Source organism: Companilactobacillus farciminis KCTC 3681 = DSM 20184 (assembly GCF_002706745.1).
Lineage (GTDB): Bacteria > Bacillota > Bacilli > Lactobacillales > Lactobacillaceae > Companilactobacillus > Companilactobacillus farciminis.
This window is the reverse complement of the sequence record NZ_CP017702.1, coordinates 2,421,088-2,478,758: the sequence shown is the minus strand read 5'-3', so window position 1 is coordinate 2,478,758 and position 57,671 is coordinate 2,421,088. Positions and strand designations below refer to the sequence as shown.

Sequence of the window (57,671 nt, the reverse complement as noted above, 5' to 3'; positions counted from 1 at the left end):
TCTTCTCATCGACATTCCCATTGTTCTTTGTGATTCACTCACTAGGATATGGTGTCGGTGAAATCGTGAATGATAAGTTGGTGGTGGCAGAGGTGTTGACTACTTTGATCTGTACGATTGGCGTTATTTTAACGGTGCCGATTACTTCTTATTTAGTTTATCGAGGATCGAAAAAAGTTACCGCTAACTAAAATTCTGTAACCGTTGTCAATTTTTAAATTTGCTCTTAGAATGAAGTTAATGTTCTAAGAGGGGGAATTCGAAAATGGCAAAAAGTGATTGGTGGAAGAAATCAGTCGTTTATCAAGTTTATCCAAGAAGTTATCAAGATAGTAATAATGATGGTATTGGTGATTTACCAGGTTTGACTAGTCGTTTAGCTTATATCAAGGATTTAGGCGCTGATGTTATTTGGCTGAACCCAATTTATAAGTCACCTGATAAAGATAATGGTTATGATATTAGCGATTATCGCAGTATTCAACCAGAATATGGAACGATGGATGATTTTGACCAGATGCTTCAAAGAGCACACAGCCTAGGTTTAAAAATCATGATGGATCTAGTCGTAAATCATACTTCTGATCAAAATAAATGGTTCCAAGAGAGCAAAAAATCAAAAGATAATCCATATCGTGACTACTATGTATGGCGTGATCCAGTAGATGGTCATGAACCTAATAATTGGGGTTCTTATTTCAATGGTTCAACTTGGAAATTCGATGAAACGACTGGGCAGTATTACTTACACCTATTCGCTGAAGGACAACCAGATTTGAATTGGGAAAATCCTAAAGTTCGTGATGAAGTTTGGAGTATTATGCGCTTTTGGCTTGATAAAGGCGTCGATGGTTTTAGAATGGACGTTATCAATTTAATTTCCAAACCACAAGGACTACCTGATGGTCAAAAAGCTCCCGATGAAAAATACGCTGATGTTGGTAAAGTAGTTGCCGATGGACCACGTTTGAATGAATTCTTGCAAGAAATGAATCAAAAGGTTTTATCAAAATATGACGTTATGACGGTTGGTGAAATGCCTGATTCAACGCCTGAAGATGCTATTAAATACACCGGCTTAGATTCACATGAATTGAATATGGTCTTTCAATTTGACCACGTAACTTTGTCAGGAAATCCGGATAAACGTTTAGGCAAATGGTATGACAAGCCAATTAAATTAGTTGAGTTGAAGAAGTCATTGAGTACTTGGGAAAATGAACTCGATGGCAAAGGCTGGAATAGTTTGTATTGGAACAATCATGATCAACCAAGAGCGGTTTCTAGATTTGGAAATGATGATCCTAAGTACCGTGATAAAGCTGCCAAAATGTTGGGAACTACTTTGCACATGATGCAAGGAACTCCTTACGTTTATGAAGGTGAAGAATTAGGCATGACCAATGTTCATTATTCGAAACTTTCACAGTTTGAAGATTTGGAATCTTTGAATGCTTATCATGAATTCGTAGACGATGAGAAGATTGTTGATAAAGATTCAATGTTGAAATATTTGTCCTATAAATCCAGAGATAACGCTAGAACACCAATGCAATGGGATAAAACTAAAAATGCTGGCTTTACTAGTGGGAAACCTTGGTTTGAGTTGAATCCTAATTACCAAGCAATCAACGCTAGAGACCAAATTGAAGATAGTAATTCAGTCTTTAGTTACTATAAAAAGTTGATTGAGTTACGTCACAAGAGCGATTTGATTGTTTATGGTGATTACGAGTTGTTGGACCCAGAAGATGAGGAAGTATTTGCTTATAAACGTCGCTATAACGGTGAGACTTTGTTAGTTATCAGCAACTTCACGGCTAAAGAACTTACGCGAGACTACGGTCAAAAGGATGGTCAGTTGTTGATCGGCAATTACGATGATGATAAGAATATGAACTTGAGACCTTATGAATCGAAAGTATATTTATTTAGATAAAACTTTCTATAAACACGTTAACGAGTTACCAGTGACTTTTGGTAGCTTGTTTTTTTAGTTGTTAAAAAATAAATATTTTGATTGAATGATTACAAAGAGTACGATTTATATTTGATGTGAGTTATAATGATTCTAATGCAAGTAAATATTTGTTATAACAAATGTTAGAGACAACATCGGAGGCAGATAAATGAAAGAGACGCCCAAATATGTGATTGTGGCGAATCGTTTAAGACAACAAATACTGGAAAAAGAATACAAAATAAATGAGCAATTACCGCAAGAAACTGCAATTGCTAAAACTTTGAATGTTAGTCGAATTACGGTTAGAAAAGCACTAGATATATTAGTTAATGAAGGTTTAATCTATAGAATTCAAGGATCAGGTACCTTTGTAAAAGATAACCATCCTGGAGAAAGAAACGAAGTAAGACGTTCGGTAGAAATTTTTGATTTTAATAAGTATCAAGTAAGGCTGATAAATTTTGGCGTTAGTAAGCCCAGTCCAGTGGTAATGAATCAAATGAATATTAATCAATTTGATTTAACCTATGAAGTAGAACGTTTGATTATGGATGGAGATAGAATAATTGCTCTGCAGAATATTTTTATGCCAGTCAAGATTATTCAAGGTATGCAAATGAACTCTTTAATGGGATCAATTTATGATTTTATTGAAAAAGATTTGGGTTTCACAATTGATAGCGCAATTAGAACGATTTCTTCGGAAATATCTAATGAGGAAACTTCTGGATTGTTGGATTTACCAAAACCAGAGCCATTATTAACAGTTGAACAACGTTCATTTTTAGATAATGGTCAAATTTTTGAGTATGCGTATACTTATATTCGGTCGTCACAGTTTTCAATACACGAAGCAATTTGATATTAAAAAAGATGAGAAGCACAAATTCATTTATAGATGGATTTGTGTTTTTTTGTCTTTGATGTCAATATAGGACAACTTATAAACGTTGTTAGAGTAGCTATACGTCAGATATATGCTCAATTAGAGATAATTTGTTATAACAATTGTCACATTAGTATTGACTTCAAATGTATATGCATTTATACTGAAAGCGTTAACAAACGAAGGGGGTTTCATCATGAAACAATTAAAGATCGCTATTTTCTGTAGTGGAGGTTTTTCCACAAGTTTGATTGGTTCAAAAATGCAAAAAGTTTATGACGCTGAAGGTAAGGACGTTAAGGTTGATGCTTATGATTTCGGTATGGTAGATGAAGTTGGGGACGATGTTGATGTCATTTTACTTGCCCCACAAATTGCCTGGGCTTTTGACCAAACTGTTGAAGGACATCCTAATACCAAAGTTATTCAGTTGACGATGCAAGAATTTGGAAGCATGGACGGCGAAGTTCTTGTAAACGCATTGAAAGAGAAGGGAATAGATTAAGATGGGAAAGAGTAGTGGAATGCAAAAATTCCAAGCTAATTTTACTAGAATTGCTGGTAAAATCGCTGCGAACAAATTACTTTTAACATTACGTGATTCCTTTATCATTGTTGCCGCAACATCAATGATTGCTGGTTTCGCGATTATGATTCAAAATGTTTTTGTTGATCCTACCAATGGTTTGATTTTTGGTAAACAAGGTCTTGGACTTGGCCGATTGATTGCTGGATCTTGGGCTGCTTGGAGTACAACCGGATTATTTAAAGGATTGACTACCGTTGGTAATTTAATCGGACTTGTTTCAAATGGTTCATTGAATACCTTCGCGGTATTATTAGTAGTTATTTTTTCACATACATTTTCACGCAAATATTTCCCAAAGAGTAAGGAACATATGACTTCAGTTCTATATGCTCTAGGTGCATTTTTCATTTGTATGCCATGGAAATTTCAATATACACCAGACGGTGCTAAGAAACCTATTGATGTTTTAAATTACATTGATACAACATTTTTCGGTACTAAAGGTGTCTTCGCAGCTTTACTAATTAGTGGTTTTGCTGTTTGGATTTACAATAAGATTCTTGAAAAGAACATTACCATTAAAATGCCAGATTCAGTTCCACCTGCAGTTGCACGTAGTTTTGAATCATTGATTCCTGGTGTTGTTACAATGGGTGTTTTCATTATCTTAACTGGTTTAAGTACTACATTTACTGGCGAGACAATGCCCGAATTGCTATTAACAGCGTTACAAAAACCAGCTCTTGCTATTTCTGGTACAGGTTTGTTTGCTTTCGTATCACAAACAACATGGAGTTTGCTTCAATGGTTTGGTATTCACCCAACATCAATTTGGGGACCAATCTTTGGTTTAACATGGAACATTAACGATACACAAAATATGCTAGGTCAAGCCCAACACATTTATTCAACATTATTCATGAACTTTTCAACAGTTGCCGCTGGTTCATGTTCTGTATCACCTGTTCTAGCTTTGATCCTATTTTCAAAGAGAGCAGCTGCTAAGAAAGTTTCTAAGATTTCCTTGATGCCAGCTATCTTCAACATTTCAGAGCCAGTAACTTTCGGTTTACCTATTATCTTGAATCCTTTGTATTTCATTCCTTGGTTAGTTGCTCAACCATTAGCATTTTACATTGGATTATTCTTTACGAAGGTCGGATTCATAGGACCTATTGTTAATAACGTTCCTTGGACAGTGCCAGCATTACTATCTGGACTTCTTTATACGGGTTCAATCAAGGGATTAATTGTCCAAGCAGTTATCGTTGTAGTAACAACAGCAATCTATTACCCATTCGTTAAGATGGATAACAAGTTGAATCCTGATATTGCTAAAGAAGCTGCCATGGATCAAGCTCATAAAGAATCAGAAAAAGAATTAAAGACTAGTCAAGCATAAGAGGTGTGAGATTTGGATGAAAAACAATTACAACGTGCAATGAATTTAATTTCTATTGCCGGAACAGCTAAATCAATGTGTATCAATGCAATGAACCAAGCAAAAAAAGGTGATGTTGCTAGTGCACGAGAAACATTGAAAGAAGCTAAGAAAACTCTTCATGAGGCCCACAATGTTCAAACTAAATGGATGACCGATGAAATGAATGGTGAAAAAGTTGAAAAATCAATTATGCTGATTCACTCACAGGACCATTTTATTTCAGCCGATATCATGATGACAGTTGCAGAAAAAGTAATTAATCTTCATGATGAAGTTTTGCAATTAAAAAAGGAACAGGTAAATGAGTAGTTTACGATTAGACGGAATCTATACTGATAAAATGGTTATTCCGGCCAATAAAAACTTTCATATTAGTGGGCATGCTATACCAAAATCTGAAGTATGCGTGGAAGTTTTGAATCATGTCTATCGAACAGTTGCTGATGATATGGGTACTTGGAAAGTAAGAATTGTTTTAGAAGATAAAATAACTTGTGATATAAAAATCACGAATTTGGCTGAAACAATTACTCTTCATGATGTAAAAAGTGGAAAAGTTATTTTATTGACTGGACAATCGAATATTGAATTTAAATTTAGGGATGATTCAGAATATCAATCTCAAATTGATGACTTAAATTTGAATAACACTTATTTTTATAACGTTCCGCAAGTTGAATACCAAAGTGACGAACTAACACTTCCTAAAGATTTGAAGACCTCGACATGGCAAATCGCTAATAAAGAAACTTTGTGGGAAATGTCTGACATAGGTTATTGGATAGCAAAAAAAATGCATGAATTAAATCCTAAGGAAACTATTGGTATTATTGATTGCTATAAAGGTGGAACGTCGATTTCTTCCTGGGTTCCCGAGTCAGTTTTGACAAGTAGTCAAGAATTGATTAATCGTTTTATTAAACCATTTGAGAAAGCAACTACTAATAAAACGCAAGAAGATTATGATCAAGAATTTGCTGAATACAATGCTCTAGTTGAAAAACATAATGTTGATTTAGCCAAATTTCAAAAAGAAAATCCTGATGTTTCTTTAAGTGATGCTAAAGATAAAGTAGGACATACTCCTTGGCCACCACCAATGACGCCAACATCATACTTACGTCCAAGTGGATTATTCCATACGATGATTGAACAAGTGAAAAATTATTCCTTTAATAAAGTTGTTTGGTATCAGGGTGAGAATGATGCTGATAATCCTGAAGTTTATGGAATTATGTTGCGCGGTTTGATACTAAGTTGGCGTGAACTATTTCAAGATTTTTCAATACCATTTCTAGTTGTTCAATTGCCTGGATATTTTGATGAACCCGAAAATGCTTGGCCAAAAATCCGTCAACATCAATTAGAAGCGTCACAAAGAATCAATGATGTGCATTTAGTTTCAATTGCTGATACAGGTGAAAAACACAATATTCATCCGACACATAAACGAATTGCAGGCACACGGATTGGTGAAATTCTTTCTGATCAAAGTTATAGCTCTACTCCAATCGTTTATCGTCAACAAATTTTGAATGACAAGTTGGTTTTATCTGTTTCATCAGTTAGTACGTTAGTTCAAAAAGATGACGCATATTTTCTAGTAAAGCAAAATAACCAATGGAAAAAACGTGAAATTAGGACAGTTGGTAAGGTAATAGTGCTTGATGATTGTCACGGCATTGAAAAAATTCGTTATGCTTATGACAATTATCCAACTTGTACATTGTTCAATGAATTGGGTGCACCAGTGGCACCGTTTGAAATGGAGATTGAGAAAAATGAGTAATTTGGGTTTAATCGATATCGGTGGTACATCTATAAAACTAGCTGTTATGCAGGATCAAAAATTGAAGAAATTACCTTCAATTCCAACTCCCAAAACCTTAGAAGAATTTTATTCTGAATTATCTAAAAGCGTTGCCTTCATGAAGTCAGAATATCAGATTCACGGTGTGGGAATTAGTTCCCCAGGAGCTGTTAATAAGAAAACTGGTGTAGTAGAAGGAGCTTCAGCCATTCCTTATATTCATAATTTTGAGATCCAGCAAGCCTTGTCTGATAAATTTGGATTGCCAGTTAGTATGGAAAATGATGCTAATTGTGCTGCGTTGGCAGAATTAAATTCTGGTGCGGGTAAAGATGTTTCTAGTCTGTTATTTTTAATTATCGGTACTGGAGTCGGTGGATCAATTATTATCAATCATCAAATTTGGCATGGGGCACATTTATTTGGTGGAGAATTTGGATTCACATTAGTTGATGATAAAAGTACGCTTAGCAATTTAGCCACTTCAGTTGGCGTAGCTAAAAGATATAATGAAAATTCTCAGCCAAAGACCAATTATTCTGGCAAAGAAGTCTTTGATTTAGCAGATAAAGGTGATGCTCAAGCTCAAAAAGAAGTTCAAACAATGTATTATTCACTTGCTAAAGGAATTTATAATTTGCAGTATAGTTTCGATCCTGAACTTATCGTTTTAGGTGGTGCCGTTTCCAATAATCCACACCTGATTCCAGAAGTTAATAAAGAAATTGAAAAGATTCGAAAAGTCGTTAAAATTGCTTCCATCAAACCTAAATTGGTTCCTTGTCAATATACTGATGAAGCCAATTTACGTGGAGCATACGTCGATTTTTATCAAACTTATCCAGAGGAGAAATAAGAATGTTAACATTTCCAAAAGATTTTGCCTGGGGCGCTGCTACATCAGGACCGCAATCAGAAGGAAATTTCCATAAGCCAAATCAAAACGTTTTTGATTACTGGTTTGAGAAAAGTCCTGACGATTTCTATGATGGAGTTGGCCCAGATACGGCATCTAACTTTTATAATGATTACAAAAAAGATATACCATTGATGGCAAAAGCTGGAATCAAAGCATTGAGAACTTCAATCCAGTGGAGCCGTTTGATTAAAAATCTTGATACGGGAGAAGTAGATGAAGCTGGAGTTCAATTTTATAATAATGTGATTGATTGTTTGATTGAAAATGGCATTGAACCTTACATCAATCTATTCCACTTTGATTTGCCAGTTAAGCTATATCAAGAATACGGCGGCTGGGAATCAAAACATGTGACAGATCTATTTGCTGCATATGCTGAAAAGTGTTTTGAATTATTTGGTGATAGAGTTAAAAACTGGTTTACTTTTAATGAGCCAAAAGTCATTTTAGATGGTGAATACTTATATCAATTTCATTATCCGTTGCTAGTAGATGGTCCTGCTGCAGTGCAAGTTGCTTATAATCTAAACTTAGCTTCGGCTAAAGCAATTGAGAAGTTTAAGATTTGGAAAGAAAATAATAATTCTGATGCTCAAATTGGTACTATTTTGAATTTGACACCAGCTTATCCAGCAACGAATGATCCCGAAGATGTTAAGGCAGCACATTTTGCTACTATGTGGGATGATAATATGTTTTTGGACCCCGCGGTTTTAGGACATTTTCCAGATGAATTGGTCAAAATTTTAGATGATGCCGGTGTGCTTTGGGAAAGTACGCCAGAAGAATTGAAATTAATTGAAGATAATACAGTTGATGTTTTAGGCGTTAACTTCTATCATCCAGAGCGTGTCCAAAGACCAAGTGTTTCACCAAAGAGCTTGCAAGATTGGATGCCAGATATTTATTTCGATAACTATGAGATGCCTGGTCGTGTTATGAACGTTGATAAAGGTTGGGAAATTTATCCAGAAACCTTGTATGATATTTCCATTAATCTACGTGATAATTACGGCAACATTCCCTGGTTTGTTTCAGAAAATGGTATGGGTGTCTCTAGAGAAGAGCGCTTCATAGAAGATGGTGTTGTTCAAGATGATTATCGAATCAAATTTATTCAAGATCATTTAGTACAACTTCATAAAGGAATTGAAGCTGGTTCTAATTGTCATGGATACTTCATTTGGACAGCAATTGATTGTTGGTCATGGAAAAATGCTTATCGCAATCGATACGGATTGATTCGTGATGATATTCATACGCAAACTAAGACTTTGAAAAAATCTGGTCATTGGTATGCTGAATTGAGTAATAATAATGGCTTTGAAGTCTAAAAAAAGAAGCTGCAGTTTTGATATTTAAGTTCTTTCTTAAGTTAAGCTGTAGGGCAATAAAAAGTTTGAGTTGAATCCATTAAGAGTTACCAGAAATGCTAAGGAATTCTTTTTGAATGAATTGACTACTCTACTTCGATCATATAAAATTCGGTTTTGTTAGTTTAAGCTTTTTGTTATTCTCTTTGACAAAGTCAGAACTAATATTTAGAGATGTCGCACAGAGTTCACTAGTGTGACATCTTTTTTTACGCCATCACAAAGTTCGGATATAAATGTATTTTCATGTTTTTTTAAATAAATTCATTGTTCCTTGTGATTCACTCACTAGGATATGGTGTTGGTGAAATCGTGAATGATAAGCTAGTAGTGGCAGAGGTGTTGACTACTTTAATCTGTACAATTGGCGTTATTTTAACGGTACCGATTACTTCTTATTTAGTTTATCGAGGATCGAAAAAAGTCATATAATTAAATCTATAAATCACGAATAATAAACCAATTTCAGATACTACGAGGGTATTTTGAAATTGGTTTATTTATTGTCTATGAAATAAATTTCAAAAAATGAAAAAAATTCAAAATAATGAAATGCTTCCCTGAATATCCAAATTGTATTGCACCGATTCGGAAACGATGCCATAATGCAGTTGTCAATTGATGAAAGCGCTTTTAATTGGTTTGTCATTTATATAAATATTTGGAGGGTATCTCATGGTTAACGCAAAAGATGATAGAAAATTTTCCGTTTTGATTGCTGGTGGTGGTAGTACATATACACCTGGTATTGTTTTGACATTATTAAATGGTTTAGACAAATTTCCACTCAGAAAATTAAAGTTTTATGACAATGATGGTGAGAGACAAAAGAAAATTGCTGATGCAACAGCTATTTTAATTAAAGAAAGAGCTCCAGAAATTGAATTTGAAGCAACAACAGATCCTAAGGAAGCATTTACTGATGTTGACTTCGTAATGGCACAAATTCGTGTTGGTAAATATGCAATGCGTAGTCTAGATGAAAAGATTCCATTGAAGCATGGTGTAGTTGGACAAGAAACAACTGGACCCGGTGGTATCGCATATGGACTTCGTTCAATCCCTGGTGTTATTGAATTAGTAGATTACATGGAAAAGTATTCACCAAATGCTTGGATGTTGAACTATTCAAACCCAGCTGCAATTGTTGCTGAAGCTACACATCGTTTGAGACCAAATTCAAAGATTATCAATATTTGTGATATGCCTATTGATATCATGGACAGAATGGCAGCCATTGTAGGATTGAAAGATCGTAACGATTTGGTATTTAGATATTATGGACTTAACCACTTCGGTTGGTGGACAGAAATTACAGATAAACAAGGTAATGACTTGATGCCACAATTGAAAGAATATGTTTCAAAGAACGGCTACTGGGTCGGCGGCGACTACGATAAAGGTACCGAAGCTAGTTGGGAAAGTACATTTAAGAAGGCAGCGGATGTTTATAAGCTAGATCCAACAACATTGCCTAATACATACTTGAAGTATTACATGTATCCATCATGGGTTGTAAAGCACTCAGATCCTAACTACACAAGAACTGATGAAGTTGAAGCACATCGTCAAAAATTAGTATTCGGTGAATGCAAGCGTATCGTTGATAACGGAACTGCTAAAGATACTGATTTCAAGCCTGATGAACACTCAACATATATTGTTGATTTGTGTACAGCTATTGCTTATAACACTCATCAAAGAATGTTGGCAATTATTCCTAATGAAGGAGCAATTTCAAATATTGATCCAACAGCTACAGTTGAAGTTCCTTGCCTATTTGGTTCAAATGGACCTGAACGTCTATCAATGGGCAAAGCTGCTACATATCAAAAAGGTATGATTACAGAACAAAATAGTGTTGAAAAACTTGCAGTTGATGCTTGGGTAGAACATTCATATACAAAATTATGGCAAGCATTTAGTCTATGCAAGATCGTACCAGATGCAGGTATCGCAAAAGATATTCTAGATGAAATGATTGTTGCAAATAAGGACTTCTGGCCAGAACTTAAATAATACATTTGAGCATGGTTAACTATTTGAAAGGCTATTCAATATCAAAAAAGAATATGCCTTTCTTTTTTTAAACAAATAAAGAAATGAGATGAATTATTATGATGCAGAAATTGCAAAAATTCGGTGCTGCAATGTTTGTCCCTGTTTTGCTCTTCTCATTTGCAGGTTTGGTTGTAGCCTTTGGTTCTTTATTCACAAATGCAGAAATTTTTCATAATTTAGCCCAACCCAATACCACTTGGTACGGTATTTGGTACACGATTCAAGAAGGTGGTTGGACAATCTTTAGACAAGTTCCACTACTATTCGTTGTAGGTTTGCCTATTGGATTGGCAAAGAAATCTCAAGGACGTGCTGCCCTTGAATCGTTAGTTACATATTTGACGTTTAATTACTTTATTGGCGGTATGTTAAGCCAATGGGGACCATTCTTTGGTGTTAGGAATTATGCTAAGCCTATTCTTGCTAATTCCACAAATGGTGGTTTAACAGAAATTGCTGGTATCAAAACATTGGATACTAGTATTGTCGGTGCTTTAGTTGTTGCTGGTATCGTCGTATGGCTACACAATAAGTATTTCGATAAAAAATTACCTGATTGGTTAGGTACTTTCCAAGGATCTGCATATGTTGTTATTTTAGGTTTTGCTAGTATGTTTGTTCTAGCTTTTGTAACTTGTTTAGTATGGCCAAAAATTCAATTAGGTATTTCTGGATTACAAGGGTTCATGAAAAACTCTGGCGTTATAGGTGTTTGGATATATTGTTTCTTACAACGTGTTCTTATTCCTACTGGTTTGCATCACTTTATTTACATTCCGTTCCAATATGGTCCAGCCGCTGTTGCTGGTGGTTTGCAACCATACTGGTTGAAACATCTAGCAGATTTTGCTGGAAGCACACAAGCTTTGAAGACTTTAGCTCCATCAATGGGATTTGAATTGTTTGGTAATGAAAAGGTCTTTGGTATTCCTGCTATTTGTTATGCTTTCTACGTTACTGCTAAGAAGAGTCGTAAGAAACAAACAGCTGCTCTATTGATTCCAGCCGGATTAACATCTATCGCAGCTGGTATTACAGAGCCAGTTGAATTTACATTCTTGTTTGCTGCTCCAGTATTATGGTTTGTACACTCATTCCTAGCAGCTACAATGGATGCTACAATGTACGCCTTTGGTATTGTTGGTCAATTTGATGGTGGATTAATTCAATTCGCAAGTATGAACTGGATTCCACTATGGGCAAATCATTGGCATACATGGATTACTCAAATTGTAATTGGACTTATTTTTGCACTAATTTACTTTGTAGTATTTAAAGTTCTTATCGAAAAATTTGATTTTGCTACACCTGGACGTGAAGCTGAAGGTGAAGATACAAAATTAATTAATAAGAAAGAATACAAATCTAAGAAGGCAAATGGATCAAAATCATCTAATCCTTATATTGAACGTGCTCAAGCATATCTAGAAGGTTTGGGTGGTTCAGGAAATGTTGATGAAATGACAAGTTGTGCCACTAGATTACGTGTCACAGTTAAAGATCCCGAAAAAGTTGAAGCAGATGGTTTCTTTAAGGCTAATAAAGCTGTTGGTGTTGTAAGACATGGTAAAGCCATTCAAGTTATTGTAGGTTTGGACGTTGCTCAAGTACTTGAAAATATGCAAGATTTATCATCAGGTCCTGTAAATGATCGTGCAACGAAAGCGGTTGAACTAACACCAATCCAACAAAATGCTTTATTGCTTTTAGATTCATTGGGAACAGTTGAAAATGTTGAAAACATCGAAACTAATGATGGAAAGATTGTTGTTACTGTTGTCGATCCAACAGAGGTCGATTCTAAAGATGTATTTAGTGATTTAGGATTAGATGTTAATGATGTAAGTGTAGAAAATAAAAAAGCTACTATCGATATGAAGAATCATGAACTTTATGCTCATACGATGTCATCAATGCTTTAATACTTAAAAAAACTTAAAAACACTTATAAATTTTGAATGTTATGAAAAAAGCCTTCATAATTGAGTATGTAACAAAATTACATAATTAAAGGAGAGGGATACTTTGAAATTAGATTCATATATTTATAAGCACTTTGATGATTTAAATCAAAATGACAAGCTAGTTATTAGCTTCATATTAAATAATAGCAAAGACGTTATTAATATGAACATAAACGAAGTTGCTCAGAAATGCTTGGTTTCTCCATCTGCAGTTTTTAGATTGACTAGGAAAATAGGCCTCTCAGGGTTTAATCAACTAAAATTTATTTTGGCTGAGGATCAGGATTTTGTTCAGACTAAAGCAACAACAGATTTTGTTGGAGATACAAAAAATGCGATGGAATATACGATTCATCAATTTGAAACAACTCAAATGAGTGGATTGTATGAAAAAATTGATAGAGCACCTAGTATTTATGTTTATTCAACAGGCTGGGTTCAAGAAATAATTGCTAATCAACTTCAAAGAAATTTCTTTTTAGTAGGTAAAAATATTTATGCGTTACCTTCAGCAGGCAGTGAATTAGATAAAGTTTCTCATCGTGTTAAAAATGGAGATCTTTTGATAATTGTTTCATATAGCGGTGAAGATAAAGAGCTCATAAAAACGGTAAAAGGAATATCTTTAAGAGGTATATCCACAATTGCCTTTACACCCTTCAATCAAAATAAATTAGCTGCCGCGTGTGAATATAGCTTGAATTACAATACAATTAGTTTTCCAATGCCTGATAGAGAAGGCGATGAAGTTTTCTTCACAGGTGTCTATGTTTTAAATGATTTACTAGTGATGGGATACTCAAATTACGTTATAAATAAATAGGAGGAAGAACAATGATGGCTAGAACTGGCAATAAGATAATGGATAAAATAACTGGTTTTTTGAGATATGATTTGAAAAAATCATTGAATATGTATATAGCCGTTTTGATGGTTGTTCCAGTTATCTTCTTTATATACATGTTATTTGCTTTAAACCTTGCACAAATGAACTTAAGAGGATTTTTTGATAAAAGTCCAATAACTGCTGTGATGTTCATTGTTTGTTTGGTAGATCTAGTCGTTGCTTATATTCTATTTTTTGAAAAGGAAAGATTATTAAATAATCGTATTAATGTGATTTGGGTGTTTACAGCGTTAACAATTGCTCAGTTGGCAGTTGGTAATCTAGTATCTCTAGTTTTAGGGATAATTGTTCTATATCTTTCAAAAGATATAAAATCCGATAATAATAAATTGCATAAGAATTTTATATATTTATTGTTAGGATGTGTACCATTGTATAGTGTTAGTGCATTGATCTTAATAAATATTGGAATTCATTAGAAAGATAGGATGGTGAAAGAAATGTTCGGATTTGGTAAAAAAAAGGAAAAAGTCGTTTCAGTAGCTGATGGAGAATTGATACCAATTACTAAAGTAAACGATGATGTTTTTTCTGAAAAAATGATGGGTGATGGATTTGCTGTCATACCTGCAGATAATAAAGTTTATTCACCAGTGAGTGGGACTGTTTCTACTGTCTTCCCAACGGGTCATGCAATTGGCATTACTACAGATAAAGGTTTAGAAGTTTTGGTACACATGGGATTGGATACTGTAGAATTAAATGGTGAACCTTTTGTTGGAAAAGTAAAACAAGGTCAGAAGATTGACAAAGGTGATCTTTTATCCTTTATGGATATTGATTCTGTGAAGGACTCTGGAAGGGATAGTGTGATTGTCATTGTTTATACGAATATGGATGTGACACGTGAAGTTCCAGAGATAAGTGATCAATCGACTACGCATGGTGATGAAGTTGGAGAAATTCATTATAATTAATAAAAAAACGGTATCATTAATTTGTTAGTATAAAATGACTGCACTGTTTTAACCATAATTGAAAGGAGTTCTCAAAATGGCAAAAAGTGATTGGTGGAAGAAATCAGTAGTTTATCAAGTTTATCCAAGAAGTTATCAAGACAGCAATGGTGATGGGATCGGTGATTTACCAGGATTAACAAGTCGTCTATCTTATATAAAAGATTTAGGGGCAGATGTTATTTGGTTGAATCCAATCTATAAATCACCCGATAAAGATAATGGATACGATATAAGCGATTATCGGAGTATACAACCGGAATATGGAACTATGGATGATTTTGACGAGATGCTGAATAGAGCACATGTTCTAGGTTTGAAAATAATGATGGATTTAGTTGTCAATCATACATCTGATCAAAATAAATGGTTCCAGGAAAGTAAAAAATCAAAAGATAATCCTTATAGAGACTATTATGTATGGCGAGATCCAGTGAACGGACATGCACCTAATAATTGGGGCTCATATTTTAATGGACCAGCTTGGAAATTTGATGAAACTACTGGACAGTATTACCTACATCTTTTTGCAGATGGTCAACCTGACCTAAATTGGGAGAATCCTAAAGTACGTGATGAAGTTTGGGATGTTATGCGTTTTTGGTTAGATAAAGGTGTCGATGGATTTAGAATGGATGTTATCAATCTTATTTCTAAACCTGCTGGATTACCAGATGGACCTAGAGAACCTGATGAGCGTTATGCCAATGTCGCTAAAGTAGTAGCTGATGGTCCAAGATTAAATGAATTCTTAAAAGAAATGAATGAAAAGGTACTGTCAAAATATGATGTAATGACTGTTGGTGAAATGCCCGGATCAACACCTGAAGATGCAATAAAATATACAGGACTCGATTCTAATGAATTAAATATGGTTTTCCAATTTGATCATGTCGATTTGTCGTCCAATCCTGATGAACGTCTAACAAAGTGGAATGATGAGCCAGTAAAATTGGTTGAATTGAAAAAATCATTAAGCAAATGGGAAACTGCTTTAGATGGTAAAGGTTGGAATAGTCTTTATTGGAACAATCACGACCAGCCTAGAACTGTTTCTAGATTTGCAACAGATGATCCTAAATATCGTGTACGAGCTGCTAAGATGTTGGGAACAACGTTGCATATGATGCAGGGGACACCATATGTCTATGAAGGTGAAGAAATCGGAATGACTAACGTTCACTACAAAGAACTTTCACAATATGAGGACGTCGAGTCATTGAATGCTTATAAAGAATTTGTTGAGGATGAAAAAATTGTCGACAAAGATACCATGCTTAAGTATATGTCTAAAATGTCGCGGGATAATGCTAGAACTCCTATGCAATGGGATGAAAGTAAGAACGCTGGATTTACAAGTGGCAAACCTTGGTTTGAGCTAAATCCTAATTATGACAAGATTAATGCTAGAGATAGTTTAGAAGATGAAGATTCAATCTTTTATTATTATAAGAAATTGATTGAATTGCGTCATAGTAGTGACTTAATTGTTTATGGTAATTATGAGCTCCTTGATTCTGATGATAATGAGGTGTTTGCATATAAACGTCATTATAATGGTGAAACATTGTTAGTTATAAGTAATTTCACTAGTGAAGATTTGTCACGGGATTATGGTCAAAATGATGGTGAGTTGTTAATTAGTAATTATAAAGATGACAAAGATACTGAATTGAGAGCTTATGAAAGTAAAGTTTACTTGTTTAAGTAATGTTGTCGACGAAAAGATCATGCCATGATACTGGTATGGTCTTTTTGTTTAATCATAAAGTAAAGGGTGATTCATTATGCGTGCATTATATGATTCTAAATCCAGAACTATGTTCGACCATGGAATACGTTATTTGTTTACTGATGAAGCTAAGTATCGTTCATGGATTTATGTTGAAAAGACGTTATCAGAGGCACAAGCTGAAGTTGGTTTTATTCCGAAAAAAGCAGCTGAAGAAATTAATCAAAAAGCAAAATATGAAAATTTGAATTTTAAAGAGATGGAACGAATATATGATCGTGTAGGACATGGCTTTGTTCCATTTGCTAAAGTACTATCTAAAGAGTGTGGAGCTTCAGGAAAATATATTCACTATGGTGTGACGACTCAAAATATTCAGCAAACTAGTGAGTTATTAATTTTAAAAGAAGTTAACAAACGATTTATGATAATAATATCTGAAATATTGAATAATTTATCTAAATTAGCATTGAATAATCAAGATACAGTTATGGCAGGTAGAACACACGGGAGACATGCGATACCTATTACGTATGGTTTTAAAGTTGCTGGATGGATTCAAAATTTTTTGACTGATGTAGAAAGAATCGAGGAACTAGAACCTCGAGTTTTTCAATCTATGATGGGTGGTGCGATAGGTGCGTACAACTCGATGGGGGAATATGGACCCAAAGTAAATGAATTAGTAGCTCAAAAGCTAAACATGAAGCCTATGATGATACCGATGAGAAATATGTCTTCAAATAAAATTGAGTATATGAATGCACTTTGTTTATTGGCAACATCATGCGATCGCATTGCGCAGGAGGTTTATGCTACATCTATTGAAGAATTTGGTGAGGTTTCAGAACCTTACTTTAAAGGAACAATTGGAAGTAGTACGATGCCACAAAAAATTAACCCTAAATTATCTAAAGGAATTATTGCTAATTCTCAAAAACTCTATTCCGTACCAACCTCAGGGTACTTTTCATCGACGAGACCCTTTGAAGCAGATAGTTCTTCAAATATGCTTTTTGATGGATTGCTTGAAGAATCAGCAGAACTTATTACTGAAATCTTGTTAAGAACTGAAGAGTTAACAAGAGGATTACATGTACATAAGGATAAAATGAAGGAAAATGCCAATATAAATAAAGGTATAGATAATAGTGAGTATGTAATGATGAAAGTTGCCCAAAATATAGGTAAAGACGAAGCTCATTCATTGATTTATAAGTTAGCAATGGAAGCTGAGCAAAACGATGATGGTTATGAAAAAATCCTTCTATCAAATAAATATCTTAATAGTAATTTTACTGATGATGAATTGGAAAAAATGCTGCGACCTGAAAAATATATAGGATTATCTAAAGAATTTGCAGTTGAATTTTCAGAAAGGGCTAAGAAATGTGCTAGTCAATTAAGCGTAGAATATAATAATAGATTAGATTTTTAAGAATTAGAATGTTTAGTTAAAACAAATGCTCTATCCTTATATTAAAAAATATATAGGATAGAGCATTATTTTTTTACAAAATGAATTTATTTATTATTTCTGCTAAAGCATCATGATTATTGTCAGCTGTGGTAATGTATTTAGCAGTTTTTTTAACAGAATCAATACCATTTGCAACACTTATAGGAAGACCTGCAACGTCTAGCATTGATTGATCATTGCTATTATCACCCACAGCGATAATTTCATTAGGATGTATGCCGAGTGTCTCTGCAAGTTCTAACGTTGCACTTCCTTTATCTATTTTGGCGGGATTAAATTCAACATATCTTCCAGAAGAAAAAGATATTGATAGATTAGATGATCCCACTTTTTTCTCTACCATTTTTTTCATATTTTGTCTTTCTTCAACCGTTGGAAGAGCCATAATGACTTTCATAATATTCATGTCTCTGAATTGATTGAAGTCATCATTCTTTAATTCTGAAAAAATAACTCCGCGACTTTTCTGATAGGCTATATCTTCTGGTACTGGGTTATAAATATATAACTTATTTTGGGTGTTTATATGGATCGATGCATTTTGATTATTTTTACCAATTTCAAAAACTTCCTTAGCAGTATTGAATGGCATTGCGTTGACGGTTATTGGTCGATTATTTTTATTTTCTAAAATTAACCCTCCATTATAAGATATTGAATATTGATTAGGTTTATCACGCAGATTCATCTTTTCCAAATCCTTTTGGAATGATGAATAGCCTCTACCAGAATTAACTACGAAATAAATACCTGCATTAGTAGCTGCTTGAATAGCTTCGGCATTTTTTGAAGATAAAGAACCATCATCCTTCATTAAGGTTTCATCAAGATCACAAACAATCAGTTTATACATAATTCATCCTCCCTGTAAACGTTTTTATATTCAATTAAAGTTTACAGCTTTGAATTTGAGAAGTAAGTAAATTTTGGTTTCATAAGTAGGACCAAGGTTTCATTCTACAATTATTCATGTAAGCGGTGTCAAATATTTGATATAGTTTATTTATAAATAAAAGGAGGATTTCTTTATGAAAAAGGGGATGCAACAATTTTCCAGATCGGCTATAATTCCCATTAAATTTATGGCTGTAATGGGACTTTTCTTAGCTTTCGCAGTAATAATGCAATTAGAATTTATGCCTGGCTTTATTCAAAGTACAGGTAGCATGATTAAATCAATGATGGATGCAATGATGAATAATTTATCGATTATTTTCTGTGTTGCTATTGCATCATCAATGGCTAAGAAAAATAAATTAGAGGCTGGTGTTTTAGCTGTAATTGCCTTTCTCATGTTCTTGGCCGCAAATAATGCTTGGTTATCTTCACAGCACATGCTTGCCAAAGAAGGTGCCGTTGGATTATATGGTACTGGTCAAAATATGGTTTTAGGTTTTCAAGTAGTTGATATGAATGTTTTTCTCGGTATGATTTTAGGTATTTTAACGGCATATATACATAATAAATTCGGCAATAAAAAATTTATTGATATTTTAAGTATTTACGGTGGACCTAGATTAGCTTTTATTATTATGATTCCTGTTACATTAGCACTGGCAATTAGTTTGTGTTACGTATGGCCCGTTATTAACAAAGGAATTAATAGTACCTCTAGTTTTATTTTAGGAGCAGGTGCTATCGGCGTGTTCTTATATGGGTTCGGTAACAGATTCTTAATTCCAACAGGGTTGCACCATTTGCTATGGATGCCATTCTGTTTCACGGCAATTGGTGGAACGGCAACAATTGGTGGAAAAGTTTATACAGGAGCAGTTAATATCTTTTATGCTGAAATGGCAAATATTGGAAGCATTACTTCCTTAGATCCTTCCATTCGTTTCGCATTCTTTGGCTTTTCAAAAGTATTTGCTTCAATTCCTATTGCATTAGCAATTATTCATATGGCAAATAAAAATAGGCAAGAAGAAATTAAAGGAATGGTTTTACCGGGAGCATTTGTTGGTACAGTAGCCGGTATTACAGAACCTCTTGATTTTTCTTACTTATTTGCTGCACCGCAACTCTGGTTTGTGCATAGTCTTTTAGCAGGGCTATCAGAAGCGCTATTATGGCAATTTGGAATCAGAACTTTTGTAAAGGATGGAGTTATTGATACGGCGGTTTCAAATGCAGTATTTAGCCCATCGCTTACAAAGATACATTGGTTTATTATTTTTGGTTTAGTTATGTCAGCGGTTTGGTACTTCTCATTTGTATTCTTAATTAAGAAATTAGATTTAAAAACTCCAGGTCGTGAAGAAGTTCCGGAAATGGCAGGGGTTAATTCTAGTGTGACTGAAGACTCTCCAGTAAGTTCGTCAGAACCAACTGTCGCATTAGCAAATGATGGTTCAAGATTTGATACCTTGGTAGAAGGTCTTGGAGGTAGAAGTAATATTGAAACATTAAATAATTGTTTTACTAGGTTAAGAATTGATGTTTTAGATCCTGAAAAAATTGATAAAGATAAGATTAAAACATTTCCAGGACAAAAGGGACTAATAATAGATAAGAATAATATTCAAATAGTTATGGGGATGGGTGTTCAATCTATACGTGAAGATATGGCAGAAGAATTAGGGATGGAATAAGGTTTCAAACAATGGAACCTCCGTTTCATCAATCTGAAAACGTATTGTAAGCGGTTAATTTATACAGTATTCTAATAATCAAATAAAAAAGAAAATAAGGTGACTTAAATGTTAGAAAAGAAATCAGTTGTTATTGCAGGTGGCGGAAGTACTTATACTGCGGGAATCGTAATGATGCTAATTAATAATCAAGATAAATTTCCACTTAAATCATTAAAGTTTTATGATAATGATTTTGAAAGACAAAAAGTGGTTGCAGATGCTTGTGAGATTATAATTAAGGAACGAGCTCCTGAAATTGAATTTGTAGCTACAACAGATCCAGCAATTGCATTTTCAGACGTAGACTTCGTTATGGCACATATTCGTCAAGGCGGATTAAAAATGCGTGAAATGGATGAAAAGATTCCAATGAAATATGACGTAGTGGGACAAGAAACTTGTGGACCTGGTGGAATTGCTTACGGTATGAGATCAATCACTGGAGTTATCGAATTGATTGATTATATGGAAGAGTATTCGCCAAATGCATGGATGTTAAATTACTCTAATCCGGCATCTATCGTAGCAGAAGCAACTAGAGTTTTAAGACCGAATGCTAAGATTATTAATATTTGTGATATGCCAGTTGCTATCAAACAAGGAATGGCTGATATTGTTGGATTAAAGAGTGGAAATGATATTGTTGATCGCTACTATGGATTAAACCATTATGGTTGGTGGACAGAAGTTCTGGATAAAGATGGTAATGATTTAATGCCACAATTGAAAGAACATGTTAAAAAATTCGGATATGGACCAGATACTTCGAAGGATGATAATGATAATCCGTTATTGATGGAACAAAGTTGGGTAGATACTTTTGCAAAAGTAAAAGATATTTATGCTGTTGATCCTGATACATTGCCAAATACATATTTGAAATATTATTTGTATCCAGATTATGTTGTAAAACATACTGATCCTACGCATACAAGAGCCAATGAAGTAATGGAAAATAGAGAAAAAAACGTGTTCTCAGAATGTAGAAATATTACTAAAAAAGGAACTGCTCAAGACACGACATTAGAAGCGGGTGAACACGCTGAGTTTATTGTTCAATTGGCAGGTGCATTAGCTTATAATACACATGAAAGAATGTTGTTAATAGTTGAGAATAATGGTGCTATTGCAAACGTTGATGATGACGCAATGGTTGAGGTTCCATGTATTGTAAGTAAACGAGGTTATGAACCATTAGCCATGGGTAAGATTCCAACTTTCCAAAAGGGAATGATCGAACAACAAGTATCAGTAGAAAAATTAGTTGTTCAAGCTTATATCGAAAAATCATATCAAAAATTATGGAAAGCATTGACTTTATCTGCTACTGTACCTAGTGCTGAAGTTGCTAAATTAGTTCTTGATGATTTGCAAGAAGCTAATAAAGATTATTGGCCAGAATTAAGTTAAAATTATACTAACAATATAGTATAAGGGGCTTAATTTGTATGAAACTTGAAGAAATTATTGATAAGCATTATAACGAATTTAGTGTTACTGAAAAAGGCATGTGTCAATATATTTTGAAGAATCATAATAAAATTACTTCAATGGGAATATTAGATTTTGCAAGAGAAAGTTTGGCTTCAAAATCTTCCGTGATTCGTTTTTGTCAGAAAATTGGATTTACCGGTTATACGGAAATGAAAAATTTTATTAAATGGGATGATGGGAGTTCTAAAAGAATAGATAATTATAGCTTTTTTGATCAAGTAAAGTCTGATACAGAGATGTTATTGAGTTCTTTAGATTATAATAAATGGATTCCAATATATGAATCGATTTATAATTCAAAACGAGTTTATATGATAGCCACAGGAGTTACTCAACAAAATCAGGCCCTGGAACTTCAAAGGTTGTTAATGCTGAGTGGGAAAGATTCAGGCTTGTTACCGGGTAATAAAGAATCATCTGAATTCCAAAGAATGACAGAAAGCTTAGATAGTAATGATTTTCTAATCATTCTTTCTCTGTCGGGTGAAAATAAAAGTCTCGAAGATGTAATAAGAGAGATAGAGAAAAGAGAAAGCAAATTGTTGTCGATAACTAATTATCATAGTAATTGGTTGTCTCAAAATTGTGATTTTAATCTTTACTCACGAAGTTCAAGAAGTCCAGACACAGAGGATTGGTGGTTGAAAACTACTTCAACGTTCTTCGTATTAATTGAAGCGTTTGTTTTTGGATATAATGATTATTTAAAAACAAAAAAATAAAATGATTGATGATAATGGAAAAGTATCCATTTCATCAATCATTTTTTATACTTAAAATTTTCGTCCAGCAATTTCAGCTTCATCAAAGGCATCATCAAGAATTTCAATGGTGTTCATTGGGTCAACATCCATACCTTCAGCGAAAATACTGGAATAGTCGTCAACACCAATGACATGCAACATCATCTTGAGATACTCGTCGGCTAAATCTTTAATTTGGGGATCGTCAGTTGGAGCGTTCTTGTGATATCTGTTACCACTAGCTTGCAAGTGAATTGCTTTTTTGCCATGTAGTTTGTTCAGTGATCCGTGCAAAGTATCGTGAGAAGCCATAATCATATCGATGTAACTTTTCATTTCGGCAGGGATGAAGAGATTGTACATTGGATTGACGAAGACGTATTTATCGGCTTGATTGAACTCGTCAATCCACATCTGACGAGCATCGTTGAAACGTTTTTCGTCGACATTCAAGTCGCATTTAGCTAATTTCTTGTTATAAATTGAAACAGCAAATTTGTTTAGTGGATAAGGCATGTATTCAGAAACATTGTGAACTACGACTTCATCGTTAGGATTGGCTTTTTGGTAGGCATTAATAAAATGTTTGTATAATTCGTGTGTTGAAGATCCCTTTTCAGTCAAAGGATGAGCATATATTACGAGTACTTTTGGCATAGAAAGTTCCTCTTTTTTTAATAATTTACCTACATTATAAACCTTAAAAAGACCGTTATTTCATAAATTAGAAATGAAATAACGGTTATTTTATTAGAACAAATTTTTAGATTTTATGGTAAGTCGTTGCCGGCAGCGAAGTAAACGTCATACCACTCTTGTTTAGTAAGATCGACGTCGCCACCTTTGGCACTATCAGCGATGTGTTCGGGATTCATAGTACCGATGATAACTTGAATGTCAGCAGGGTGTCTGAGAATCCAAGCTGCAGCGATAGCATTTTTACTTACACCATATTTGTCAGCCAATTCTTGGAGAACTTTGTTGAGTTCTGGGAACTTATCGTTGTTGATGAAAGTACCAGCAAACATGCCGTATTGGAATGGTGACCAAGCTTGAATTGTAACGCCCATACGTCTAGAGAATTCAAGGATACCACCATCGTGGTTGATCGAGCGAGTATCAGTCATGTTAGTGTGCATACCAAAGTCGATCATGCCGGTGTGCATAATGCTGAATTGAAGTTGGTTGATCATTAAACGTTGGTCAACCGCTTCTTGAACAAGTAAATATTGTTGAGGATTGAAGTTAGAAACACCGAAGTGACGAACTTTACCGGATTTTTGCAATTCATCGAATGCTTCAGCGACTTCTTCAGGTTCCATCAATGGATCTGGACGGTGCAAGAGGAATGAATCAAGATAATCGACACCTAAACGTTCTAGTGAGCCATCGACAGCATCAATCAGGTGTTGTTTTGTGAAATCATATCTCTTGCCAGAAATAATGCCACCTTTTGATTGAATGTATAGTTGATCACGACTTACGCCACTTTGCTTGAGTGCTTGGCCAAAGATTTTTTCGGAATCTCCACCACCATAAATGTCAGCTGAGTCGATAAAATTAATACCACTATCATAAGCCGTATCGATAGCTTTAGCAGCTTGATCTACGGTTAAACTGTTCATGCGCATGATACCAAGTGCAATAGCTGAAGCTTGCCAGTTACTTTCACCAATATAACGTTGTTTCATTTATTTTTGCCTCCAATATTTCAATATCATCTTAATTATTGAGGGTTTGGTGGGGGATGTCAATTGGTTTGTTTACGGTTACATTCTGTATAGACATTAATTACACATATTATTACAAAAATCATTTTTTGATTTAAAAAATGAGCAAAAAATATATCATTATCCTCAATTTGTCAAAAACTCATATATAAATATTCAAAATTTAGCTATAAAAGAGTATACATTTCAATAAGTTATAGATACTATAAATAATTCATATTGTTAATGAAATCGTTTACAAAATACAATAGATTGTGAAATGTGATGTAACTCACATACACTTAGGAGGTTGTACTAATGGAAGAATATAAGATTATCTATGAGGGTGAATTAAAAGTAGGTATGACTGGAGTGATGACCAAGCAAGTTACTGAGGATGACGTTGATACTTTTGCTAGGGTAACTGGCGATTATAATCCGATGCATGTCGATGAAGAATTTGCTGAAAAAACACAGTTCCATAAACGTATAGCTCATGGAATGCTATCGGCAGGTTTGATTTCTGCCTGTATTGGTAACAAGATGCCTGGACCTGGAGCAATCTACTTAAATCAAACTCTTAGATTTAATAAACCAGTATATTTTGGGGATGTACTAGTTGCAACAGTCAAAGTAGAAAGAATCGATCAAAAGGCACATTTTCAAATTGCAACATTATCCACTATAGTAACTAATCAAAATGGGGATGTTGTTACTGAGGGTGAAGCACAAATAATGCCAGCAAAACATTAAAAAATCTATAAAAAAAGGTGATGAGAAATTAAATTCTCATCACCTTTTACTATATGGTATGGAGGAGTGAATCTATTTGTTTGTGAAGTTGGCGTGACGTTTCTCTAGGAATGCTGTCATACCTTCAGTTTGATCTTCTGTAGCAAATGTTTGTGACCACATTTGTGTTTCGAAGTCGATAGCTGTATCCAATGGTAGATCAGCTGCACGGTCGATTACATATTTAGCCATGCCGACACCAATTAGACCATTCTTCATGATTGTCTTAGCAATTTCTGTTGCTTTGTTGATTAATTCTTCTGGTTCAGCAACTTCTTCAGCGATACCTACACGATATGCTTCTTTAGCATCGATCATTGTACCAGTAGCAATCATTTCTTTAGCTTTGCCACGACCAACTAAACGTGTTAGACGTTGTGTGCCACCAAATCCAGGAATAATACCTAAAGTAACTTCTGGTTGACCAAATTTAGCTTTGCTTGAGATAACACGAATATCACATGATGAAGCTAATTCAAGTCCACCACCTAGACAATATCCATTAACAGCAGCAATTGTAAATTGTTTTAGATCTTCAATCTTACCAAATGAATTGTGAGCTAGTTTTGAAAGTTCAGAGGCTTCAATAGGATTCATATCTCTCATTTGAGAAATATCAGCGCCAGCAACGAATGCCTTTTCGCCAGAACCTGTAATAATCAAAACTTTAACTGCATCTTCATTATTCTTAACAACATCAAGTGCTTCACCAATTTCAGTCAATGTATCTGAATTCAATGCATTCAATGATTTTGGACGATTAATAGTTAATGTTGCAATACCGTCTTCAGCTTCTAGTAATACGTTCTTAAAATCTTTCATACCTGTTAATTCTGTCATGTTAGTAACATCCCTTCAAAAGTAAGTTACCAGCAAGTACTTTCAAAACTCATAGTAAAGTTATTTTTTTAAAATGCAAATTTATCTGAAAAATAGCGACGGCTGAATTGCCGAAAATATAGCATTCTGAAATTTGTCAAAAAAAAAAATCCGATTAAAATTTGTGAAAAATAGACTTTGTTGGTTTGTGAAAACGCTATCATGTGGGTGATTCATCAAGCATATAACATATAGTTATTGATACTATGAATAAATATCAATATTTACGGCGCACAAATTCTCCGTTATAGTTCAAATTGCTAAGTTGAATAAGTGATAAATAGTTAAAGTATTGATCTAAGTTTTGACTTAGTAAAAAAGATGGGGGTGTTTTAAAATGAGTGGAACTTGGGATGCTCGTTTTGCAGCTGAATTTTTTGGTACTTTGATTTTGGTATTATTCGGAAATGGGGCTGTTGCTAATTCTTTTCTAAAGGATACTACTGGTAATGGTGAAAATGGTCAGGCCAATGGTGGTTGGATATTTATTGCCGTGGGTTATGGCTTGGGTGTTATGATTCCAGCAATGATGTTTGGATCAATATCTGGTAATCACCTGAATCCTGCTATTACAGTTGCACAAGCAGCTGCAGGAATTTTTCCATGGGCTAAAGTAGCTCCTTACATTATTTTCCAATTTTTAGGTGCGATGGTAGGGCAATTGTTGGTACTAGTAATTTATTGGCCATATTATAAACGCACTAAAGATGAAGGAGCCATATTTGCTACCTTCTCGACTGGCGATACTGCTGGCAGTGCAATGAATGGATTCTGGACTGAAGCAATTGGTACTGCGATTTTGACTTTTGCAGCTATGGGATTGTATCGAGGAATGTTCTTCAAGCAAAGTATTGATATTGCCAATATTGGGGTTGGTCTTGTTATCACTACTTTGGTAATGTCTGTTGGTGGTCCTACTGGTCCGGCATTAAATCCGGCTCGTGATTTGGGACCAAGAATTGTGCACGCATTTATGCCAGTGCCAAACAAAGGATCTTCTAATTGGGACTATAGTTGGGTTCCTGTTGTTGCACCTATTGCTGGTGCGGTTGTAGGTATCTTTATCTATAAAGGATTCTTTGGACTATAAGGTTAAAAATAAGCCTGACTAAGGCTTATTTTTTTACCTTAAAATAGTTGAAATCATAATTTAATGTATAAATTAACTAAAAAACAGCAAAATAATGACATATTCAATATTTTGCTGTTTATTTTTGTAAGCGATTGCTGGATGCGCTGGTATGACTGAATTATAACTATCTGTTATATATGAAATAAACAAGGAATATTGGTCTAAATTTATGGAAAGGCTTACATTAGCAATTGAAGATAGTTATGGATGTCACAATGTGATTTAGCTATCGAGGTTTTCAATGATAATGAGAGGAATCTTTTTACATTATCAAAAAACATTTGAAAAACTTAAAACGCCAGTAAGTACTTTCACTCAAATGTTAAAAGATAATAATTGACTCCATTCATTAAATCAATTCGTGCAAAGGTGGAGTTGGAGATGTCAGACACAGATACACTGGTAAAAATTACTGAAAAGCTCAAAGGAAACGTAGCTCGTTCTGTTAATCCGGAGGGATGTCGTCAAGAGATTCTTAATCAAATAGCTTATGTTCAAGGTAAAGGTCACTATGAGGGTGCAAAAAAGGCCTTGATCATTGGGGGATCATCCAGTTATGGCCTTGCTAGTCGAATTACAACTGCTTTTGGTCAAGGGGCTGACACAATTGGGGTTTCATTCGAAAGACCACCACGTGATGAAAAGATGTTAGGAACCGCTGGTTGGTACAACAATATTTATTTCCGTCAAGAAGCTGAAAAGGCTGGTTTGATTGGAAAGAACTTTATTGGTGACGCCTTTTCACAAGACATGAAGGATCAAGTCATCCAATATATTAAAGACAGTTTTGGAGGAAAAATTGATCTTTTAGTATATTCGGTTGCTGCGCCTAAACGTACCAATCCAGATAATCCAGATGAAACATGGCGTTCATCAATAGGAACAGTTGGTAAGACCGTAACTGGGGAAAATATTAACTTGGAAGAGAATAAGTTATTTGAACAAACTGTTGAACCGGCTACTGAAGAGGAAATTGAAGCCACAAAGCACGTCATGGGTGGTGAAGATTGGGAAATTTGGATCAATGAATTGAAACAAGCTGGTGTTCTAGCAGATGGATTCAAGACAATCCTTTATTCATATATTGGTCCTAAGAGTACTTATGATTTTTATCACGAGGGAACATTGGGTGCTGCTAAAGATGCTGCTGAAGAATCCTCACACAAAATTCAAGAAAAAATTAATGATATAGATGGCGAAGCTCTCATTTCTGTATCTCGTGCTGTTACTACCAAAGCTTCCGTTGTTATTCCTATTTTCCCTATGTATTGTATTGCACTTTATAAGATTGAAGAAGAAACAGGAACACACGAGACTCCTATTATGCACAAGGATCGTCTATTCCGTGACATGGTTTATGGAAACCGTCGTGAGGTGGACGACAGAGGACGTTTACGTCCAGATGCTTGGGAACAACGTTCAGATATTCAAGAAAAAGTTTCTGAATTGATGACAAAAATTACACCTGAAAACTTTAACAGCGATTTGACAGGGTATGCTGAATTTAGAAGAGAATTCATGCAACTCAATGGATTTGAAGTTCCTGGTGCTGATATTGATACTGTAGATTTGGACGAATTGATGAAATTGAAACCATAATAATATTTCGAATGACATCTTACCTATAACTTTCAGGGCAGTAGGTAGTTGTGATCGATGAGTTAAAAAAGGATGGGGTGTTTTTTAATGACTGTACAATTTATTAACAGTGAAAAGGCTGCTGAGCTAATTCCTGATAATGCAACTATTGCTTTGGAAGGATTTTTGGGTTCAGATGTTGCTGAAGAGATCCTAGAGAATATTCGTAAAAGATTTGATACGGAAGGTCATCCAAAAGATCTAGAAGTATGGCATGCTTCTGGTATTGGTGATGGTAAAGATAAAGGTACTAATAACTTTGCTGCCAAAGGATTGTTAAGAAGATTAGTTGGTGGACACTGGGCTTTAGCTCCACAACTAGAACCTTTAGTTGCTGAAAACGATTTTGAAGCTTATAACTTCCCACAAGGTGTTATGTCACAAATATTCCGTGATTCTGCCGCACATAAGCCAATTCAAATTAGTCGAGTTGGACTTGGTACATTCGTCGATCCAGATTTTGAAGGTGGAAAACTAAATGAAGCCGCCAAAAAGGACGATTTAGTTTCTAAAATGAAGATTCATGGTGAAGATTACTTAGCATATGAAGTACCAAAGCCAAACGTTGCTATTTTACGTGGTACTTATGCTGATGAAGATGGTAATATCACGTTTGATGATGAACCATTAACTTTGGAATCAACATCTATCGCTATGGCTGCTCACAATAATGGGGGAAAAGTCTTTGTTCAAGTTAAGAGAGTTTTGAAGAAAGGATCAATGAAGCCTAAGGATATTAGAATTCCTGGACTATTAGTTGATTACGTTGTTGAAACTTCAAATATTGAAATGACAAAGCAAAGTACAGATACACAATTTAATCCTGATTATGTAAATCAAGCTGTTATTAAAGAAGCTGGTGCTATCAATGTACCTTTGGATGCTAAGAAGGTTATTGCTAGACGTGCTGCTATGTATAAGAATGACAATGATAATATTGTTAACTATGGTATTGGTAAATATCCAGAAACTGTTTCTTTGATTTTGAAAGAAGAAGGAGCAGCAGAAAACATTACTACAACCGTTGAACCCGGAACATTTGGTGGTGTTCCTATGGGTGGTGGTGACTTTGGTTGTGCCATTTCTCCAGAGTCAACAATTGACCAACCATATATGTTCGATTTCTATGATGGTGGTGGTATTGATATTACATTCTTAGGTTTAGCTGAATTGGATAAACTTGGAAATATCAATGTTTCTAAATTTGGTCCTAAGATTGCTGGTACTGGTGGTTTTGTTAATATTACTCAAAATACACCAACCGTTGTATTTACTGGTACATTCACTGCTGGTGGACTTAGAGAAGAAGTCAAAGATGGTGAGTTACACATTCTTAAAGAAGGTAAAGTTAATAAACTAGTTAACAACGTTGAACAAATAACGTTCTCAGGTCCTGTTTCATATGAAAATAAGCAAAATATTTACTATATTACAGAACGTGCTGTCTTTAAATTAGTTGATGGTGGAATTGAATTGATTGAAATCGCACCAGGAATTGATTTGCAAAAAGATGTTCTGGATCATATGGACTTCAAACCACAAATTAGTGATGATCTACGTTACATGGACTCACGTATTTTTGAGGAACCATTAATGGGTAATGTTGAAAATCACCCAGGTGAAAAAGTAGCATTACACGCATAAAATTAGGCTGAAAATTTAGAGCAAAAACGATCAAAAAAATTTATACCTAATAAAAAAATGTCTAATTCACTTATGTGATTTAGACATTTTTTATTATCGTTGATGCTTTTCATGTTCTTTTTTGAAATAATTTACGAACCAATCTTGGGTGTATTTAACAACTGTATCTTGATAGATATCTTTCAAGCTACATATACTGATGCCCCAAGGAAATTTAGGACTGAAGTCACGATGTTCAATTTTGGTTCCAGAATAATTTTCACCTATCGGTGCAGCGATAATACCGACGGCATCATCCATTTCTTGACAAATGTTGAGAATAAGATCCCAAGAGGCTGTTTTGAAGAAGTAGTTTGGATGTAAGTCTTTTCGGGCAAATTTTTGATTTGTCTGATATGTGACCATGAAGCTGTCGTCTAAAGTAACGATTTTTTCTTTGGCTACTTCTTCAAATGGGATAGGACCGTCAAAGTTATTGAAACGATGGTTCTTATTAAACCAAACAGCCACAGAATCGTCATAAATCATTTTTTCTTGAATTGAAGGGTAGGTTGCAGGAGATACTAAGACTGCTAGATCAATTTCTTGTAATAAGAGTTTTTTCTGCAGTTCATAAGCTCCCTTTTCGACAATTTGTAAATCTATTTCGGGATTCTCTTGAATAAATTTAGGAATAGAATGATTGAATACTGTTGAAATAATAACTGGAGCAATACCGACTCTTACGGTACCTCTCTTTAGATCAGACTTTTCATGAAGACTTTTAATCAAATCATCGTAATCTTTACTAATTGTTCGACCATGCTTAATTAAATCTTCACCAGTTGGTGTCAATCCAGTGATTCTACCTTTTCCACGGGTAAAAATTTGGATTTGCTCCACATTTTCCAGTTCACCGATTAATTTACTAAGTGCTGGTTGTGACACATTTAATACTCTCGCACTTTTGGTTAGATTAAAGTCGTTATCAACGATTGTAATAAGATATTGGATTTGATGAATGTCCATTTTGTTTCCCCCTTAGGCAAAATTAAATTTGTCAATGTATTCGTTTTCAATTATAACAACAAAAAATATCTCATAACTAAAAATTATGAGAATAGTTTCATTTAATTTGAGAAAATCATGAAATAACAATCTAAAAGAAAGTATGAGGATAATACTGTGGAATTCATAACAAGCGATGGTGTACGACTTGAATACGATGATGTTGGGCAAGGTGAGCCGATTCTAATAATGACCGGATATGCTGGTTATAAAGAAATTTGGCGTTCTCAGGTAGAACTTTTGAGTCAACATTATCGAGTAATAAATCTAGATAGAAGAAATCATGGTAGATCGGAGACAACCACAAAAGGTCTGAGAATGAGCCGACAGGGTAAGGATATTGCTGAGCTTTTGGAATATTTAAAAATTGAAAGAATTAATGTGATGGGTAATTCCATGGGAGCTGCAGCAATATGGGCTTACTGTTCTTTATATGGTGATTCTAAGATCAATAAGATTATCAGTGTAGATCAGTCACCCAAAATGATATCGGATGAAACATGGCCTTATGGATTATTGGATTTAAATTGGAATAATTTTCCTGAGGAAGCTGAGCAGATGTATCACGTTCACACTACCTTTAGAAATATAGATGACGCAACATATAAGCTAGTTAAATCTGTCCAAGACGGTAAAAAGTTTGATTATGCTTTGAACAAACTACTTCTATTTGATCATGCTTTTCAAGATTGGCGGGATGTAATTAGTCAATTAAATGTTCCAGTATTGTTTATGTCAGGAAAAGAGAGTCCATTTTGGTCACCTGATCATGCCACTGCCTCAGCAAAATTGTGTAAGAAAGGTAAGGCAGTCATCGTACCAGACTCTGGGCACATAATTATGTCTGAGCAACAGGAATTATTCAATAATATTATGATGGATTTTCTTAAAGACTGATTCATGAAAATAGTTCAAAATAAAAAAACTATCTATATTTAAGTATACAAATTTTCCGTTCATTTTTGAGGTTCAATATTTAGACTAATATATAGTAGAAAAATATTAACAAAGACTAAAAAGTATAAAGGGATTATGTGATGATCACCAAGTATTGATGAATTACCAATATAGGTTCAATAACTACTTGTTATTGCTTATAAATCAATAAAACGTAATAAAATTAGTAGTATGTGATATTTGGTGGATAAAACTCTTATATAGATAGATTTAACAAAAAAATCATTTACTCTTTATCATAGAATATATGAATTTATGTTATATGTACGAAAAACGCTTATATATCAAGCTAAAGGCTGGTATAGAGCAAAATATATTCATAATTGGATTAGTAAACGCTTACAAAAAATAAAAAGAGAAATGCCATAATACCGGCGTTTTGATTATTTGTAATAATTAGTAAAAATGTGAATGCAATTTGCAATTAAAACGATCGATTGTATTATAAATTGTAGGAGCGCTCGAGAGATAGAGAAATGTTTTTCAAAAGGAAACGATTACAAAAATATAATAATTGTAAATCGTAATCAATTTTCAATATTTAGCCTAGGTAAATGAAAATTGATTTCTACCTTATGAATTTCATTTATGGATTTGGTTATCAATTAATTAACTATTGGAGGATATAGAAATGAATAAAGTATGTGAATTATTAGGAATTAAGTACCCAGTTGTTCAAGGAGCTATGCAAGAAGTTGCTACAGCCGAATTAGCAGCCGCTGTATCTAATGGTGGGGGCCTTGGTATTATCGCTGCTGGTGGTAAAACTGCAGATCAAGTTAGAGCAGAAATTCAAAAAGCTAAGAAATTAACTAATAACACATTCGCCGTTAACTTGATGTTGATGGATCCTAATACACCAGAAGTTGTTAAAGTCGTTATCGATGAAGGCGTTAAGGTAGTCACAACTGGTGCTGGTACACCAAAGCCATACATGAAAGATTTGAAGGCTGCTGGCATTAAGGTATGTCCTGTTATTCCTAACGTTAAAATCGCTAAGAAGATGGAAGAAATGGGTGCTGATGCTGTTATCGCCGAAGGTATGGAAGGTGGAGGTCACATTGGTGTGTTAACTTCACAAACTCTATGGCCACAAATTGCTGATGCAGTATCAATTCCACTTATCGCTGCTGGTGGTATTGGTGACGGACGTGGTGTTGTAAATGCCTTCGTCGCTGGTGCTCAAGGTGTTCAATGTGGAACAATCTTCTCAATCTCTAAGGAAAGTCCTGTTGGAGACAACTGGAGACAATTAGTTATTGATGCTACTGATACTTCAACAGTTGTTGCCGGTGCAACAATCAAAGATGCTTCACGTATTATCAAGAACAACATTGCTAATAAATTAACAGAACTTGAATTAGATCAAGTATCACGTGATGAATTTAATTCAGTTATGAACGAAGGTTTGAGAAACGCTGTTCAAAAAGATGATGTTACAGACGGATTGGTATTCAGTGGACAAGTTTCAGGTTTGATTAAAGAATCATTGCCAGCTGGAGAAATCGTTAAGAAATTAATGGATGAAGCACAAGACGTTCTTAACAAGAAAATTGAATTAGTTTAATAAAAACTAGATTTAGATTTATGTTAGGAGTTAATAAAAATTAACTTAGTATTTGTTGTTAGAGATAGCAGCAATTGTGGGACTACTAAGATAGTCACACCTCTTTCATAAATCCATATATGGAGAGGTTAAAATGACAGAAAAAAAATATATATTATCTATCGACGAAGGTACAACAAGTACAAGGGCAGTAATTTTTGACCATGAGGGAAACAAGGTTATTGATTCACAAAAGGAATTTACTCAATATTTTCCTGAACCGGGTTGGGTAGAACATGATGCCAATGAGATTTGGAACTGTGTACTATCAACTATCGCTGATGCATTTATTGAATCTGGTATTAAACCAAGTCAAATAAGTGGTATCGGTATTACTAATCAACGTGAAACAACAATAATTTGGGATAAGAATACAGGATTACCAATTTACAACGCTGTTGTATGGCAATCACGTCAAAGTTCTAATATTGCTAATCAGTTGATTGAAAAAGGATATAAAGATCAAATTCATGAAAAAACAGGTCTTATCATTGATGCTTACTTCTCAGCAACTAAGATTCGTTGGATCTTGGATAAAGTTCCTGGAGCACAGGAAAAAGCTGAAAAAGGTGATTTGTTATTTGGAACAATCGATACATGGTTGGTCTGGAAACTTACAGGTGGTAAACAACACGTAACAGACTATTCAAATGCTAGTCGTACAATGTTGTTCAATATCCATGATCTTGACTGGGATGATGACATTTTAAAGATGTTGAATATTCCTAAGAAGATGCTTCCTGAAGTTAAGTCTAATTCTGAAGTATATGGACATACAGCAAATTATCACTTCTATGGTAGTGAAGTTCCAATTTCTGGTATGGCTGGTGACCAACAAGCATCATTATTTGGTCAATTAGCATTTGAACCAGGAATGGTTAAGAACACATACGGTACAGGGGCATTCGTTGTTATGAACACCGGTGATACTCCAAAATTATCAGCTAACAATTTGTTGACAACAATTGGCTATTGTATCGATGGAAAAATGCACTACGCACTAGAAGGAAGTATTTATGTAGCCGGATCAGCTATTCAATGGTTGCGTGACGGAATGAGATTGTTCGAACATGCTTCCGAATCACAAGCAGCAGCTGAAAAATCAAATAACGAAAATGAAGTTTATGTGGTTCCTGCCTTTACAGGTTTAGGTGCACCATATTGGGACTCAGATGTAAGAGGTTCTGTATTTGGATTGACACGTGGTACAACTCGTGAAGACTTCATCAAAGCAACACTTCAATCATTGGCATATCAAAGTCGTGATGTTATTGACACAATGAAATTAGATTCTGGTATCGATATTGCTAAGTTGAAGGTTGACGGTGGTGCAGCTAATAACGATTACTTAATGCAATTCCAAGCAGACATTCTTAATACTGAAATTGATCGTTCAGCCAACCTTGAAACAACGGCTCTTGGTGCAGCATTCTTAGCTGGATTAAGTGTTGGATATTGGAAGAGCGTGGATGATCTTAAGAGTATTCATGCAACAGGTAAGATCTTTAAGCCACAAATGGGTGCAGATGATAGAGAGCATTTGTATACAGGTTGGCAAAGTGCTATTAAATCAGCACAAAGTTTTAAAAATTAAAATGCATTACGAATAATCAAATAATCAAATTGATTATCGATTGCGTAGTAACGAGGGACGAACTATGACATTTTCAATTAAAAGTAGAGCAGAAGATTTAAAAAAATTAAAAACTAGAAGACTTGATTTACTAATCATTGGTGGTGGTATTACCGGAGCAGGTGTTGCTCTACAAGCTAGTGCTGCTGGTATGAGAACAGCTTTGATTGATATGCAAGACTTTGGAGCTGGTACTTCATCAAGATCAACGCGACTAGTTCATGGTGGTATTAGATACCTTAAGAATTTTGATGTTGAGGTTGTTTCTGATACGGTCCAAGAACGTGCAGTTATTCAACACGTTGCACCACACGTAACTAGACCAGATCCAATGTTGCTACCAATTTATGACGAACCAGGTACTACATTCTCAATGTTTTCTGTAAAAGTTGCCATGGATCTTTACGACCATTTGGCAGGTATTAACGAATCAGAACATCTTAAAAAGTATGCCAACTATACTTTGAATAAAGATGAAGTATTGAAGTTAGAACCACAACTAAATGCAGAAAATCTTGCTGGTGGTGGAATCTACCTAGATTACTTAAACAACGATTCACGTTTAGTTATTGAAAACATCAAGAAAGCTCATGACTTGGGTGGATTAATGCTCAGCCGTGTGAAAGCGGTTAAAGTTATCCATAATCAATTTGGTAACGCTTGTGGTGTAACGGTTAAGGATATGATTAGTGGAGAAGAATTTGATGTCAAAGCTAAGATTGTTCTTAATGCTTCAGGTCCATGGTCAGACTTTGTTAAAGACCTTGATGACAAACATGATAAGAGTAAGACACAAATGCGTCCTACAAAAGGTGTTCACTTGGTTGTAGACCAATCAAGATTGAATGTTCCAAAGCCAACATACTTCGGTTCAGGTACTAATGATGGTCGTATGATCTTTACAATTCCAAGAGACGGAAAGACCTACTTTGGTACTACTGATACAGACTTTAAGGGTGATTTAACTCATCCTAAGGTTGAACAAGGCGATGTAAACTACTTATTGAATATTATTAATAAGAAATATCCAGAAGCTCACATTACTCTTGATGATATCGAATCAAGTTGGGCTGGTGTACGACCACTTGTTGCTGAAGAACCTGCTCCAGCTGCTGAAAAAGAAGAAGAAAAACCAGATGCAGTTTCTGGTGCTAGTGACTCGGGTAGTCATAAATTAACAGCATCACAAGTTTCAAGAGGAAGCTCTTTGAAACAAGCTGATGACGGATTGATCACATTAGCTGGTGGTAAGTTAACTGACTATCGTAAGATGGCAGACGGTGCTATGAAGATGATTATTGAAATCATGAATACACAATATGCTCGTGATTACAAACCAGTTGATTCAGCTAATATCAAGGTTTCTGGTGGTGACTTTGACTCAGATCACGCTGAAGAAGCACTTGAAAACTATGCTAAAGAAGCTGTAGATGCAGGATTAGACCCAGTGGGAGCAGAAAAGCTGGCTAACTTATTCGGTTCCAATACAGAAGAAATCATTGCAAATGCTAAGAATACAAAAGCTATTCCAGGATTGAGTTTGGCAGAAACATTGAGTTTACGCTATTCAATGGAAAATGAAATGACTCTAACTCCAGAAGATTACTTATTCCGTCGTACAAACAACTTGTTGTTCAACCACGATGAAATTAGAAATATTAAGACTGGCGTTATCAATGAAATGGCTAAGTATTACAACTGGACTGATGATCAAATTAAAGATTATACAGAAAAGACAGATGCTATGATCGATGAAGCTGAATTGGACGACTTGAAAGATGCAGCTGCAGTAAAAGCATAATAGATTGTTTTAAAATAAGAAATTCTTATTGCTAGGAGACTCATCATGTCAAATTATACAAAGACCTATCATGCATTAGGTACAGAGATAAATTTAACGGTTTTTCAAGAAGGGCAAGTACCAGCTCTTGATAAAGCTTATGAATTGATTCAATATTGTGAAGATGTTTTAACTGTTAATCGAACTGAATCGGAAATTATGTCTATAAATCATGCCGCTGGTAGCCATGCAGTGTCAGTTTCGGAAATAAGTTACGATTTAGTGAAAGAAGCAGTTGAAGTGAGTCAAGAAAATCATGGCTTTAACGCAGCTATTGGGCCTTTAGTAAAATTGTGGCATATTGGTTTTTCAGACGCTGAGGTTCCTAGTGATCATGAAATTTCTCATACTCTCAGATTAACTAATCCAAGAAGAATAATGCTGAACGATAAAGAGAAATCAGTTTTTCTTTTGGATGAAGGCATGGAGCTAGATTTAGGTGGCATAGCCAAAGGATATATTGCTGATGCAATTAAGCGGCTCTGGGCCGGTGAAGGTGTTAATCAAGGAATTATAGATTTAGGTGGTAATGTCTTATTAGTAGGAGAAAGTCTTCATAGTAGTGGTCTCTGGAAAGTTGGGGTTCAGTCACCATTCGATTTTCGAAGCGATTATTTAGGGATGTTGAAAATACATAGTAATTCAATCGTTACTTCTGGAATTTATGAAAGATTCTTAAATAAAAACGGACATAGCTATCACCACATTATGGATCCAAAGACGGGCTATCCAGTGAAAACAGATTTGTTGGGGGTCACGGTAGTTAGTCCAAGATCAATCGATGGAGAGATTTGGTCAAGTCTTGGATTTTATAATGATTATGAAGGAACACTGAGATTATTGCACGATGATTCAATTGGGTTAATTTTTGTTTATAAAGATAGAACAGTCCGGATAACGGATAATTTAAAAGACAGATTTACGCTTACAGATTCGTCATTTAAGATGAAATAGAAATTTTACCATTCATGTGTGGAAAGCATGAATGGTATTTTTTTTGTAGAATAATTGTTACTGTTTAAATTGTTTTTGAAAGAAATTATAATTACTCTTATAATAGTGTTTAAGATATAACAAAGTGTTTAAAAAGGTTGGATAATTTTGAAAGCGGTTGATAAAGTATATAAAATTATTAAAGATAATTATGCGGATGAATGGACAGATACTATGGAAATAGCTAAAAAAGCTGAACTTAGTAGAAGTGTGATCAGTATATATTTGTCTCAATTGTATAAGGAAGGTAAGTTAACTAAAAAATCCGGAAGACCTGTTTTATGGAAGTTAGCACAAAATAATGCTCCGTTTGCTAATTTGATAGGATATTCAGGAAGTTTAAAAGAAGTTGTCAAGAAATGTGAAGAATCGATTGTTTATCCACCCAACGGATTTCCATTGATTATTACGGGTCCAAGTGGCGTTGGAAAGAGTTTTTTGGCAAAAAATATTTATAATGAAGCAAAAAAATTAGGTGCTATATCTGAAGATGCTAAGTTTATAACTTTGAATGCTGCAGACTATGCGAATAATCCTGAACTATTGTCTTCAGTATTATTTGGATATAAAAAAGATGCATTTACCGGTGCTAATGAAAATACTTTAGGGTTAATTGATCGTGCGGATAATGGATACTTCTTCTTAGATGAAATTCATAGATTGCCAAAAGAAAGTCAAGAAAAGCTATTCTCACTGTTGGATTCTGGCAAGTTTTATCCCCTAGGTGAAAATGATGTTCCCCATAAAGTAAATGTTAGATTTGTTTTTGCCACAACAGAAAAATTAGATAATTTCTTACTAAAAACATTTATGAGAAGAGTTCCATTACACGTTTCACTGCCATCATTTAAAGATCGACCTTTGACTGAAAGGTTATCTTTGATATTTAATGCATTTAAAAATGAGTCAATCCGAGTAGACCGAAAATTTTTGGTATCCAATAAGATAATAGAAAAGGTATCTAAAAATAGTGAACCTGGGAATGTTGGGGCTATGGAAAACGATGTTAAGCTTCTCTGTGCGTCCGCGTATACACAACATCCTGAGGATAAAGAAATACATATTGGTGATGATAAAGATAAAAATTATGTCATTGTAGATAAGGATTTTGATGTTAATAATTATTCGCCCATTGAGGAACATGAATATGGTTTGTTAAGCGATGTATATGATTCATTATTAAAATTAATTGATACGGATAATGATATTCAAAGTCAAAAATTATTGTTGATGAAATTCTTGAAAAACATTAAATCCTTAAAGGATGAAAGTTTGATTAATTCCATCGCTTATAAAATGAAAGCTGGATTTAAAAATACTTTAAAGAAGAAATATGGAATTGGATTAAAATTGGACGATACGACAATTGATCAAATAGCCTTTGGGATATCTCTGTATTATTTCATAGATGATTATGAATTCGATACTAGTGAATTGATTAGTCGATTTGAAAGTTTGTATCCACGTACGATGTATATTTATAAGCAATTTTTAAGCACAATCAATACTGATGAAAAATTTATAAATATGTCAATCATGTGGTTGCTATTAATATTTAATGGCAAATTGAAAGAGATAGAAAGTATTAAGTACACTGGCATCATTTTAGCCCATGGGGATAGTACAGCAACTAGTATTCAGAGCGTAGTAAATAATTTATGTGGAAATTATATTTTTGAAGCCTTTGATATGCCGATAGACGTTTCAATTCATCAAATAAATTCATACGTTCAAAATTATATTCAAAATCAAAAGGACCATGATCATAAGGGCATTTTTGTGTTATTTGATATGGGATCACTGACTCAGATGTTTTCTGAAATTAAAAAATATTCAGATAGTGAATTGTTAGTTATTAATAATGTCACGACAGCAACGGCATTGGATATTGGTATTAGAATACAAAGAAATGATTCATTTAAAGGAATTACCAAAGCTGCAAATAAGTTTGGCAATGCTTCAGGAACTCAATATTATGAGGGACTTTCTGATTCAACAAATATTGTTGTATCTTGTATGTCTGGTGTTGGGTTATCTGAGGAAATTAACCGTATGATGTTAGAAAGTCTTTCTAATACTTTTAAGATTATTACTATGGATTACAAAGATTTAAAACAAACACTAGAAAATCATGAACAAAAATTCTTTAATAAAACAAAATTTGTAGTAACTACAACTGATATTGATACTAATTTGAATATAGATATTATTAATATTTATGACATTATGGAAGAGTCAGGTTATCATCGCTTTGAAGATCTATTGATAAGTTCAGGTGAGCAAAAGCCTAATATTGCTAATCTAATGGATAAAATGTTGAAGTTCTTTACTATTGAAGGAATTAAAGATAGATTACAATTCTTGAATCCAGACGTTGTCATCGATGAAGTCCAATTAATCACGCGCAAATACCAAGAGTATTATGATATTTCTTTGGATGGTAAAACAAAACTGAATCTTTATATGCATTTATCTCTTATGATAGAGCGGATGTTGATTAATTCTCGAAAGCCAGATACTTCGAGCGTTGCTTTTGAAAGTGATAAGGAAAGAGAATTTTATTCTGTATCGAAAACAATTTTCAAAGGTATAGAGTTGAAATATAATTTTAAAGTTAGTGATTATGAAATATCATTGATGTACCAACTATTACATAGTTATATTTAATTGTATTAAGTGCTTAATTTATATTAAGCACTTATTTTTTTTGTTTTTAAAATGTTGGTTTAATAGCCTTTTATAAAGTTGGCACGTAACTTGCTTATATAAAAGTGAGGAGGAAGTTCAAATGAAACGAATAGTGGTTGCCTCACATGGAAGCATGGCAGAAGGCATGAAAAATACAATTGAATTATTTGCTGGTCATAAAAATAATGTGGATTATATTTCAGCATATACAAAGAAAAATGATGATTTGAATCAAACAATAAATGATTTATTCAATTCGTTTAAAAGCGATGACAAGGTGATTATTTTTACTGATTTAATGGGTGGAAGCGTCAATCAAAAGATGACCGTTAAAGCTCAAGAGAATCCAAATGTATTTATTATTTATGGCTTTAATTTACCGGTGGTGATTGAGGCAATCCTTTCCAATGAAGAAGTTAATGGTGAATATGTTAAAAAATTGATTCAAGTTGGTAGAAGTAGTTTGGGAACAGTCCCAGTAGAAGAAAAAGAAATAAAAAATAATGATGAAGACTTTTTTAATTAGGAGGAAATAAAAAATGATTAAAGTTATGAGAGTAGACGAAAGATTAGTACATGGTCAGATTGCAATGGTTTGGTCAAAAGAAATGAGTATTGACGGAATCGTAGTTGCTAACGACGATACTGCTGCAAATCCAACACAACAAATGGCTTTGAAGATGGCGGTTCCTTCAGGAATTAAGGTTATCGTTAAAACAGTCGCTGGAGCCATCGATTTATTAAATGATCCACGCGCAAGCAAAATGAAATTATTTGTTTTAGTAAGAACAGTTTCAGACGCTGAAGCAGTGGCAGAAAAAGTTTCCGGTATTGAATATGTCAATTTAGGAAATGTAGGTAAGGCCTCAACAGATCCAAAAACAACGTTGACACAATTTGTTATGCTAACTGATCCAGAAATTGAATCTTTGAAGCAATTGGTTAAATTATATCCAGATACAGCCTTACAAAATTTACCAACAGATAAAAAAGAAAAGGCTACTGACTTTATTAGTAAATTGAATTTGTAGAAATTATTGAAGACGAGGAGAAATTATTATGTATGAAGCATTCGCTGTCGCTTTAGTTGTCTTTCTAACTGTCGGTGGACAAGAATTGTTAGGCTTTTCCATGCTAGGAAGACCAATCGTTATTGGACCACTTGTAGGATTACTATTGGGAGATGTTAAAACCGGTCTAATGATTGGTGCATCTCTAGAAACTATTTTTATGGGTATTGTTAATATTGGTGGTGCCAGTGCTGCTGAACCAGGTTTGGCTAGTGCTTTGGCTGTTGCTTTCGCTATTATGATGCATGGTGGTTTGGGTGTTGCTCTACCACTTGCTATTCCTTTAGGTATTATCGGATTACAAATTAAAACTTTAATTTATGTTGCTGTCGTTGGTCCTTTTGCAAGTAAGTTTGACAGTATGGCAGCTAAAGGCAATCAGAAAGGTATTGTCAGGTTGCATTATGGATTATGGACGTTGCAATGGTTCCTATATTCATTAATTCCATTTTTTGCTATGTTGTTTGGTTCAGAAGCTACACAAAAAGTATTAAAAATGATTCCTAATATTATCGTTCATGGTTTAAGTGTTGCCGGAAATGTTCTTCCTGCAGTTGGTATGGCTATGCTAATGAAAATTCTTTGGGATAAGAATATTTCAACATTTTACTTCTTAGGATTCTTGTTAGTTGCATACTTAAAACTACCATTAATCGCCGTTGCAGTTATGGGAACGATTATCGCTATTTTAGTTGCTCAAAGAGATTATCAACTACACAATATTGGACAAAAAGTTACTGCTAAACCCGCAGTTGCTCAAGAAACAAATACAACGGAAACCAAAGAAGAACAAGAAAATGATGATTTCTTTAGTTAATGATTAGGAGAATAACATTATGAGTAAAATTTCAAAGAATTTGACTAAGACAGAGAAAAAATTAATTAGACAAATGTATTGGCGGTCATTTACTTTGTATTCAGCTGTAACTCCTGCTAAACAGGGTGCATCTGGATTTGAATATTCTATGCTACCATTTATCAATCATTTTTATAAAAATGATCAAGATAAAAAGGATGCTATGGTAAGACACATGTCATATTTCAATACCAATCTTGCCATGTCACCATTTGTAATGGGTGTTACAGCATCTATGGAAAAACAAAACAGTGAAAATGATGATTTCAATGCGGAATCTATCAATGCTATTAAAACCAGTTTGATGGGTCCATTAGCTGGTATTGGTGATTCAATCTTTTGGGGAGTGTTGAGAGTTATTGCTGCAGGTATTGCTATCAGTTTAGCGAAAAGCGGTAATATTGCAGCACCAATAATTTTTCTACTATTATTCAATATTCCTGTCCAACTAGTTCGTTGGTATGGTGGACAATTAGGTTATACATTAGGTTCTAACTATATTGGAGAATTGTATGAAAAAGGACTAATCAACATTTTAACTAAAGCCGCAAGTATTGTTGGGTTAATGATGGTTGGTGCCATGACAAGTAGTATGGTTATTTTCAAATTAAAATGGAACATGGTTGTTGGTGGAAAAACCATTCTTAAATCTCAACAAATGTTGGATCAAATATTTGTTGGTCTTTTACCATTAGGAATTACGTTACTATGCTTCTGGTTGTTAAAGAAAAAGAACGTATCAATTAATTGGCTAATTCTTGGAACAATTGTTATTGCAGTGGTTCTAGCAATGGTAGGTGTTGTTTAGTGACACAAGAATGGTGGAAAAATGCTGTTATTTACCAAATCTATCCTAAAAGTTTTTTGGACACTAATGGCGATGGTGTTGGTGATTTAAATGGGATAGATAGGAAATTAGATTATTTAAAAAAATTAGGAATAGATGCCTTATGGATTAGTCCAGTATATTTATCACCACAAATTGATAATGGGTACGATATAGCAGATTATAGGAAAATAGATCCAATGTTTGGTAGTAATACCGATATGAAGAAGTTAATTTCTGATGCTCATAATCATGGAATCAAAGTCATCATGGATTTGGTAGCTAATCATACTTCTGATCAATCTCTATGGTTCAAGGAGAGCCAAAAGTCTAGGGATAATTATTTTAGTGATTTTTATATTTGGAAGGATCCTCAAAAAGACGGTAGTGAACCAAATAATTGGGGATCTAACTTTGGAGGATCTGCCTGGACTTATTGTGAAGAACGCCAACAGTATTATTTACACTATTACGGCAAACAACAACCAGATTTAAATTGGGAAAATCCTAAGGTCAGACAGGCTATTTATGATGTGATGAGATATTGGAAAGCTCATGGAGTAGATGGATGGAGAATGGACGTTATTACCTCTATTTCAAAGAATCAGGATTTTCCTAATAATGATAATCCCCATGGATTGAAATATGTTGTTGGCAATCAAAATAATGGTCCTAGAATGCATGAATTTATCCATGAAATGAATCAAGAAGTGTTGGAGCCATTCCATATGATGAGCGTTGGTGAGGCACCTGATAGTAAGAGCAAAGATACAAGAAGCTTAGTTGATCCGACCCGTAAAGAGCTGAATATGGTATTTACGTTTGAACATATGCATGTTGATAGAAAACCAGGCAGTGTTAACGGTAGGTGGGCCATCCAACCGGCCAATATTGTAGAGCTTAAAAGGATTCTTTTTGATTGGCAAAAAAACTTAGAAGGTCATGGATGGAATGCTTTATATTTTGAAAATCATGATCGAGCCAGAACTCCTTCAAGATGGGGAAATGATAAAGAATATAGATATGAGTCAGCAACTGCATTTGCAACAGTACTTCATGGACTAAAAGGCACACCCTTTGTTTATCAAGGAGAAGAAATAGGGATGACTAACCCTGAATTCAACTTAGATGATTATGAAGATATTGAGTTAACTACTAATTACAAAAAATTGGTGGAAAATGAAAAGACTATTAGTTCAAAAGACTTTTTGAAAGCAGCCCGCAAAATTAGTCGGGATAATGCAAGAACTCCGATGCAATGGAATGATAAATTGAATGCAGGATTTACTAGTGGAAAACCATGGTTTAAGTTAAATCCTAATTATCCATCTGTTAATGTGGATAAAGATTTATCTTCAAGTAAGTCTGTTTTTAAATATTATCAAAAGTTGATTAGATTGAGACATACTAATGATATTTTGGAATTTGGCGATGCAAAGTTGTTGATGCCAGATGATAAAGATATTTTCGCTTATACACGACAATATAAAAATCAAAAGTAGTTAATTATAGCTAATTTATCAGGTCACTCTAGGCTGTTGGAATCATTAAATAAGTATAAGGATTCTAAAATCGTTATTAGCAATTACGAAGAAGTTAAGTTTGGTTCTATGAGACCATACGAGGCGTTGATTCTTCAAATAAATAAATAAGAAAAAGCGATATTAATCAAACAAAAGATTAATATCGTTTTTTATTTAGGATTTATAAAGTGTGCAAAAAAATAAGTGATGATGTGTGCAAAGTGTGTGTATGGATATTTTTTTGTTGATATATCAACGTTTCTAGAAATTGGCACGGTACTTGCTTATATAAAAGTGTACAGGATAAACGGGAAGTGATGTTATGAAAATTGTATTAATTAGTCATAGTAATATGGCGGTGGGAATGAAAGATACTTTAAATATGATTGTAGGAGATGATAAGAACGTTCTTGCGTTTGCCGCGTATATAAACGGAAGTACGGCTGAAATTCAGAAAGTAAAGGATCTAGTAGAGAATAATCAAAGTGAACAATTTATCGTTTTGACCGATTTGCTAGGTGGTAGCGTAAATAACGAAATGATGCAATTGTTGGAAAATAACAAAAATATTCGTTTAGTTACAGGAATGAATTTGCCATTAGCTATGCAATTGCAATTAAAAGCAGCCACTACCGAAAAGATAAATGATGAAGATTTAAACCAAATAATTAATGAGAGTAAAAAGGCATTAGCCAATGTAAAAAATTTATTAGTAGAAAAGAGGATGAATGAAGATGATCAAATTTTGTAGAATCGATCACCGTCTATTGCACGGACAAGTAATTTTTTCTTGGACTAAATCAGAGAGTATCGAAAGAATAATTGTTGTTGATGATACAGCAGCTAATGATGAATTTAAAAAAATGTCATTGAGTCTTTCAAAACCAACAGGAGTTAAATTAAATATTTTTTCAGTTGATACAGCGATTAAAAATATTCCAAAGATTAAAAAGCTATCCGAAAAAGTTATGTTGATTTTTGGAAATACAAATTCAACGTTAGCATTTGCCAAAGCATATGGAGATTTAAAGGAAATTAATTACGGAGGTATTCCTGAAAAAGAAGGTTCAAAGAAGTTCAGTAATACTATTGCTTTGACAGAAAAAGATATCGAAAATTCAAAAGAATTGAGTGATATGGGAATAACACTTTATATGCAACAGATTCCTACTACAAAGAAAGAATCATTGAACGACAAATTATAAGAGGGAAGTGAAAGCAATGTTTTATAAGGCCCTAATATTAGGAATAATCGGAATTATTGTTGTTTGGGATTCCAGATTATTCGGTAGATTGAATGTAGAACAACCTCTAATTGCAAGTACTTTAGTTGGAATAGCCTTGGGGGACGTTACAAAAGGTTTAATGGTTGGTGCAACTTTGGAACTTATTTCACTTGGTTTGGTAAACGTCGGTGCTGCTGCTCCACCAGATATGGCACTAGGTTCAATTATTGCCGCAGCATTTGCTATTCTATCAGGCGCTACGGCTCAAACAGCACTAACAATTGCTATTCCTATTGCGGTTCTAGGTCAATTATTAGCAATCGTTTTGAGAATGGGTATGTCTTCATTTAATGTTTTAGCAAATAAGTATATTGATCAAGGGAAGTTCAAATCGGCAACTAACCTACATATTTTCTGGGGTTCCGCTTTATATGCTATTAGTTACTTTGTTCCAATCTTTGTTTCAATTTATTTCGGAACTGGATTAGTTAAGCAAGTAGTTGCGGTAATACCAGATTGGTTAACTAATGGTTTAACAGTTGCCAGTGCAGTTTTGCCGGCATATGGATTTGCATTATTGCTTTCAACAATGCTTTCAAAAAAGATGGCTCCTTATTTCTTTATCGGATTTTTAATCACAGCATACGCTAATACAAGTGTTACCGGTGTAGCTTTATTCGCTATTCTTATTGCTATCATATTAGATCAAATTATTTATAAAGATAAAAAATCATCTTCAGATGATGATTCATTAGATTCCTTGTAGAAAGAAGGTCAAGTAAATGTCAAAAGAAGAAACTAAAGATGTAGCTTTGAAAAAGCAAAATAATAAAAAGTATTGGCAATTTTTCTGGCGTTCATGGGCTATTCAAGCTTCTTGGAATTATGAACGTCAAATGAACTTAGGATTTCTTTATGGTATTGCACCAACGTTAGATCGAATTTATAAGGATCCTAAAGATATCGATAAAAAGAAAGCGGCATATAAAAGACACTTGGCTTTCTATAACTGTACTCCTCAGACATCATCCTTTGTTTTAGGTTTATCGGCTTCAATGGAGGAGCAACTAGCCAAGGATCCAGACGACTTTGATCCAGAGTCTATAAGTGCCGTTAAATCCAGTTTGATGGGTCCTCTATCAGGAATTGGTGATTCGTTCTTTCAAGGAACAGTCAAAGTTCTAGCTTTTGGATTAGGTATTAATTTTGCGCAAAAAGGAAATATTTTAGGACCAATTTTAGCTTTACTAATTTGTTTAGTACCTGCTTGGTTAGTAACTTGGTATGGCGCTAAATGGGGGTATACAGCCGGAAATCAGTTCTTATCAAAACTAAATTCAGAAGGTGCAATGGATCGAGTGATGTTTATTGCCGGTGTTGTTGGTCTAATGGTAATTGGTTCGATGGTCGCTAGTATGATTCCCCTTACTACACCGCTTCATATGGGAACAACATTTAAATTACAATCAACACTTAATACCGTAATGCCAAAGATGATTCCAGTTGCATTAACAATGTTCATGTATTGGTTGATTCAAAAGAAAGTTAAAACAGGTTGGATTCTAGCAATTTGTATTGTTGGTGGAATTCTTGCCAGTGTATTTGGAATTTTAAAGGCTTAACAAAAAATAATCATGGAGGCAATTATGTTTGATTCAAGCTAATAAATAGTCGGGATTCTATAAATCAAACAGTCAAAGTAAAAACAATCAGGAGGAATTTTAATTATGTTATCACCAAAGGAAATTGTAGCTAAGATTTTTAAGGAAGAATCAGATATTGAAAATGTAATGTTTGTTGGTTGTGGAGCTTCAATGGCAGATTTATATCCAGCAAAATATTTCTTGGAAAAGAATGCTAAAAAGTTAAGAGTCAGTCTATCAACTGCTAATGAATTTAACTATGATACACCAGCCGCATTAGGTAAGAATACTATTGTAATCGTTGCTTCTCTCGGTGGAACAACACCAGAATCTGTTGAAGCAACAAAAGTTGCAAGTAAAGGTGGAGCACATGTAATCTCCGTAACAAATTCAGAAGGATCACCACTAACAGAAGCTGCAGAGTTTGTTATTGTTCACGGATTCCACGAAAGCTATGCTGCTAAAGTAGCCAAGATGAAGAATGTATTATTATTAGCTGTTGAAATTCTTCAAGCTAGTGAAAAATATGCTCATTATGATGAAATGATTAGTGCCTTGGATAAGATTGATGGATTAATTAATGAATCAGTTAAGTCAGTTGCACCATATGCTAAGAAGTTTGCTCAACAATATAAAGACGATAAACTAATCTATGTTCTATCAAGTGGAGCAACATACGATGTAGCATATTCAACAGCTAGTTTCTTATTCATGGAAATGCAATGGATTGCTGCACCAACATTGAACTCAGGTGAGTACTTCCACGGCCCATTTGAATTGACAGAAAAGAATGTACCATATCTTCTATTTATGAATGATGGTCCTACACGTCATTTGGATGCAAGAGCATTGACATTCCTACAAAGATTTGATGCAAAAGTTACAACAATTGATGCTAAGGATTATGGTTTGGCATCAATCGCTTCAGAAAATGTCATTGATTATCTAAATCCAATGCTCTTAACAGGTGTAATGCGTGTATATGCTGAAGAATTAGCAATCGCAAGAAAGCACCCTCTAACAAAGCGTCGTTACATGTGGAAACTTGAATATTAATCACTTGTTAAAATATAAGTGTGAAAACGGATTGGCATGAAGTCAACCCGTTTTTGCGCATCTATTTAAGCGAGGAGGAGAACCGATGTCGGTAAGTACAATTGAAAAATATCTCGATAAAATTTCAAAATCTGCCATAGAAAATCATGATTTTGATTTATTAGAGACGAATAATATTGCACAAAAATTGAAATTATCAAGGAGTACGGTTAGCCGGTATTTGAATGAGGGATATAAAAAAGGAGAGTTTTCTAAAATTCAAACTCACCCAATAAAGTTTATTTCAATACGAATATTGAAAAAGTATTTCAAAGAACCATTTTTAAATTACGACACTGTACAAAAGATGATGGACAGTGAAAGAATTCATTCAACAGATAGCGGTGATATTTTTAATGCAGTTATTGGATCTGGCGGTAGTTTAGTTAATCAAATCGAAGAAATAAAGACAGCTACTTTATATCCAGGGAAAGGATTGCCCATTATGCTAATGGGTCCAAGTGGTTCAGGAAAGACTTTTTTAGCACATAAAATTTATGACTACTGTGTTCAAAAGAATCTAGTAGCTAAAAATTCTAAGTTTCAATCTTTAAATTGTGCACAGTATTTTAATAATCCTGAATTATTGTCTAGTTTATTGTAGAGAAATTATTTTCTTTCATGGATACGGGGCAATACTCACCTATAGGAAATGATAGTATCAAGCGTAAGGCTTCAGTAAGATTAATATTTGCTACAACTGAAAAATTGGATTCCACTTTTTTACCAACATTTGTAAGACGTATTCCTGTTATTATTAATATTCCTAGTTTTAGTTCTAGACCACAAAATGAAAAGGTACAATTGATTGATTATTTCTTTATGAATGAAAGTAAAGTATTAAAAAGAAGGATAAGTGTATCTACTCAATTAATCAATGTGTTGGCATCTGCAGATATGGAAGGAAATATTGGGAAGTTAAAAAATTTAATTAAGTATTCTAGCGGAAATTCCTACGCCAAATTTGAAAATTCTCCTGAAATAAAAGTAAATCTATCTAATATACCGGTAAATTATTATCAGAATTTAATTCAGTATAAAAAATTTGAGAATGAACCCAATGAATATGTGACTTATGATTTCGAGGGTGGAGTATTACCACATCATGTAAATAAAACTATCAGAATAATCAAAGAATTGTACGTCAATACGATCAATATTATATGGAAATTTTTCAATGAAGAATTTGATAAACAGCAATTCTTAAATCACATTAACAAAAATGTTGATATGTTGTTTGATAGTATTCTTTTTAATACGGAGTATAAAAATTTAGATGATTCTGAATATGAATTTTTGGTATATCAAATAAAATCAGTTTTTGATTTTATGCAGGAAAGCTATGGTTATCCCAAAGATGGTAATCAAATTATTGCTATTGCTACTTTGTTAAGATCGAAAAATTTACAATCAGTTTTAGATGAGGATGAGATATGGAATTTACATAAGTCGCAGATCATTAGTGAATTGAAGAGTAATTTTAGTAAGTCATATCAAGTTGCAACAAGGATATTATCTCTATTATCCAGTAAAATGGAACGTGATATTTTGCAAGAAGATATTCTAATGGTTACTTTGTACGTCGCCAAAAATATAAATAAAGTATCCAAACAGGACTTGCATGCAGTCGTTGTTGCACACGGATATTCAACGGCAAGTAGTTTAGCCAATGTGGCAAATAGAATGTTAAAGGACAATATTTTCCAGTCAATAGATATGCCGATAGATACCACGACTAAAGATATTGAAACAAAATTAGTTGATTATATTAATACGGTAAATATTGATAAAGGTCTTATTCTATTAATAGATATGGGTTCTCTCAATCAAATAGGTAGTAGTATCAATGAAAAATTAAATGTTCCTATTTTAATGATTGATCATGTTTCTACCCCATTGGTTTTAAATGTTGGAAACATGATTTTACAAAATAAAGGTATGAATGATATTAGAAATGATGTGCAACTAAATAATAAGATAAATAGTCGTATTTTATTGCCACATAAAAAACAAAAGAAGGCTATTATTACATGTTGTCATTCGGGAATGGGTAGTGCGGTTCAAATTCAAGAAATTATCAAGAATAGTTTAAAGAAATTTGATGTAGATATAGAAATCTTGCCTTATGATTTTAATAAGTTATCTAGGAATAAGAGAAACGAACTACCATTTGAGTTGTATGATGTTATTGCTATTGTGGGAACAGCTAATCCAAGTATAAGCGGGATACCTTATTTATCTTTGGATGGATTATTGTCCGGAGATCATATTGACCAACTAATTGATATCTTGAATGATACAAAATCAATGGATTATTCAGAATTACGTGATTCCTTAGTAGTTAACTTTACAATCAAGCGAATGATTTCTAGTGTTACAATTTTAGACCCTAATAGTTTGATTCAAATAACTGATTCAACTGTTACAAAGATGGAAAAATTATTATCAACGAAATTTAAAACCAATAAGAGAATTTTATTAATAATTCATGAATCAGGTATGGTAGAAAGACTTATTAGACGCCAAAAGGTCGATGAACAACCTGACTTAAATGAATTCAAAGAAAAGCATAGCGATATGTTTAAGTTTGTAAAACAATCTCTTGCACCGATTGAAGAACAATATAATATAGAAGTCAATCCAGAGGAAATTCGTTTAATTATTGATATTATACTTGGAGATGACTAATGAAGAGCTAGCTTAAACGCTAGCTTTTTTATATGCAGAAACGGATGAGAAATTTAAATCTTGTCATCCGCTTACATAAATGATAACTTCTATTACAACAAGAAATACTATAATAAACATATAAATAAACTTAAGCATCTGGGGGAAATACATTAATGGTCGTTGAAATTTTATACCAAAAAGTGGCTGATGATATCAAGAAGAACATCTTGTCAGGCACTTACGAAGTCGGCAGTTTGATTCCAACTGAAAACGAATTGGAACAAAAGTACGACGTCAGCAAGATCACAATTCGAAAGGCGGTCGAAAAATTAGTTGCCGAAGGTTACTTGAAGAAGAAGAGCGGCATCGGAACGCGTGTTATCAGTAACAACCTCTTCAACAAACTATCTAAAGCTAAGTCATATTCTTCAATCGTCAATGAATCAGGCAATCTGACGAAACAGATTCTAACAGCTAATGTTTTGGCTACTAAGGATACACCAGTAAAAGCAGAATCAACTAACAAAAATATTGTCTATATCAAACGTTTATATTTATTGGATAATAAACCTTTTATCATCGTTAATCACTATTTACCAAACATTGACGTAGCAGATGAACTACAAAGCTTGAAGAATCAATCATTATACAAATTTTTACGTGATAATGGACAAGAAATCAATAGTTTCAGTGATGAATTCAGTGCTGTAAACATAGATGAAACTGACAAAAAAATTCTTCAAAAGCAAGATAACCTAGCCTTGAAGCGTATTAGACGTGGCTTTGATAATAAAGGAAAATTAATTGAGTATACTGAATCTATTTATGACAGTAATAAAATGCCATACAAAATTGAATATGAGATTTAAATAATCTTTATTTAAGCGTTTACATTATAACATTATAATGTTATTATATTTGCGAAAAAGGAGGGTACTACATGGATAACTTTATTAATTTTTTGAATGTTAAAATCGTGCCAGTTGCGAACAAAATGGGCGCACAACGACACATGATGGCAATCAGAAAGGGTATCATTTCAACGCTACCACTAACGATTGTTGGTTCGTTCTTCACGATTATCAACAACATACCGATCGAAGCAGTCGCTAAAATGTTGGAACCGTACAAAGATATTTTGGATATTCCATTTCGATATACAGTCGGAATTTTAGCTCTTTATGCGACTTTTGGAATTGCCTCATCATTGGCTGAATATTACAAATTAGATAAATTGACCAATGGTATTTTAGCAGTCTTAGCTTTTCTGATTTCTGCTGCAGCTCCAATTCAAGTAACCGATAATGTCAAAGGTGTAATCGATGCTGGGCGTTATATCAACATTGCCAATCTATCAGCATCATCACTTTTTGCATCGATCGTGACAGGTCTTTTGACAGTTGAAATTTATCGCTTCTTCAAAGAACGCAATATCACTATCAAAATGCCGGACGGTGTTCCACCAGAAGTTTCCAATTCTTTCGTAGCTTTGTTTCCAGCGGCATTTATCTTGCTATTTTTCTGGTTCGTGAGATACGTTTTGGGCTTCAATATCTCTACTTTCTTAACGACAATTTTGATGCCATTGAAGGGGGTTCTAGTTGGTAACAGTCTCTTCGGTGGTTTACTAACAATCTTCTTGATTACTGGTTTTTGGACTTTGGGAATTCACGGGGCAGCTATTTTAGCACCGATTACTAGACCATTCTGGGAAATGTCAATTGCTCAAAACATGGGTGAATTCACAAACGGAACTAGTGCTCATCAACTTTCAACAATTTTTACTGAACAATTCTTGCAATGGTTCCTTTGGATCGGTGGTGCCGGTGGTACGTTGGCATTAGTAGTTTTGTTCATGTTTTCTAAGTCAGCTTATCTAAAAGATTTAGGGAAACTGTCATTTTTACCAGGACTTTTCAATATCAATGAACCAATTATCTTCGGTGCACCTATCGTAATGAATCCTATCTTAGGTATTCCATTCATTCTGGGACCTTTGGTGACTGGGACACTCTCGTATGTCTTAACGATAACCGGAGTAGTGCCGATGATGATGGCTCGTTTACCATTTACTGTTCCTAGTCCTTTAGGAGCTTTCGTCAGCACCAACTGGAGTATTCCAGCGATGATTTTAGTTTTCGTTAACTTCTTGATTGATTTAGCAATTTACTATCCATTCTTTAAAGTCTTTGAAAAACAACAATTGGAAAAAGAATAGGGTGATGAGATGATCGTGTTTCTACTATTATTTATCTATTTTGTTACTTGCGAGATCTTGGTTCAAAAAGGATTCGTGCCTAAATTTCTCAAACAATTAAAAGCAGGCAAATTGATCCTGATGTCATTTTTGATAATTTTTTTGACAGCAGTTGTCAGTTTTTTCTTTAAACCAGCAGTAATTCTCGTAATTTTAAGTACGATCTATTTATCCATCAATATTTCAGAGTATTACTTGAAAGAATTCAAGAAAATGGAAAGAGGTAAGAAAATATGACCAAACGGTCTTTAGGTATCTCGCTTTATCCAGATCATAGCAATTTGGATGATGACAAGCGTTATTTGGTTCAAGCTAATCGTTATGGTTTCACGAGAATTTTTATGAGTATGTTGGAAGTTTCTGAAGGCAAAGAAAAAGTCGCCAAAAAATTCAGCGATTTGATTGGTTTTGCTAAAGATTTGGGATTTTCTACGACCCTAGATATTGCTCCTAATATTTTTGATCAACTAGGAATTTCATATGATGATTTGGATTTCTTTGCTGAATTGGGCGCCGACGCAATCAGACTGGATCAAGGATTCGACGGTCAAAAAGAAGCGTTGTTGTCATACAATCCTCAAAATTTGAATATTGAGTTGAATATGAGTAACGACGTTGCTTATTTGGACAATATTCTCAGTTATTCAGCTAATCAGCCATTCATTTATGGTTGTCACAATTTTTATCCTCAACGAGGAACTGGTCTACCACTAGATTTCTTTATCAGTGCTTCAAAGCGTTTCAAAAATCATGGTATCGAAACGGCTGCTTTTATCACTTCACAAGTTGGTAATATCGGTCCTTGGGATATTAATGATGGTTTGCCAACTTTGGAAATGCATCGTGATTTGCCAATTGAAGTCCAAGCTAAGCACTTATTTGCAACTAATTTGGTCGATTGCGTCATTATTGGTAACGCCTATGCTTCTGAAGATGAATTGAAAAAACTCAGCGAGATCAATCGTTACCAATTAGTTTTCAACGTAGAATTATCCGAAGATATCAACCAAGTTGAGCGTGAGATTTTACTAGATAATCAACACGTCAGACGAGGTGATATCACTGATTTGGTAATTCGTTCGACTGAAGTTAGAAAGAAGTACAAGCATAACGACAACCCTGTCAGTCAATCCTCCCATGATTTCAAACGTGGCGACATCGTTATTGGCAATGACAACTTCGGTAAATACAAGAATGAATTACAAGTCGTGCTCCAAGATCACACTGATGAACGTAAAAATAAAGTTGCTCAAATTTCTCAAACTGAATTATTCCTACTAGATTACGTTGGACCTTGGAATAAATTCAAGTTCAGGAGGTAATCGTGACTAGTCTTTACATTAAAAATGGCAAGGACATCAGTGGTTTTCCTTTGGAAGTCTTGATTGAAGATAAAAAAATTGCTCAGATTGGTCCCAAATTAAGCGTTATAACGGCTGATTATGAGATTGATTTGCAGAATTCTTCTTATATTAGTGCTGGCTGGATTGATGACCACGTGCACTGTTATGAAAAATTGTCACTCTATTACGATGATCCCGATAAAGTTGGTTACACGACTGGTGTTACGACAGTGATTGATGCTGGATCGACGGGCGCCGATAATATTGAAGATTTCTACCAGATAACTCGTCAAAAGAAGACCAATGTTTTTGCAATGATCAATATTTCAAGAACTGGTATTTTAGCTCAAAACGAGTTAGCCGATATGACCAAGGTTGAATATGCACCACTACAAAAAATGATTGACCAATATCCAGAGTTTATCGTTGGTATCAAAGCGCGTATCAGTAAATCGGTCGTCGTCGACAACGGGATTAAACCACTGATAAAAGCCAAAATTTTCCAAAAATTGTTAACGCAACATTTACCACTAATGGTTCACGTCGGAACTAATCCACCAACCCTGACTGAAATTATGGATGTTTTAGAAAAAGGCGACATCATCACGCACTGTTTCAACGGCAAAGCTAATGGCATTTTGAATGAGAATGGACAAGTAGAAGAGTTTGTCAAAGCAGGTCTGGCCAAGGGAATCATCTTCGATATCGGTCATGGTTCGGAAAGCTTTAATCTCAAAACTGCCCAACAAGCTACCACAGAAAATATTTTTGCTCAAAGTCTCAGTACTGACATCTACCACCACAATCGAGAACTTGGTCCTGTATATGACATGGCAACGTGTATCGAGAAAATGCTGTATCTCGGCTTCGATTTGAAACAAATTATTCCGATGATCACTACCGTTCCTGCCCACAATTTCAATTTGGATAAAGGCGAGTTATTGGTTGGAAAAGATGCTGATTTAACGATTTTTGATGTCAAAAAACAAACTAAAGAATTAATTGATTCAGATGGCAATAAATTTCAAACTAACACTGTCGTTGAGCCACTTTACAGCATTATCGGCGGTCAAAGTTATGCGATAGGAGAGAACAATGGATCTATATGATAAGTACAAGTTAAAGCGAGTCATCAATGCTGACGGTAAAATGACGATTTTAGGCGTTTCCAAGGTTTCAGATGAAGTGGTAGACGCTCAAAAATTAGGTGCACAAAACTTCTTTGAAATGTCAGATCTGTTAGTTAAAACTGGTGAATATTTAGCTCATTTAGTTGGTAGTGAAGATGCTTTAGTAGTCAACTCTGCTTCAGCTGGAATCGCCGAATCGTTAGCTGGAATTATCGGTCAAGGTAGTCAATATCACGTGTACCATCCTTATACTGACCGCATTACTAAACGAGAAGTGATTTTACCTATGGGCCACGATGTCGACTACGGAACACCGGTGGATGTAATGATTTCAGTTGCTGGTGGGAAAATGGTTCCAGCTGGCTATAGCAATATGTGTAAACCTGAACACTTAGAAATGCAAATTACTGACCAAACGGCCGCAATTTTATACATCAAGAGTCATCATACGGTTCAAAAGAGCATGTTGACGATACCAGAAGCGATAGAAGTTGCCCATCGTCACAACTTACCGTTAGTTTTAGATGCAGCGGCTGAAGAAGACTTGTTGAAATACGTCAAAATGGGTGCTGACATTGTG

At 34.3% G+C, this 57,671-nt stretch carries 52 protein-coding genes (2 of these 52 only partly in view); 47 read left to right on the top strand and 5 right to left on the bottom strand.

The window, feature by feature from the left end; all coding sequences use genetic code 11:
• From LF20184_RS12260 to LF20184_RS12180, 17 genes are all read left to right on the top strand, one after another.
• Positions 1–191, top strand: the 3' portion of a protein-coding gene (locus LF20184_RS12260) for a YibE/F family protein (RefSeq protein ID WP_010018053.1). 559 nt of this gene lie to the left of the window's left edge; only the last 191 of its 750 coding nucleotides appear in the window; its start codon lies beyond the left edge, outside the window; it ends in the stop codon at positions 189–191.
• A gap of 74 nt (positions 192–265) precedes the next feature.
• Positions 266–1,939 (top strand): glycoside hydrolase family 13 protein, encoded by a 1,674-nt coding sequence (locus LF20184_RS12255; RefSeq protein ID WP_010018054.1) that lies wholly within the window; start codon positions 266–268, stop codon positions 1,937–1,939.
• A 190-nt stretch (positions 1,940–2,129) separates the two neighbouring features.
• Positions 2,130–2,825 carry a GntR family transcriptional regulator gene (locus LF20184_RS12250; RefSeq protein WP_010018056.1) on the top strand — a complete coding sequence of 232 codons (696 nt, stop codon included), beginning with the start codon at positions 2,130–2,132 and terminating at the stop codon, positions 2,823–2,825.
• Positions 2,826–3,045: 220 nt separating this feature from the next.
• Positions 3,046–3,354: a PTS sugar transporter subunit IIB gene (locus tag LF20184_RS12245; protein ID WP_010018058.1), complete on the top strand. Its 309-nt coding sequence runs from the start codon at positions 3,046–3,048 to the stop codon at positions 3,352–3,354.
• A 1-nt stretch (position 3,355) separates the two neighbouring features.
• Positions 3,356–4,780, top strand: a complete 1,425-nt coding sequence (locus LF20184_RS12240) for a PTS sugar transporter subunit IIC (protein WP_010018059.1) — start codon at positions 3,356–3,358, stop codon at positions 4,778–4,780.
• Between the two features lie 12 nt (positions 4,781–4,792).
• Positions 4,793–5,131, top strand: coding sequence for a PTS sugar transporter subunit IIA (locus tag LF20184_RS12235; RefSeq protein ID WP_010018060.1), 339 nt, complete (start codon positions 4,793–4,795; stop codon positions 5,129–5,131).
• Complete coding sequence (locus LF20184_RS12230) at positions 5,124–6,611, top strand: sialate O-acetylesterase (protein ID WP_010018061.1); 1,488 nt, start codon at positions 5,124–5,126, stop codon at positions 6,609–6,611. The genes LF20184_RS12235 and LF20184_RS12230 overlap by 8 nt, the downstream gene beginning before the upstream one ends.
• A complete protein-coding gene (locus LF20184_RS12225; RefSeq protein ID WP_010018062.1) occupies positions 6,604–7,488 on the top strand; it encodes an ROK family protein in 885 nt (294 codons plus the stop codon). Before LF20184_RS12230 ends, LF20184_RS12225 begins: the two co-directional genes overlap by 8 nt.
• A gap of 2 nt (positions 7,489–7,490) precedes the next feature.
• Positions 7,491–8,885 (top strand): glycoside hydrolase family 1 protein, encoded by a 1,395-nt coding sequence (locus tag LF20184_RS12220; RefSeq protein WP_010018063.1) that lies wholly within the window; start codon positions 7,491–7,493, stop codon positions 8,883–8,885.
• A gap of 315 nt (positions 8,886–9,200) precedes the next feature.
• A complete protein-coding gene (locus tag LF20184_RS12215; protein ID WP_257790315.1) occupies positions 9,201–9,356 on the top strand; it encodes a YibE/F family protein in 156 nt (51 codons plus the stop codon).
• 243 nt (positions 9,357–9,599) lie between these two features.
• The gene (locus LF20184_RS12210) at positions 9,600–10,943 is read left to right on the top strand and encodes a 6-phospho-alpha-glucosidase (RefSeq protein WP_010018064.1); all 1,344 of its coding nucleotides are present in this window, start codon (positions 9,600–9,602) and stop codon (positions 10,941–10,943) included.
• A gap of 98 nt (positions 10,944–11,041) precedes the next feature.
• Entirely contained in the window at positions 11,042–12,907 is a 1,866-nt protein-coding gene (locus LF20184_RS12205) for an alpha-glucoside-specific PTS transporter subunit IIBC (RefSeq protein ID WP_010018065.1), read from the top strand.
• Between the two features lie 103 nt (positions 12,908–13,010).
• Positions 13,011–13,772: a MurR/RpiR family transcriptional regulator gene (locus tag LF20184_RS12200; protein WP_010018067.1), complete on the top strand. Its 762-nt coding sequence runs from the start codon at positions 13,011–13,013 to the stop codon at positions 13,770–13,772.
• 11 nt (positions 13,773–13,783) lie between these two features.
• Positions 13,784–14,275: a hypothetical protein gene (locus tag LF20184_RS12195; protein WP_010018068.1), complete on the top strand. Its 492-nt coding sequence runs from the start codon at positions 13,784–13,786 to the stop codon at positions 14,273–14,275.
• 21 nt (positions 14,276–14,296) lie between these two features.
• Positions 14,297–14,773 carry a PTS sugar transporter subunit IIA gene (locus tag LF20184_RS12190; RefSeq protein ID WP_056945251.1) on the top strand — a complete coding sequence of 159 codons (477 nt, stop codon included), beginning with the start codon at positions 14,297–14,299 and terminating at the stop codon, positions 14,771–14,773.
• A 76-nt stretch (positions 14,774–14,849) separates the two neighbouring features.
• A complete protein-coding gene (locus LF20184_RS12185; RefSeq protein WP_010018070.1) occupies positions 14,850–16,523 on the top strand; it encodes a glycoside hydrolase family 13 protein in 1,674 nt (557 codons plus the stop codon).
• Positions 16,524–16,599: 76 nt separating this feature from the next.
• The gene (locus LF20184_RS12180; RefSeq protein WP_010018071.1) at positions 16,600–17,982 is read left to right on the top strand and encodes a class-II fumarase/aspartase family protein; all 1,383 of its coding nucleotides are present in this window, start codon (positions 16,600–16,602) and stop codon (positions 17,980–17,982) included.
• A gap of 73 nt (positions 17,983–18,055) precedes the next feature.
• Here LF20184_RS12180 and LF20184_RS12175 read toward each other — a convergent pair whose 3' ends face one another.
• Complete coding sequence (locus LF20184_RS12175; protein ID WP_010018072.1) at positions 18,056–18,877, bottom strand: Cof-type HAD-IIB family hydrolase; 822 nt, start codon at positions 18,875–18,877, stop codon at positions 18,056–18,058.
• A gap of 175 nt (positions 18,878–19,052) precedes the next feature.
• Here LF20184_RS12175 and LF20184_RS12170 point away from each other — a divergent pair, with 175 nt between their 5' ends.
• From LF20184_RS12170 to LF20184_RS12160, 3 genes are all read left to right on the top strand, one after another.
• Complete coding sequence (locus tag LF20184_RS12170) at positions 19,053–20,615, top strand: PTS transporter subunit EIIC (RefSeq protein WP_010018075.1); 1,563 nt, start codon at positions 19,053–19,055, stop codon at positions 20,613–20,615.
• Between the two features lie 108 nt (positions 20,616–20,723).
• Positions 20,724–22,067 (top strand): 6-phospho-alpha-glucosidase, encoded by a 1,344-nt coding sequence (locus LF20184_RS12165; RefSeq protein ID WP_010018076.1) that lies wholly within the window; start codon positions 20,724–20,726, stop codon positions 22,065–22,067.
• A gap of 38 nt (positions 22,068–22,105) precedes the next feature.
• Positions 22,106–22,873 (top strand): MurR/RpiR family transcriptional regulator, encoded by a 768-nt coding sequence (locus tag LF20184_RS12160; protein ID WP_056945196.1) that lies wholly within the window; start codon positions 22,106–22,108, stop codon positions 22,871–22,873.
• Positions 22,874–22,924: 51 nt separating this feature from the next.
• Here the strand turns inward: LF20184_RS12160 and LF20184_RS12155 are convergent, their stop codons facing one another.
• Positions 22,925–23,551 (bottom strand): NAD(P)H-dependent oxidoreductase, encoded by a 627-nt coding sequence (locus LF20184_RS12155; protein WP_010018080.1) that lies wholly within the window; start codon positions 23,549–23,551, stop codon positions 22,925–22,927.
• Positions 23,552–23,664: 113 nt separating this feature from the next.
• Positions 23,665–24,585: an aldo/keto reductase gene (locus LF20184_RS12150; RefSeq protein WP_010018081.1), complete on the bottom strand. Its 921-nt coding sequence runs from the start codon at positions 24,583–24,585 to the stop codon at positions 23,665–23,667.
• 336 nt (positions 24,586–24,921) lie between these two features.
• Here LF20184_RS12150 and LF20184_RS12145 point away from each other — a divergent pair, with 336 nt between their 5' ends.
• Positions 24,922–25,356: a MaoC family dehydratase gene (locus LF20184_RS12145; protein WP_010018083.1), complete on the top strand. Its 435-nt coding sequence runs from the start codon at positions 24,922–24,924 to the stop codon at positions 25,354–25,356.
• Between the two features lie 72 nt (positions 25,357–25,428).
• On the opposite strand, the gene LF20184_RS12140 is transcribed toward LF20184_RS12145, so the two are convergent.
• Positions 25,429–26,235 carry an enoyl-CoA hydratase-related protein gene (locus tag LF20184_RS12140; protein WP_010018085.1) on the bottom strand — a complete coding sequence of 269 codons (807 nt, stop codon included), beginning with the start codon at positions 26,233–26,235 and terminating at the stop codon, positions 25,429–25,431.
• Positions 26,236–26,611: 376 nt separating this feature from the next.
• Between LF20184_RS12140 and LF20184_RS12135 the strand changes: the two genes are divergently transcribed.
• The 3 genes from LF20184_RS12135 to LF20184_RS12125 all read left to right on the top strand — a co-directional run bounded on the left by LF20184_RS12135 (position 26,612) and on the right by LF20184_RS12125 (position 30,688).
• A complete protein-coding gene (locus LF20184_RS12135; RefSeq protein ID WP_010018087.1) occupies positions 26,612–27,364 on the top strand; it encodes an MIP/aquaporin family protein in 753 nt (250 codons plus the stop codon).
• A gap of 423 nt (positions 27,365–27,787) precedes the next feature.
• On the top strand, positions 27,788–29,005 hold the full coding sequence (fabV, locus tag LF20184_RS12130) for an enoyl-ACP reductase FabV (RefSeq protein ID WP_010018088.1): 1,218 nt from the start codon (positions 27,788–27,790) through the stop codon (positions 29,003–29,005).
• Between the two features lie 87 nt (positions 29,006–29,092).
• Positions 29,093–30,688: an acyl CoA:acetate/3-ketoacid CoA transferase gene (locus LF20184_RS12125; RefSeq protein WP_010018089.1), complete on the top strand. Its 1,596-nt coding sequence runs from the start codon at positions 29,093–29,095 to the stop codon at positions 30,686–30,688.
• A gap of 93 nt (positions 30,689–30,781) precedes the next feature.
• Here the strand turns inward: LF20184_RS12125 and LF20184_RS12120 are convergent, their stop codons facing one another.
• Positions 30,782–31,696, bottom strand: a complete 915-nt coding sequence (locus tag LF20184_RS12120; RefSeq protein ID WP_010018090.1) for a LysR family transcriptional regulator — start codon at positions 31,694–31,696, stop codon at positions 30,782–30,784.
• Positions 31,697–31,852: 156 nt separating this feature from the next.
• Between LF20184_RS12120 and LF20184_RS12115 the strand changes: the two genes are divergently transcribed.
• The 23 genes from LF20184_RS12115 to LF20184_RS12000 all read left to right on the top strand — a co-directional run.
• A complete protein-coding gene (locus LF20184_RS12115) occupies positions 31,853–32,632 on the top strand; it encodes an alpha/beta fold hydrolase (protein WP_010018092.1) in 780 nt (259 codons plus the stop codon).
• 691 nt (positions 32,633–33,323) lie between these two features.
• Positions 33,324–34,259 carry a nitronate monooxygenase gene (locus LF20184_RS12110; protein WP_010018094.1) on the top strand — a complete coding sequence of 312 codons (936 nt, stop codon included), beginning with the start codon at positions 33,324–33,326 and terminating at the stop codon, positions 34,257–34,259.
• A gap of 133 nt (positions 34,260–34,392) precedes the next feature.
• Positions 34,393–35,892, top strand: a complete 1,500-nt coding sequence (gene glpK, locus LF20184_RS12105) for a glycerol kinase GlpK (RefSeq protein ID WP_010018095.1) — start codon at positions 34,393–34,395, stop codon at positions 35,890–35,892.
• A 64-nt stretch (positions 35,893–35,956) separates the two neighbouring features.
• Complete coding sequence (locus tag LF20184_RS12100) at positions 35,957–37,732, top strand: FAD-dependent oxidoreductase (RefSeq protein WP_010018096.1); 1,776 nt, start codon at positions 35,957–35,959, stop codon at positions 37,730–37,732.
• 45 nt (positions 37,733–37,777) lie between these two features.
• Positions 37,778–38,725, top strand: coding sequence for an FAD:protein FMN transferase (locus LF20184_RS12095; protein WP_010018097.1), 948 nt, complete (start codon positions 37,778–37,780; stop codon positions 38,723–38,725).
• 147 nt (positions 38,726–38,872) lie between these two features.
• A complete protein-coding gene (locus tag LF20184_RS12090; protein ID WP_056945197.1) occupies positions 38,873–41,431 on the top strand; it encodes a sigma 54-interacting transcriptional regulator in 2,559 nt (852 codons plus the stop codon).
• A 121-nt stretch (positions 41,432–41,552) separates the two neighbouring features.
• A complete protein-coding gene (locus tag LF20184_RS12085) occupies positions 41,553–41,978 on the top strand; it encodes a PTS sugar transporter subunit IIA (RefSeq protein WP_010018098.1) in 426 nt (141 codons plus the stop codon).
• A gap of 13 nt (positions 41,979–41,991) precedes the next feature.
• Positions 41,992–42,483, top strand: a complete 492-nt coding sequence (locus LF20184_RS12080; RefSeq protein ID WP_010018100.1) for a PTS sugar transporter subunit IIB — start codon at positions 41,992–41,994, stop codon at positions 42,481–42,483.
• A 28-nt stretch (positions 42,484–42,511) separates the two neighbouring features.
• Positions 42,512–43,339 (top strand): PTS mannose/fructose/sorbose/N-acetylgalactosamine transporter subunit IIC, encoded by an 828-nt coding sequence (locus LF20184_RS12075; protein ID WP_010018102.1) that lies wholly within the window; start codon positions 42,512–42,514, stop codon positions 43,337–43,339.
• 19 nt (positions 43,340–43,358) lie between these two features.
• Positions 43,359–44,186: a PTS system mannose/fructose/sorbose family transporter subunit IID gene (locus LF20184_RS12070; protein ID WP_010018103.1), complete on the top strand. Its 828-nt coding sequence runs from the start codon at positions 43,359–43,361 to the stop codon at positions 44,184–44,186.
• Entirely contained in the window at positions 44,186–45,706 is a 1,521-nt protein-coding gene (locus tag LF20184_RS12065; RefSeq protein ID WP_010018107.1) for an alpha-glucosidase, read from the top strand. Before LF20184_RS12070 ends, LF20184_RS12065 begins: the two co-directional genes overlap by 1 nt.
• Positions 45,707–46,049: 343 nt before the next feature.
• Positions 46,050–46,478: a PTS sugar transporter subunit IIA gene (locus LF20184_RS12060; RefSeq protein ID WP_010018108.1), complete on the top strand. Its 429-nt coding sequence runs from the start codon at positions 46,050–46,052 to the stop codon at positions 46,476–46,478.
• Positions 46,462–46,932 carry a PTS sugar transporter subunit IIB gene (locus LF20184_RS12055; RefSeq protein WP_010018109.1) on the top strand — a complete coding sequence of 157 codons (471 nt, stop codon included), beginning with the start codon at positions 46,462–46,464 and terminating at the stop codon, positions 46,930–46,932. Before LF20184_RS12060 ends, LF20184_RS12055 begins: the two co-directional genes overlap by 17 nt.
• A gap of 16 nt (positions 46,933–46,948) precedes the next feature.
• Positions 46,949–47,719, top strand: a complete 771-nt coding sequence (locus tag LF20184_RS12050; protein ID WP_010018110.1) for a PTS mannose/fructose/sorbose/N-acetylgalactosamine transporter subunit IIC — start codon at positions 46,949–46,951, stop codon at positions 47,717–47,719.
• A 16-nt stretch (positions 47,720–47,735) separates the two neighbouring features.
• Entirely contained in the window at positions 47,736–48,575 is an 840-nt protein-coding gene (locus tag LF20184_RS12045; RefSeq protein ID WP_010018111.1) for a PTS system mannose/fructose/sorbose family transporter subunit IID, read from the top strand.
• A 105-nt stretch (positions 48,576–48,680) separates the two neighbouring features.
• The gene (locus LF20184_RS12040; RefSeq protein WP_010018112.1) at positions 48,681–49,652 is read left to right on the top strand and encodes an SIS domain-containing protein; all 972 of its coding nucleotides are present in this window, start codon (positions 48,681–48,683) and stop codon (positions 49,650–49,652) included.
• 85 nt (positions 49,653–49,737) lie between these two features.
• Positions 49,738–50,295 carry a sigma 54-interacting transcriptional regulator gene (locus LF20184_RS13015; protein WP_029606420.1) on the top strand — a complete coding sequence of 186 codons (558 nt, stop codon included), beginning with the start codon at positions 49,738–49,740 and terminating at the stop codon, positions 50,293–50,295.
• Between the two features lie 17 nt (positions 50,296–50,312).
• Entirely contained in the window at positions 50,313–52,379 is a 2,067-nt protein-coding gene (locus LF20184_RS13010; RefSeq protein WP_056945198.1) for a PRD domain-containing protein, read from the top strand.
• Positions 52,380–52,534: 155 nt separating this feature from the next.
• Entirely contained in the window at positions 52,535–53,230 is a 696-nt protein-coding gene (locus LF20184_RS12025; protein ID WP_010018114.1) for a GntR family transcriptional regulator, read from the top strand.
• Positions 53,231–53,301: 71 nt separating this feature from the next.
• Positions 53,302–54,579 carry a PTS sugar transporter subunit IIC gene (locus LF20184_RS12020; RefSeq protein WP_010018115.1) on the top strand — a complete coding sequence of 426 codons (1,278 nt, stop codon included), beginning with the start codon at positions 53,302–53,304 and terminating at the stop codon, positions 54,577–54,579.
• A 272-nt stretch (positions 54,580–54,851) separates the two neighbouring features.
• Positions 54,852–55,940, top strand: coding sequence for a DUF871 domain-containing protein (locus tag LF20184_RS12010; RefSeq protein WP_010018117.1), 1,089 nt, complete (start codon positions 54,852–54,854; stop codon positions 55,938–55,940).
• Between the two features lie 2 nt (positions 55,941–55,942).
• Positions 55,943–57,070 carry an EF_0837/AHA_3915 family putative deacetylase gene (locus LF20184_RS12005; RefSeq protein ID WP_010018118.1) on the top strand — a complete coding sequence of 376 codons (1,128 nt, stop codon included), beginning with the start codon at positions 55,943–55,945 and terminating at the stop codon, positions 57,068–57,070.
• Positions 57,057–57,671: the 5' portion of a DgaE family pyridoxal phosphate-dependent ammonia lyase gene (locus tag LF20184_RS12000; RefSeq protein WP_010018120.1), read on the top strand. The gene runs 483 nt beyond the window's last position; 615 of the gene's 1,098 nt are visible here — the first part of the coding sequence; it begins with the start codon at positions 57,057–57,059; its stop codon lies beyond the right edge, outside the window. The genes LF20184_RS12005 and LF20184_RS12000 overlap by 14 nt, the downstream gene beginning before the upstream one ends.

Bases quoted from the DNA above. Each gene is read 5' to 3' on its own strand.
- LF20184_RS12100 (WP_010018096.1), top strand. From the start codon at position 35,957: ATGACATTTTCAATTAAAAGTAGAGCAGAAGATTTAAAAAAATTAAAA.
- LF20184_RS12255 (WP_010018054.1), top strand. From the start codon at position 266: ATGGCAAAAAGTGATTGGTGGAAGAAATCAGTCGTTTATCAAGTTTAT.
- LF20184_RS12250 (WP_010018056.1), top strand. From the start codon at position 2,130: ATGAAAGAGACGCCCAAATATGTGATTGTGGCGAATCGTTTAAGACAA.
- LF20184_RS12145 (WP_010018083.1), top strand. From the start codon at position 24,922: ATGGAAGAATATAAGATTATCTATGAGGGTGAATTAAAAGTAGGTATG.
- LF20184_RS12230 (WP_010018061.1), top strand. From the start codon at position 5,124: ATGAGTAGTTTACGATTAGACGGAATCTATACTGATAAAATGGTTATT.
- LF20184_RS12045 (WP_010018111.1), top strand. From the start codon at position 47,736: ATGTCAAAAGAAGAAACTAAAGATGTAGCTTTGAAAAAGCAAAATAAT.
- LF20184_RS12075 (WP_010018102.1), top strand. From the start codon at position 42,512: ATGTATGAAGCATTCGCTGTCGCTTTAGTTGTCTTTCTAACTGTCGGT.
- LF20184_RS12125 (WP_010018089.1), top strand. From the start codon at position 29,093: ATGACTGTACAATTTATTAACAGTGAAAAGGCTGCTGAGCTAATTCCT.
- LF20184_RS12245 (WP_010018058.1), top strand. From the start codon at position 3,046: ATGAAACAATTAAAGATCGCTATTTTCTGTAGTGGAGGTTTTTCCACA.
- LF20184_RS12180 (WP_010018071.1), top strand. From the start codon at position 16,600: ATGCGTGCATTATATGATTCTAAATCCAGAACTATGTTCGACCATGGA.
- LF20184_RS12095 (WP_010018097.1), top strand. From the start codon at position 37,778: ATGTCAAATTATACAAAGACCTATCATGCATTAGGTACAGAGATAAAT.
- LF20184_RS12170 (WP_010018075.1), top strand. From the start codon at position 19,053: ATGAAAAAGGGGATGCAACAATTTTCCAGATCGGCTATAATTCCCATT.
- LF20184_RS12150 (WP_010018081.1), bottom strand. From the start codon at position 24,585: ATGAAACAACGTTATATTGGTGAAAGTAACTGGCAAGCTTCAGCTATT.
- LF20184_RS12220 (WP_010018063.1), top strand. From the start codon at position 7,491: ATGTTAACATTTCCAAAAGATTTTGCCTGGGGCGCTGCTACATCAGGA.
- glpK (WP_010018095.1), top strand. From the start codon at position 34,393: ATGACAGAAAAAAAATATATATTATCTATCGACGAAGGTACAACAAGT.
- LF20184_RS12020 (WP_010018115.1), top strand. From the start codon at position 53,302: ATGGATAACTTTATTAATTTTTTGAATGTTAAAATCGTGCCAGTTGCG.
- LF20184_RS12205 (WP_010018065.1), top strand. From the start codon at position 11,042: ATGATGCAGAAATTGCAAAAATTCGGTGCTGCAATGTTTGTCCCTGTT.
- LF20184_RS12195 (WP_010018068.1), top strand. From the start codon at position 13,784: ATGATGGCTAGAACTGGCAATAAGATAATGGATAAAATAACTGGTTTT.
- LF20184_RS12110 (WP_010018094.1), top strand. From the start codon at position 33,324: ATGAATAAAGTATGTGAATTATTAGGAATTAAGTACCCAGTTGTTCAA.
- LF20184_RS12055 (WP_010018109.1), top strand. From the start codon at position 46,462: ATGATCAAATTTTGTAGAATCGATCACCGTCTATTGCACGGACAAGTA.
- LF20184_RS12175 (WP_010018072.1), bottom strand. From the start codon at position 18,877: ATGTATAAACTGATTGTTTGTGATCTTGATGAAACCTTAATGAAGGAT.
- LF20184_RS12070 (WP_010018103.1), top strand. From the start codon at position 43,359: ATGAGTAAAATTTCAAAGAATTTGACTAAGACAGAGAAAAAATTAATT.
- LF20184_RS12025 (WP_010018114.1), top strand. From the start codon at position 52,535: ATGGTCGTTGAAATTTTATACCAAAAAGTGGCTGATGATATCAAGAAG.
- LF20184_RS13010 (WP_056945198.1), top strand. From the start codon at position 50,313: ATGGATACGGGGCAATACTCACCTATAGGAAATGATAGTATCAAGCGT.
- LF20184_RS12085 (WP_010018098.1), top strand. From the start codon at position 41,553: ATGAAACGAATAGTGGTTGCCTCACATGGAAGCATGGCAGAAGGCATG.
- LF20184_RS12140 (WP_010018085.1), bottom strand. From the start codon at position 26,235: ATGACAGAATTAACAGGTATGAAAGATTTTAAGAACGTATTACTAGAA.
- LF20184_RS12185 (WP_010018070.1), top strand. From the start codon at position 14,850: ATGGCAAAAAGTGATTGGTGGAAGAAATCAGTAGTTTATCAAGTTTAT.
- LF20184_RS12165 (WP_010018076.1), top strand. From the start codon at position 20,724: ATGTTAGAAAAGAAATCAGTTGTTATTGCAGGTGGCGGAAGTACTTAT.
- LF20184_RS12135 (WP_010018087.1), top strand. From the start codon at position 26,612: ATGAGTGGAACTTGGGATGCTCGTTTTGCAGCTGAATTTTTTGGTACT.
- LF20184_RS12210 (WP_010018064.1), top strand. From the start codon at position 9,600: ATGGTTAACGCAAAAGATGATAGAAAATTTTCCGTTTTGATTGCTGGT.
- LF20184_RS12240 (WP_010018059.1), top strand. From the start codon at position 3,356: ATGGGAAAGAGTAGTGGAATGCAAAAATTCCAAGCTAATTTTACTAGA.
- LF20184_RS12225 (WP_010018062.1), top strand. From the start codon at position 6,604: ATGAGTAATTTGGGTTTAATCGATATCGGTGGTACATCTATAAAACTA.
- LF20184_RS12060 (WP_010018108.1), top strand. From the start codon at position 46,050: ATGAAAATTGTATTAATTAGTCATAGTAATATGGCGGTGGGAATGAAA.
- LF20184_RS12120 (WP_010018090.1), bottom strand. From the start codon at position 31,696: ATGGACATTCATCAAATCCAATATCTTATTACAATCGTTGATAACGAC.
- LF20184_RS12040 (WP_010018112.1), top strand. From the start codon at position 48,681: ATGTTATCACCAAAGGAAATTGTAGCTAAGATTTTTAAGGAAGAATCA.
- LF20184_RS12010 (WP_010018117.1), top strand. From the start codon at position 54,852: ATGACCAAACGGTCTTTAGGTATCTCGCTTTATCCAGATCATAGCAAT.
- LF20184_RS12155 (WP_010018080.1), bottom strand. From the start codon at position 23,551: ATGCCAAAAGTACTCGTAATATATGCTCATCCTTTGACTGAAAAGGGA.
- LF20184_RS12160 (WP_056945196.1), top strand. From the start codon at position 22,106: ATGAAACTTGAAGAAATTATTGATAAGCATTATAACGAATTTAGTGTT.
- LF20184_RS12050 (WP_010018110.1), top strand. From the start codon at position 46,949: ATGTTTTATAAGGCCCTAATATTAGGAATAATCGGAATTATTGTTGTT.
- fabV (WP_010018088.1), top strand. From the start codon at position 27,788: ATGTCAGACACAGATACACTGGTAAAAATTACTGAAAAGCTCAAAGGA.
- LF20184_RS12190 (WP_056945251.1), top strand. From the start codon at position 14,297: ATGTTCGGATTTGGTAAAAAAAAGGAAAAAGTCGTTTCAGTAGCTGAT.
- LF20184_RS13015 (WP_029606420.1), top strand. From the start codon at position 49,738: ATGTCGGTAAGTACAATTGAAAAATATCTCGATAAAATTTCAAAATCT.
- LF20184_RS12080 (WP_010018100.1), top strand. From the start codon at position 41,992: ATGATTAAAGTTATGAGAGTAGACGAAAGATTAGTACATGGTCAGATT.